This window comes from Dactylosporangium sp. NPDC049742, from assembly GCF_040674675.1.
In the GTDB taxonomy this organism is placed as follows: Bacteria; Actinomycetota; Actinomycetes; order Mycobacteriales; family Micromonosporaceae; genus Dactylosporangium; species Dactylosporangium maewongense.
The window spans coordinates 1-57,671 of the sequence record NZ_JBFANF010000059.1; the positions used below are offsets into that span (position 1 = coordinate 1).

At 69.0% G+C, this 57,671-nt stretch carries 45 protein-coding genes and 2 pseudogenes (1 of these 47 running past the window's edge); 28 read left to right on the plus strand and 19 right to left on the minus strand.

What is annotated here, in order from left to right; genetic code table 11:
* Positions 1-168: 168 nt before the first annotated feature.
* Positions 169-1,299, minus strand: a complete 1,131-nt coding sequence (locus tag AB0J72_RS45015; RefSeq protein WP_363411514.1) for a glycosyltransferase — start codon at positions 1,297-1,299, stop codon at positions 169-171.
* A 546-nt stretch (positions 1,300-1,845) separates the two neighbouring features.
* Between AB0J72_RS45015 and AB0J72_RS45020 the strand changes: the two genes are divergently transcribed.
* From AB0J72_RS45020 to AB0J72_RS45030, 3 genes are all read left to right on the plus strand, one after another.
* Positions 1,846-2,922, plus strand: coding sequence for a glycosyltransferase (locus tag AB0J72_RS45020; RefSeq protein WP_363411516.1), 1,077 nt, complete (start codon positions 1,846-1,848; stop codon positions 2,920-2,922).
* A 389-nt stretch (positions 2,923-3,311) separates the two neighbouring features.
* On the plus strand, positions 3,312-3,779 hold the full coding sequence (locus AB0J72_RS45025; RefSeq protein ID WP_363411518.1) for a DUF5994 family protein: 468 nt from the start codon (positions 3,312-3,314) through the stop codon (positions 3,777-3,779).
* Between the two features lie 300 nt (positions 3,780-4,079).
* The gene (locus AB0J72_RS45030; RefSeq protein ID WP_363411520.1) at positions 4,080-4,901 is read left to right on the plus strand and encodes a transglutaminase family protein; all 822 of its coding nucleotides are present in this window, start codon (positions 4,080-4,082) and stop codon (positions 4,899-4,901) included.
* Positions 4,902-4,960: 59 nt separating this feature from the next.
* On the opposite strand, the gene AB0J72_RS45035 is transcribed toward AB0J72_RS45030, so the two are convergent.
* The 3 genes from AB0J72_RS45035 to AB0J72_RS45045 all read right to left on the minus strand — a co-directional run bounded on the left by AB0J72_RS45035 (position 4,961) and on the right by AB0J72_RS45045 (position 7,268).
* The gene (locus AB0J72_RS45035) at positions 4,961-5,248 is read right to left on the minus strand and encodes a hypothetical protein (RefSeq protein WP_363411522.1); all 288 of its coding nucleotides are present in this window, start codon (positions 5,246-5,248) and stop codon (positions 4,961-4,963) included.
* Positions 5,249-5,379: 131 nt separating this feature from the next.
* Complete coding sequence (locus AB0J72_RS45040) at positions 5,380-6,750, minus strand: IS1634 family transposase (RefSeq protein ID WP_363411524.1); 1,371 nt, start codon at positions 6,748-6,750, stop codon at positions 5,380-5,382.
* A gap of 56 nt (positions 6,751-6,806) precedes the next feature.
* Positions 6,807-7,268: a hypothetical protein gene (locus tag AB0J72_RS45045; RefSeq protein WP_363411526.1), complete on the minus strand. Its 462-nt coding sequence runs from the start codon at positions 7,266-7,268 to the stop codon at positions 6,807-6,809.
* A 331-nt stretch (positions 7,269-7,599) separates the two neighbouring features.
* Between AB0J72_RS45045 and AB0J72_RS45050 the strand changes: the two genes are divergently transcribed.
* A complete protein-coding gene (locus tag AB0J72_RS45050) occupies positions 7,600-8,304 on the plus strand; it encodes a TetR/AcrR family transcriptional regulator C-terminal domain-containing protein (RefSeq protein WP_363411528.1) in 705 nt (234 codons plus the stop codon).
* Positions 8,305-8,496: 192 nt separating this feature from the next.
* Here the strand turns inward: AB0J72_RS45050 and AB0J72_RS45055 are convergent, their stop codons facing one another.
* From AB0J72_RS45055 to AB0J72_RS45075, 5 genes are all read right to left on the minus strand, one after another.
* Complete coding sequence (locus tag AB0J72_RS45055) at positions 8,497-8,736, minus strand: WhiB family transcriptional regulator (protein ID WP_363411636.1); 240 nt, start codon at positions 8,734-8,736, stop codon at positions 8,497-8,499.
* 74 nt (positions 8,737-8,810) lie between these two features.
* Positions 8,811-9,077, minus strand: coding sequence for a hypothetical protein (locus AB0J72_RS45060; protein WP_363411530.1), 267 nt, complete (start codon positions 9,075-9,077; stop codon positions 8,811-8,813).
* Positions 9,078-9,084: 7 nt separating this feature from the next.
* Positions 9,085-11,073, minus strand: coding sequence for a multicopper oxidase family protein (locus tag AB0J72_RS45065; RefSeq protein WP_363411532.1), 1,989 nt, complete (start codon positions 11,071-11,073; stop codon positions 9,085-9,087).
* Positions 11,074-11,093: 20 nt separating this feature from the next.
* Positions 11,094-11,576: a DUF6220 domain-containing protein gene (locus AB0J72_RS45070; RefSeq protein ID WP_363411534.1), complete on the minus strand. Its 483-nt coding sequence runs from the start codon at positions 11,574-11,576 to the stop codon at positions 11,094-11,096.
* 39 nt (positions 11,577-11,615) lie between these two features.
* Entirely contained in the window at positions 11,616-13,874 is a 2,259-nt protein-coding gene (locus tag AB0J72_RS45075) for an MMPL family transporter (protein WP_363411536.1), read from the minus strand.
* Positions 13,875-14,040: 166 nt separating this feature from the next.
* Here AB0J72_RS45075 and AB0J72_RS45080 point away from each other — a divergent pair, with 166 nt between their 5' ends.
* The 3 genes and pseudogenes from AB0J72_RS45080 to AB0J72_RS45090 all read left to right on the plus strand — a co-directional run bounded on the left by AB0J72_RS45080 (position 14,041) and on the right by AB0J72_RS45090 (position 16,348).
* On the plus strand, positions 14,041-15,294 hold the full coding sequence (locus tag AB0J72_RS45080; RefSeq protein ID WP_363411538.1) for a histidine kinase: 1,254 nt from the start codon (positions 14,041-14,043) through the stop codon (positions 15,292-15,294).
* A gap of 35 nt (positions 15,295-15,329) precedes the next feature.
* Positions 15,330-15,899: pseudogene (locus AB0J72_RS45085) on the plus strand (response regulator transcription factor); the annotation flags it as partial.
* A 137-nt stretch (positions 15,900-16,036) separates the two neighbouring features.
* Positions 16,037-16,348, plus strand: coding sequence for a hypothetical protein (locus AB0J72_RS45090; protein WP_363411644.1), 312 nt, complete (start codon positions 16,037-16,039; stop codon positions 16,346-16,348).
* Positions 16,349-16,388: 40 nt separating this feature from the next.
* On the opposite strand, the gene AB0J72_RS45095 is transcribed toward AB0J72_RS45090, so the two are convergent.
* A complete protein-coding gene (locus AB0J72_RS45095; RefSeq protein WP_363411540.1) occupies positions 16,389-19,139 on the minus strand; it encodes a LuxR C-terminal-related transcriptional regulator in 2,751 nt (916 codons plus the stop codon).
* Positions 19,140-19,297: 158 nt separating this feature from the next.
* Between AB0J72_RS45095 and AB0J72_RS45100 the strand changes: the two genes are divergently transcribed.
* The 7 genes and pseudogenes from AB0J72_RS45100 (at position 19,298) to AB0J72_RS45130 (ending at position 25,764) form a co-directional block, all read left to right on the plus strand.
* Complete coding sequence (locus AB0J72_RS45100; RefSeq protein WP_363411638.1) at positions 19,298-20,065, plus strand: alpha/beta hydrolase; 768 nt, start codon at positions 19,298-19,300, stop codon at positions 20,063-20,065.
* A gap of 103 nt (positions 20,066-20,168) precedes the next feature.
* The gene (locus AB0J72_RS45105) at positions 20,169-20,705 is read left to right on the plus strand and encodes a dihydrofolate reductase family protein (protein WP_363411542.1); all 537 of its coding nucleotides are present in this window, start codon (positions 20,169-20,171) and stop codon (positions 20,703-20,705) included.
* A 401-nt stretch (positions 20,706-21,106) separates the two neighbouring features.
* A pseudogene (locus AB0J72_RS45110) lies at positions 21,107-21,238 on the plus strand (IS6 family transposase); the annotation flags it as partial.
* Positions 21,239-21,631: 393 nt separating this feature from the next.
* The gene (locus tag AB0J72_RS45115) at positions 21,632-22,909 is read left to right on the plus strand and encodes an iron-containing redox enzyme family protein (protein WP_363411544.1); all 1,278 of its coding nucleotides are present in this window, start codon (positions 21,632-21,634) and stop codon (positions 22,907-22,909) included.
* The gene (locus AB0J72_RS45120; RefSeq protein WP_363411546.1) at positions 22,906-23,283 is read left to right on the plus strand and encodes a Rieske 2Fe-2S domain-containing protein; all 378 of its coding nucleotides are present in this window, start codon (positions 22,906-22,908) and stop codon (positions 23,281-23,283) included. Before AB0J72_RS45115 ends, AB0J72_RS45120 begins: the two co-directional genes overlap by 4 nt.
* A gap of 67 nt (positions 23,284-23,350) precedes the next feature.
* Complete coding sequence (locus AB0J72_RS45125; protein WP_363411548.1) at positions 23,351-24,406, plus strand: 50S ribosomal protein L11 methyltransferase; 1,056 nt, start codon at positions 23,351-23,353, stop codon at positions 24,404-24,406.
* A complete protein-coding gene (locus AB0J72_RS45130) occupies positions 24,403-25,764 on the plus strand; it encodes an iron-containing redox enzyme family protein (protein WP_363411550.1) in 1,362 nt (453 codons plus the stop codon). Before AB0J72_RS45125 ends, AB0J72_RS45130 begins: the two co-directional genes overlap by 4 nt.
* Here the strand turns inward: AB0J72_RS45130 and AB0J72_RS45135 are convergent.
* Together AB0J72_RS45135 and AB0J72_RS45140 are read right to left on the minus strand one after the other, a co-directional pair.
* Positions 25,751-27,010, minus strand: coding sequence for an ATP-grasp domain-containing protein (locus tag AB0J72_RS45135; protein WP_363411552.1), 1,260 nt, complete (start codon positions 27,008-27,010; stop codon positions 25,751-25,753). The two genes, AB0J72_RS45130 and AB0J72_RS45135, sit on opposite strands and share 14 nt — an antisense overlap.
* A 20-nt stretch (positions 27,011-27,030) precedes the next feature.
* On the minus strand, positions 27,031-28,347 hold the full coding sequence (locus tag AB0J72_RS45140) for a hypothetical protein (RefSeq protein ID WP_363411553.1): 1,317 nt from the start codon (positions 28,345-28,347) through the stop codon (positions 27,031-27,033).
* A gap of 144 nt (positions 28,348-28,491) precedes the next feature.
* Between AB0J72_RS45140 and AB0J72_RS45145 the strand changes: the two genes are divergently transcribed.
* The 5 genes from AB0J72_RS45145 (at position 28,492) to AB0J72_RS45165 (ending at position 33,754) form a co-directional block, all read left to right on the plus strand.
* The gene (locus tag AB0J72_RS45145; RefSeq protein ID WP_363411555.1) at positions 28,492-29,799 is read left to right on the plus strand and encodes an MFS transporter; all 1,308 of its coding nucleotides are present in this window, start codon (positions 28,492-28,494) and stop codon (positions 29,797-29,799) included.
* A 104-nt stretch (positions 29,800-29,903) separates the two neighbouring features.
* The gene (locus tag AB0J72_RS45150; RefSeq protein WP_363411557.1) at positions 29,904-30,920 is read left to right on the plus strand and encodes a phytanoyl-CoA dioxygenase family protein; all 1,017 of its coding nucleotides are present in this window, start codon (positions 29,904-29,906) and stop codon (positions 30,918-30,920) included.
* A gap of 426 nt (positions 30,921-31,346) precedes the next feature.
* Positions 31,347-32,027: a helix-turn-helix domain-containing protein gene (locus AB0J72_RS45155; protein ID WP_363411559.1), complete on the plus strand. Its 681-nt coding sequence runs from the start codon at positions 31,347-31,349 to the stop codon at positions 32,025-32,027.
* Entirely contained in the window at positions 32,024-32,443 is a 420-nt protein-coding gene (locus AB0J72_RS45160; protein WP_363411561.1) for an integrase core domain-containing protein, read from the plus strand. The genes AB0J72_RS45155 and AB0J72_RS45160 overlap by 4 nt, the downstream gene beginning before the upstream one ends.
* Before the next feature lie 183 nt (positions 32,444-32,626).
* Positions 32,627-33,754 (plus strand): hypothetical protein, encoded by a 1,128-nt coding sequence (locus tag AB0J72_RS45165; RefSeq protein ID WP_363411563.1) that lies wholly within the window; start codon positions 32,627-32,629, stop codon positions 33,752-33,754.
* A gap of 310 nt (positions 33,755-34,064) precedes the next feature.
* Here AB0J72_RS45165 and AB0J72_RS45170 read toward each other — a convergent pair whose 3' ends face one another.
* Positions 34,065-35,183 carry a site-specific integrase gene (locus tag AB0J72_RS45170; protein WP_363411565.1) on the minus strand — a complete coding sequence of 373 codons (1,119 nt, stop codon included), beginning with the start codon at positions 35,181-35,183 and terminating at the stop codon, positions 34,065-34,067.
* A 313-nt stretch (positions 35,184-35,496) separates the two neighbouring features.
* Between AB0J72_RS45170 and AB0J72_RS45175 the strand changes: the two genes are divergently transcribed.
* Entirely contained in the window at positions 35,497-36,144 is a 648-nt protein-coding gene (locus AB0J72_RS45175; protein WP_363411567.1) for a nucleotidyltransferase domain-containing protein, read from the plus strand.
* 279 nt (positions 36,145-36,423) lie between these two features.
* A complete protein-coding gene (locus AB0J72_RS45180; protein WP_363411569.1) occupies positions 36,424-37,227 on the plus strand; it encodes a hypothetical protein in 804 nt (267 codons plus the stop codon).
* A gap of 313 nt (positions 37,228-37,540) precedes the next feature.
* Here the strand turns inward: AB0J72_RS45180 and AB0J72_RS45185 are convergent, their stop codons facing one another.
* Entirely contained in the window at positions 37,541-37,750 is a 210-nt protein-coding gene (locus AB0J72_RS45185; RefSeq protein ID WP_363411571.1) for a hypothetical protein, read from the minus strand.
* Positions 37,751-37,919: 169 nt separating this feature from the next.
* Between AB0J72_RS45185 and AB0J72_RS45190 the strand changes: the two genes are divergently transcribed.
* A complete protein-coding gene (locus AB0J72_RS45190; RefSeq protein WP_363411573.1) occupies positions 37,920-38,528 on the plus strand; it encodes a DNA-binding response regulator in 609 nt (202 codons plus the stop codon).
* Here AB0J72_RS45190 and AB0J72_RS45195 read toward each other — a convergent pair.
* From AB0J72_RS45195 to AB0J72_RS45205, 3 genes are all read right to left on the minus strand, one after another.
* Positions 38,488-41,397, minus strand: coding sequence for an AAA family ATPase (locus AB0J72_RS45195; protein ID WP_363411575.1), 2,910 nt, complete (start codon positions 41,395-41,397; stop codon positions 38,488-38,490). The genes AB0J72_RS45190 and AB0J72_RS45195 overlap by 41 nt on opposite strands.
* A complete protein-coding gene (locus AB0J72_RS45200) occupies positions 41,394-41,933 on the minus strand; it encodes a hypothetical protein (RefSeq protein WP_363411577.1) in 540 nt (179 codons plus the stop codon). Before AB0J72_RS45200 ends, AB0J72_RS45195 begins: the two co-directional genes overlap by 4 nt.
* Before the next feature lie 215 nt (positions 41,934-42,148).
* Positions 42,149-42,436 (minus strand): NPCBM/NEW2 domain-containing protein, encoded by a 288-nt coding sequence (locus AB0J72_RS45205; RefSeq protein ID WP_363411579.1) that lies wholly within the window; start codon positions 42,434-42,436, stop codon positions 42,149-42,151.
* Positions 42,437-44,651: 2,215 nt separating this feature from the next.
* Between AB0J72_RS45205 and AB0J72_RS45210 the strand changes: the two genes are divergently transcribed.
* The 6 genes from AB0J72_RS45210 to AB0J72_RS45235 all read left to right on the plus strand — a co-directional run bounded on the left by AB0J72_RS45210 (position 44,652) and on the right by AB0J72_RS45235 (position 55,647).
* Positions 44,652-45,257 carry a VWA domain-containing protein gene (locus tag AB0J72_RS45210; protein WP_363411581.1) on the plus strand — a complete coding sequence of 202 codons (606 nt, stop codon included), beginning with the start codon at positions 44,652-44,654 and terminating at the stop codon, positions 45,255-45,257.
* Complete coding sequence (locus AB0J72_RS45215) at positions 45,257-46,639, plus strand: hypothetical protein (RefSeq protein WP_363411583.1); 1,383 nt, start codon at positions 45,257-45,259, stop codon at positions 46,637-46,639. The genes AB0J72_RS45210 and AB0J72_RS45215 overlap by 1 nt, the downstream gene beginning before the upstream one ends.
* On the plus strand, positions 46,629-49,943 hold the full coding sequence (locus AB0J72_RS45220) for an AAA domain-containing protein (protein ID WP_363411585.1): 3,315 nt from the start codon (positions 46,629-46,631) through the stop codon (positions 49,941-49,943). The genes AB0J72_RS45215 and AB0J72_RS45220 overlap by 11 nt, the downstream gene beginning before the upstream one ends.
* 82 nt (positions 49,944-50,025) lie before the next feature.
* Entirely contained in the window at positions 50,026-51,468 is a 1,443-nt protein-coding gene (locus tag AB0J72_RS45225; RefSeq protein ID WP_363411587.1) for a hypothetical protein, read from the plus strand.
* The gene (locus tag AB0J72_RS45230) at positions 51,461-53,791 is read left to right on the plus strand and encodes an AAA family ATPase (protein WP_363411589.1); all 2,331 of its coding nucleotides are present in this window, start codon (positions 51,461-51,463) and stop codon (positions 53,789-53,791) included. Before AB0J72_RS45225 ends, AB0J72_RS45230 begins: the two co-directional genes overlap by 8 nt.
* Positions 53,791-55,647 (plus strand): hypothetical protein, encoded by a 1,857-nt coding sequence (locus AB0J72_RS45235; RefSeq protein WP_363411591.1) that lies wholly within the window; start codon positions 53,791-53,793, stop codon positions 55,645-55,647. Before AB0J72_RS45230 ends, AB0J72_RS45235 begins: the two co-directional genes overlap by 1 nt.
* Positions 55,648-55,716: 69 nt before the next feature.
* Here the strand turns inward: AB0J72_RS45235 and AB0J72_RS45240 are convergent, their stop codons facing one another.
* Together AB0J72_RS45240 and AB0J72_RS45245 are read right to left on the minus strand one after the other, a co-directional pair.
* Complete coding sequence (locus AB0J72_RS45240) at positions 55,717-56,667, minus strand: class I SAM-dependent methyltransferase (RefSeq protein ID WP_363411593.1); 951 nt, start codon at positions 56,665-56,667, stop codon at positions 55,717-55,719.
* A gap of 602 nt (positions 56,668-57,269) precedes the next feature.
* Positions 57,270-57,671 carry the 3' portion of a hypothetical protein gene (locus tag AB0J72_RS45245; protein ID WP_363411595.1) on the minus strand. Its footprint extends 54 nt past the window's final position, so only the last 402 of its 456 coding nucleotides appear in the window; its start codon lies off the right edge, out of view; it ends in the stop codon at positions 57,270-57,272.

Below are 57,671 nucleotides of genomic sequence, written 5' to 3' on the forward strand. Positions count from 1 at the left end.
AACCTCCTGGCCGAGGGCATCATCGACCCGGCCAAGGTCACCCGCTCCGCCCTGCAGAACGCCGCCTCGATCGCGGCGCTCTTCCTCACCACCGAAGCGCTCGTCGCCGACAAGCTCTGACGGCTCGCTTGTCCCCTCGGGGGTCGATCGCCGGTGCCCGTGACGCGGTCACAGGGGCACCGGCATCCGGCTCAGCAGCATCGCCGCCAGGCTGCGGTAGCGCTGGGCGACAACGGGCCAGCCGCTGTGCCGGGCGATGCGCTTGGCCTCCCCGTACATGCCGGCGGCGAGGCCGGGCTCGGTGAGCACCCGCTTGAGGGCCGCGCCGATGGCCGGGCCGTCCCGGTGCGGCACGAGCACGCCGGCGCCGCTGCTGAGCGTCTCCACGGCGTGCGGAAAGGTGGTGGCTATGACGGGCTTGTATGCCGCCAACGCCTCGACGAGCACCCCCGAGGTGGCCTGGTCGGGTGAGTCGTAGGGCAGCAGCACGACGTCCGCGCGTTCGACGAGCCGGTCGAGCCGGTCCTGTTCGAGGTAGGCGCGCTCGAACGTGACCAGACCCGCGAGACCGAGCGCGCGGACCCTCGCGTACAGCTTCAGGCGGTATGCTTCGCCCTGCTCGGTGAGCACCTTGGGATGCGTCCGGCCGGCGATCACGTACTGCGGCCGCGGCACCAGGTGGCGGACCGCCCGCAGCCCGGAGATCGCCCACTCGATGCCTTTGCCGGGGCCGAGCAGGCCCCAGGTCAGGATCACGGGCCGGTCGGACGGTTCGAGCCGCCGCGGCGGCCGGCCCTCCGGCGTACCGTGCGGGATGACGGTGATCTTGTCCGGGGCCACGTCGTACTCCGCGAGCAGCAGCGTCCGGGCCGCCTCGGTCATCACGACCGCGGCGCCGGCCAGCGCGACCACCTGTTCGAGCACCAGCTTCTGGTGCGTGCTGGGCCGGCCCAGCACGGTGTGCAGCACCACGATCACGGGGCTCCGCAGCCGGCGCAGCAAGGGCAGCAGGTCCACGCCGTCGGCTCCGCCGTAGATCCCGTACTCGTGCTGGACGATCACGACGTCGTGCCGGTCGAGCGCGGCGGCGGCCGGCTCCTCGCTTGCCTGGGAGTGCAGCGCCAGCTGCGCGATCACCTCGGGACGGTCCAGGTAGGTGGGCGAGTCCACCACTCGCACGACGCCCGCGCGGTCCCCCGGCGCGGATGTGGTGAGTGCGCGCAGCAGGGAGGCCGTGAAGGTCGCCAGACCGCACTGGGTCGGCGGGTACGTGCTCAGGAACCCGTAGGAGATCGTCATTGCCGACGGCCTGCCGACCGGGGACTGCTGCAGCGGCGGTTGCGGTGCATCGTGTGCATGTGAGGCCCACCCTTCGTGGCGGGTGCGGCGCCGACCGGCGAGCGCAGAAGGCTGAGCCGGCGCTGGTCATTCGGTGCGTGCACCATGATGGCGACAGATCCGTCGCCGTTGACCTGGAGCATTTGTCGAGGCAGGTCAACGGGCCCACCGTAGCACGCCCGCCCGTTCGACCGTCCACAATGGACGTGCGCACCGGATCGACGAGCGCCGGTGCGGTGCTCGGCCGGCGTCGGGTGGCGCTCGCCGGGCAGGCGTGTACGGTGGGGTCAGTTGATCCGTCATATCGATCGACGCCCGAGCGACGACAACAAGGTTGCCGTCGCATGGTGCCAGCACCGAATGACCAGCGCCGTGTTCGCTTCTGCGCTCGCCGGCCGGCGCCGCACCCGCCATTGGAAGGTGGGTCATGTCCGATTTCGTCCCTGGGTTCCGGCCGTCCGCGGTGACCGTCCCGGAGGGGTGTCCACGCACCGCACCGGTGCTGGCGTGAGCATCCGCCGACATCCGAGGCCGTCGTTCGCACACCTGCGCCGGCTCAGTGACGACGTTGGCCTGTTCGAACATGCCGAGCACAGCACGCCGAGGACATCGCACGGGTACTGCGTCGACGACGTCGCCCGTGGCCTGCTGGTCATCTGCCGCGAGCCGGACCCGCCGCCGGACCTGCTCCACCTCGCCGAGCGGTACCTGGCGTTCGTCGTCGAGGCGCAGGCGCCCGACGGCGCGTTCCGCAACCGGCGACGGGCGGACGGGCGGTGGCAGGACGAGCCGTCGGACGGCGACTGGTGGGGCCGGGCGCTGTGGGGCCTCGGCACGGCGGCCGCCCGCAGCCCGCTGCCGTCGATGCGCGAGACGGCGCTGGTGTGCTTCGAGAACGGCGCGCACCGGCGTACCCGCTGGCCGCGGGCGATGGCGTTCGCAGCGCTCGGCGCCGCCGAGATTCTCAGTGTCCGGCCGGATCACTCCGCCGCCCGTTGGCTGCTGCACGACGCGGTGGTCACGATTGGTGCCGTGCCGACGGATCCGGTCTGGCCGTGGCCGGAGCCCCACCTCACCTACGCCAATGCGGCCCTGGCGGAGACCCTGATCGCGGCCGGTGGTGACGCGTCGGCCGACGGCCTGCGCATGCTCGCCTGGCTGCTGGATCGGGAGACCCGCGACGGCCACCTGTCCTGCACACCGGTCGGCGGTGCCGGCCCGCACGACAGGGCCCCGGCCTTCGACCAGCAGCCGATCGAGGCCGCCGCGATGGCCGACGCATGCGCCCGCGCGATGACCGTCAGCGCCGACCCTCGCTGGGAGCGGGGCCTGGCGTCGGCGGTCGACTGGTTCCTCGGCGCCAACGACAACGGTCTGCCGCTGCACGACCCCTCGACCGGCGGCGGCCGCGACGGGCTGACCGCCTCCGGCCGCAACGAGAACCAGGGCGCCGAGTCGACGCTTGCGCTGCTGTCCGCGTTGCAGCACGGGCAGCGGCTGGACGCCGCCAGCGGTCCCGTGCTCGCCGGCCACCGATCGGGACCCGGCCGCTGGCCGGGCTCGTTTCCCACCTTCGACGAATGAGAGAAGGCCATCATGACGAGCAGATCCGCACACAAGGAAGACCGCAAGAAGGAAAGCAGGACGCTGAAGGAGAAGCGGGCCGACAAGAAGGCCAAGCGGGCGTCCGACACTGAGCTTGATCGCTGACCTTTGGGCGTCTGCTGTCGGTCCTTGCTGGTCTTGTCGCGCTCGTGGTCCACCGACGTCGTGGGTTTCGGTGCTCTGGCGGGGCGGTGGGTCTTCGGTCGGATGTTCCGGGACCTTCGGCGGACGCGGGCCAGGGTGCATCGGCCTCACCGACCCGGACGCCGAGCGTGCCGCGCCACCTCGACAACGTCCGAAACGCACCCTGAATCGCCCGAACGTCGGCGCCGGGACGTCACTTCCATGCACGTCGAAAGAGGTACATCATGCCGTCCGCGCCGTTCCCCGCATCGCAGCCCTCCGCCGGTCCGAGGCTCTCACTCTCCGCGGTGCGCGCCACCCGGGCCATCCTGGACGGAGGCTGGTGGCCCCGCTCGCTCGACGCCGCGGCCGAGCTTCCGGAACTCGTGGTGGCGTTGCAGGAGCGCTACGGCCGCATCCGCCGGCTGATGTTGTCCAGTGCCGCCTGGGACCGCCGGTTTCCCCGGCTCGGGGTGGACGGGCACGAGATCCGCATCGGATGGTTCAGCGCGGTCGATCCCGAAGTGCTCGTCGCCACCACCGACCGCGGCGACCAGATCGACCTGCTCGTGGTGCCGCCGGACGCGCCTGAGGCCGTCGCGCACGGCGCGATGGTGGCCGCCGCGGACCCGGCCAACCGGCTGCGCGCCCCGGCGGTGCTCGCGGCGGCCGCCGCTGCCGCGCACGAGCCGCTCGGCGGCGGTGCACGGTAGAGCCGCCAGTCAGCCGACGCCCATGCCCCGGGCATCGGGCCGGGATCGGTCGTGAGGATGCGGCGCCTGCGGTGTGGCGGTGTTCATGGCAGATCGGCGCCTCCGACGACGCCGCCCTGGTCGAAGCATTTCAGGTCGACCTTCGGGGCCATTGGATTGTCGGTCGACGACGCACACCTGCTTCCTGCCGCCCACGCCCGCCGCACGCACCAGCGCCGCAGCGAAGTCCGTCACGGACGTGCGCACCACTGCACGAGCTGAGCGGCGCCGTTGCGACCAGCCACGACCAGAAAGAGGACCATGAGCTCAAGTTCAGCGGCGGACCAGGTCGGATGCTCGCTCGTCCTGGAGGTGGCCACACCGGCCATTGTCGTCCTCCAGGCGGTGCCGGCCCGCCGGCCCGGCACCGTGGTCAGCGAGCGTCTCGAAGCGGTCAGCAACAGCGTTCCCATGCCGACGCAGGAACTTGCCGGCCCGGTCGGCGGTCGCCAGCATCTGGTCCACCTCGAGCCCGGGACCGGGACTGTCAGCTACGAGGCGACGGTGACCACCGGCGCCGTGACCCCGGACGCGGTGACGGCCGAGGCCCGGGTGGAGGCGCTGCGCCCCAGCCGCTACTGCCCGTCCGACCGCCTTGCCGGCTTCGCCCGGGCCACCTTCGGCGACATTCCCGCCGCCCGGGCGCGTGTCGAGGCGATCTGCGACCACGTCTGGCGACGGATCACCTACGCCGCCGGGACCAGCGGGCCCGCCACGGATGCGGTGGACACGCTGCTGGACGCGCGCGGTGTGTGCCGCGACTTCGCCCATCTCGTGGCCGCGTTGTGCCGGGCCGCCGGCGTGCCGGCGCGGATCGCCTCTGTGTACGCCCCGGGCCTGTCGCCGATGGACTTCCATGCCGTGGTCGAGACCGAGATCGACGGCTGTTGGCAGGTGTGGGACGCCACCCGGTTGGCCCCCCGCCAATCCCTCGTCCGCATCGCCACCGGCCGCGACGCCGCCGACACCGCGTTCATGACCGTCGTTTCAGGCCGTGTCGACCTGCAGCACCTGGAGGTCGTCGCAGTCGCCGGCGCCGACCTGCCGGCCGACGATCACGGCGGCCTCGTCGCGCTTCGCTGAATGTGGCGGACGAGCGCCCGGTGGCGGCGTCTCGCTGCGAAGCAGTGATCGCAGGCCCGTCACCAGTTTGTGGCGGTCAATCGCTGAATGCTGCCGGGCTGTCCGAAGCTCGCCTGTCGTCCTGGACGGCGCGGCGGCCTGCTGGGTCCGTGGTCGGCGAGTACGAACGCCACTTCAACGACCACCGTCCACACCAGAGCCTCGACCAGCACCCACCCAACCACAACCCAGGCGTACTCGTCGCCATCGACGAATCTGTTCGACGACAAATCCTCGGCGGCGTGATCAACCAATACCAACGAGCAGCTGACCAGACCAGATCGGCGAACACCCAGGTCACAGACCACGCGACAAATATTGGCGCGGTACAGCCCGCGTTCCGCAACTGGTGGGCAGAGGATCATGGTAATTCGTGGGGTTGGGCTGCGGAAATGGACGTGGTGAGGCCGGGTGGTCGTGTGCCTACGCGTTGACCTGGTCAGGCGGGGTGGATCGCGGTGATTCGCGGTGGTTTGGACACGCCGACGGCGGTGAACAATGCCTGCTGTGTTTCATTGAGTGGTGTCGTTTGAAGGACCTGGCCGTCTGGTCCCTGTAACCGGATCTGGTGGACCCGGGACAGCTGGGTGTTGATGTGCTGCCAGGTCTGCCCGGTGCGCCGCTCGGCGACCCGGACGAGGAGCAGCGCCAGCCAGCAGAGCAGGACGCGGGCCTGAATACGCTGGTCGAGGCGGTGGTAGACGGGCCGAAGCTCGATGATCGTCTTCATGTCGCGGAAGCTGCGTTCGGCCTCCAGGAGGTTCTTGTAGCCCAGCGCCACGTCCTCGGCGGACAGGTGGGGGTCGTTGGTGGACAGCAGATACCTGCCATCCAGCTTGGCCTCCTCGACGGCCTTCGCGCGGTTGACGACCAGCCTGCCGTTGGCCTGCTGACGCAGGTAGCGGCCCAGCGTCGGATGATCCCGCAGGGCGCATTCGGCCTTGCGGTGCGGTTCCTCGTCGGGGATCCTGCCGGCCTTGGCCGCCTTCGCCCGGGCCTTGGTCCGAGCCTCGGCGATCCGGGCCAGTTCAGCCTCGATGCGAGCCAGATGCTTCTCGCGGGTGCACCGGTCGCGTTCGGCCTCGTCGGGGTTGTGACAGACGATCCACCGCTTGCCCGGGGTCGCGTCCACCGCGACCTCCTTGACCCGCAGGTTGTCACGGACGACCTGGTAGCGGCCCTGCCGGGCGAGTGCCGCGGCCGCGTCGGGGCTGCCGTCCCGCATGCGTTCCCCGGCGATCCACCCGCCGCCGGCCCGGGCCAGGTAGGCCAGGTTCGCGTCCGAGGAGAACCCGCGGTCGACCACGGTGACGACCCGCCCGAGCTTCCACCCGCGCAGGTCGTCCTTGACCTGCGGGATCACGGCCGCGTCGGTGGTGTTGCCCGGCCATACCCAGCACCGCACCGGGATGCCCTCCCGGGTGACGGCCAGGCCGATGACCACCTGCGGCAGGTCCGGGCGGTGGTCCTTGCTCTTGCCGAAGCGGCGCAGCGTCGACACCGCCGCACGGCCACCGTCCGCACCGCTGGTGTCGTCTTCGTCGCCAAGTTCGAAGTAGGTGGAGGTGGTGTCGAAGAACAACACGTCGACCTCCAGGTCGAGCAGGTTCGCCACGGCGAAGAACACCGTCTCCTGCACGACCGCGTGAGCACCCGCGTCAGCGTCGATGAGCAGGTCCATCGCCCGATACGCCTGATCGGCGTCCATCATGGACAGTCCCGGGACGGCGACGTCGCAGCTGGCCCAGTCCGCCGCGGCCAGCTTCGACGCCGGCGCAACCGCCCGGTTGGCGACCAACGCGAACAACACCCAGGTTCAAGTGCCCAAGACCAGGGGGCAACTCCCGTTTGCGGGTGGGGGTGAGGTCACGCTTTCTGTCGCGCTTGCGATGTCGGTCGCGATGTCCTCCACAGCAATGTGACCACCAGGAGTCCTGCCAGGCACGGCGGTACGCCAACCCAACCGAGCAATGGCGGCAGGCCCGTGTCCCCAGAGGTGTCCTTCACGAGCAGGTTGAACAGCGCGATGCCTGCGCCGAGCGCGAACACCAGGGTCGCGACGCTGCGGGCCCACCGCTTGCCCGTCCTGACTGCCCAGATGGCGCAAAACCAACAAATGATGCCGAGTGCTCCGAGGACTGTCAGGTAGATGAGATAGGTCATGACGGCGGTGTCGATGGGTCCCTGCGTGTAGGTCGGATAGCCGGCCCGGATGTGGTCGGCCAGGCTGCTGCGCGCGATGTACGGGACGATCATTGCGACGACGGTGAGCCCGAGGCCCGCGTACATTGTGCCGATGGCTGATTGCTCATGACGGGTCCTCGTCATCGAACTTCTCCTTGGAAAGTGGATCGCACGTGCTGTGCACAACTGGCGGAATCAGATGGTCGCGCCACTGTCAACCGTGATGGCGGGCTGGTCGGGCGCAGGATTGTGAGTGCGATGTCGTAACAGTGGCTCGTCATGCTCCTTTCTCGGCCTTTCGGTATGTCGTCCGGTCGGCAGTGAGTCGGAGCTGCTTTGGCGCACTCGTCGATCCGCACAAGTCGGACCGTCTTCTGAAGCAACGCGCCAAGGCTCGGTACCTACGTCGTAGGTTTTGCCTACAGTGTAGAATCTAGATCTACGGTGTAGGTTGGACAAGACGCGAGGGCGACGAGTGGCGAAACGCACACAGGGCAAACCGGCCGGGCTGAGCCGCGAGCGGATTGCCGCTGCGGCGGCGGACCTCGTCGATCGCCAGGGTCTGGAATCGTTCGGGGTGCGCCGCCTGGCAGCCGAACTCGGCGTCGACCCGATGTCGATCTACAACCACATCAAGGGCAAGGCCGCGCTGCTGGACGCCGTTTCCGAAGCCGTCCTGACCGAGGTCTCCGCCACCACCCCTCAGTGGCCCGACGACTGGATGGACATCGCACGCGCCATGGCCTACAGATACCGGGACATGGCAATACGCCATCCCCGTATCTTCCCGTTGTTGGCAACCCGAGCGCAGACCTCAGCGGTGGCGCTTGAGGCGCTCGAACGGCTGACTGCGGCGATGCGTCGCGCCGGGATCGCAGACCAGACGATCGCGGACGCCCCTATGACGCTCTTCGGATTCCTCAACGGGTATCTGCTCGCTATCTTGAGCGCGGATCCCGATGTGTCCGGTGACCCCGCAACGGGCGCGGCCCAACCGGCGTTCGATCCGGCCGTGTATCCGACCCTGGCCGCCCTGGCTCCCCTGCAAGCGGGGTTCGGTGGTGAGGCTGAGTTCGAGCGGACGCTGGAAACGGTTTTGGCCGGCATCGCCGAGGGAGCAACCAGGGCGCAGGGTGGACAGGGTCCGCCGGCCGCTGCGGTCGTCCGGCCCCCTCGATGACGTATCTATGTCACGTGCTCATGACGACCCTGGCCGTTCCGTACTGCGAGCGCCCAGTGGGTCGGTAGACGTGGATCGTCCCCCCTTTGGGGTCCGCGATTCGACCAGTCCGAGCCTAACCGGCCCGGCTCTACGGCACGGCGACCGCTCGGGCCGAGCCTATCCGGACTTCTGTGAAATGTCCTATGTGGATTAACGGACTGGTTCAGCTGCGGCGGGTGTCCGATCGTCCGTAGGGCGCGCCGTTCTTCTGGGGGTGGTTCCGCCCCACATGCCGTAGCCCTGCCCGGTGCGCAGCGCCCATTGCAGGCAGTCGGCGACGACCGGGCACCGCGCACAGATTGCCTGGGCTTCGTGTACCTGACCGAGAGCGGCGCTGGTCGCACTGATCGGAAAGAAGATTTCGGGATCTACCTCGCGGCAGGCGGCCAGGTCGACCCATGATCTCAGCGGCGATTTGGCCGTGCTCGACTCGGTGGCCGGAGCAGCGGACCGGTCGGAATGCATCACGAGGCCTCCCTCGGGGTGCCGAAGAGGCGCTTCAGCCGTGCGCTGTGCTGTGGCATGCTGCGCAGCCGGGCAAGGAGCAAGGACTCCGCGAGCTCGTCCAGGGCCGCGTCGATGATGTCCAGGTCGTCGGGACGCAAGGAAGGGGCCCTGCGGGCCAACCTGCGCAGCTCCGCTTCGATGACGGCGCGGCTGTAGTTGTGCACCTGCGCCACCAGGTCCGAGTCGGGGTCGTCCGTGCACGGGGCCGGGTGACGAGCAGCCAACGGCGGGTCAGTGGCCATGGCCTCGGCCCCCGCGGGCGGTGTGCGAGCCCTGGAATGGCGTGCTGACACCGTCGTAGCAGAGCCGCAGCATCATTCCCTGATGTGCGTGGGGCAGGTTGTGGCAATGGTTCATCCAGATCCCGGGATTCGTGGCCCTGAACGCCACCTCCCATACCTCCCCTGGGCGGACATCGAATGTGTCCACCCACAACGGACTGCCGGATGACGGCGTACCGTTTCTGGACAGGATCAGCACCGGATGGCCGTGCAGGTGCCAAGGGTGGCTTTCCAGGCTCCGGTTGGCCACGGTGAACCGAACGAGATCGCCCTCGGCGACGAGTTGGTCCGGGATCGACGGGTGACCACGGCCGTTGACCGTCTGGCCGTACGCCGGCCGGCCGTCGACCATGGCCACACCACGGTCCAGCACTATGGTGAAGTGCCGGTCGGCGCGGCTGTCGGCGTCGAACGGCACGGCGGCCGGCGTTCCGTAGCGCAGCAGGTCGAGCTCCGGCCAGCCGGAGGTGTCCTCGACAGCCGTGCCCTCACCGACGGCACCGGCGTGATCATCCGGACGCAGCCGGAGGCCGCCGGCGTGATCGTTGTCGAGCACGAGCGCCACCGGGGTGTCCGGCATGGCGAAGACCAGGTCGTACCGTCCGCCCGCCGGGAGGCGCAGTCCGGCCTCGCTGACCTCGCCGGGGCGGTTGAGATCCCGACCGTCGACGGCCGTCACCCGGAAGGGCGTTCCGGCGAGCGCGAATCGGTGTGGAACTGAGTCGGTGTTGATCAGTCGCAACCGCACGTCGGTGCCGGCCGGCGCGGTGTGTTCAGTGCGCCCGTCCTGATCGGCGATCACGCCAATGCCGTCGAACGTGTGCACGGGCAGCGTCAGATCCAACCGCCCTGTGGAAGCCTGCTGTCCGCGTGGTGTCACGACGAGGGTCCCGTACAGCCCGCGACGCACGCCAAGGTGTGACGCCTGGTGGGTGTGGTACCAGTAGGTTCCCACCTGGTCGGCGCGGAACCGGTAGACGAACGCCTCGCCGGGTGCCACCACGTGCTGTGTCACGCCCGGTGCGCCGTCTTCACCGCACGGCACGTCGTAGCCGTGCCAGTGCAGGGTCACACCGTCGTCGATGTCGGTGTTGCGCAGCGTCACCTCGATCAGATCGCCCTCGGTGGCGGTGATCGGCGGACCAGGTAGCTGCCCGTTGTAGGTCCATGCCTTGATCTCGCGTCCGGACGGGAGCCGGACGGTGGCGGTCTGCGCGGTGAGGAGGTACTGCCGCCTCGTGCCGCCCGGTGCCGGTGCGCCGGGCCCTCGCAGGTCGGCCACTGACGCGCCGGGCCCGGAGCTGGACGACCATCCGGGACCGCCTCCGGTATCGGCGGAATCCGCTGGCAGGAACAACAGGCCGACGCCGGTGGTGCCGGCGCCTGCCACGACCGCTCCGCCAGCCAGGCCGATGAACCGGCGGCGCGAGAACCCGGGCGTTCCGTGCGGTGCCTGTGCGGACGCGATGTCGGCGTAGCCGGTGGTGTCGACCGGTGCCGCTACGACGCGCGCGGTCAGCAGGGCGCCCCCGCCGACGAGGGAGCCGGCGATCAATGCGGTGCTCCAGGTCAGGGGGTAGCCGGCCAGGAAGGTCACCGCGAGCCCGGCCAGGGCGCCGTATCCGGCGGTGAGCGGCAAGACCACGGCACTTGCCGGTATCCCGGCGTCCGGCGCGCGCCGCGCCGCGAGCAGCCGCGGGCCGGCGATCAGGACGGCGGCCAACCCGGCGGCTCCGAGCATCGGCAGGTTCAGCAGCAGCTTCTCCTGCACGAACCACCAGCCCCGACCGGCCAGCAGCGCCACCGTGGTCACCCGGGCAAGCGTTACGAGCACCGCCGCCGCGAGGAGGCCGAGCGCGAGCCGGCCGCGCCGGGCGGCCGCGGTGGCGCCGGTCGCGGACCACGCGGCCACGCTCAGCAGCGCGACCACATGGTCCACGACGATCAGTTGACCCGTTGTCATGACGCCGGCTGAGCTGGTCGGGCTGCTGGTCCGGACACCTCCGCGCCGTCGCCCGCTCCGACGGGTCGATCGGTCACCGCGGACCTCGACAGCGTTCGCGCCTGCCGGGCGACGTTCCCGGCCGCTGCCATGATGGCCAGACCGTTGATCGCATGCAGGCCGAAGACGAGTTGACCCGCTGTCGTACTGGTGTCGCCCGTGTCGTTGAACGCCCTGGCGAGCACCGCGATCACCACCTGGACAACGACCAGCCCAGCGGCCAGGCCGGCCATCCCGATGAGCCGGCCGGGCATCCGGGCCAGCGCGGCGACGATGGTCAGCAGGACCGCCAACAGGAAGATCACGTACCCCAACGCGCGGTGAGGCCGGAAGGACTCGTCGTTGGGCGCGGTGCTGAATGCACCGCTCGCGGCGAAGTAGAACTGTGCTACGACGGCTAGCACCAGCAGGATCGCAAGGCCGGCAAAGAGTTTCCGCAAAGCATGCTCCTTCAGGTTGGTCGGATCACGACGTGCGCATCAACGGGCCGGGACCGGCTCCGCGTCATCGAGGGGGCGCGCGGACGGGACGGGCGGTCCTTCGATGTGCAGCTGGGGCAGGCGCCGGTCCATGCCACGGGGCAGCCACCAGTTGTGGCGGCCGAGCAGGTGCATCACCGCCGGCACGAGCAGCATCCGGATGATGGTCGCGTCGACGAGGATCGCCGCGACCATGCCCAGCCCGAAGACCTTGATGAAGACCTGGTCACTCGGGACGATCGCCGCGAAGACCACGATCATGATGGCCGCGGCGGCCGTGATCACCCGTCCGGTGCTGGCCAGCCCGGTGACGATGGCCCGGCCGTTGTCCTGGGTACGCACCCACGACTCGCGCACCCGGCTGATCAGGAAGACCTCGTAGTCCGTGGAGAGGCCGAACAACAGCGCGAACATGATGACCGGGACGAACGCCGCCATCGGGGTGGCGGTGTCGATGCCGACCAGCCTGCCGGCCCAGCCGCCTTCGAGGAAGTAGGCCACCACCCCGTACGCCGCCGCCACCGACAGCAGGTTCATCACGGCAGCCGTGACCGCGATGACAACGCTGCGGAACGCCACCAGCAACAAGAGCATCGACACGACGACGACGCCACCGATGAGCAGCGCGAGCCGGTTGGCGATCAACACGTTGACATCGATCGTCGCCGCGGTTGCGCCGCCGACGTGTACCTCTGTCCTCGTGCCCTTGGTGGCGGCCGGGATCACGTCGTCGCGCAGGGTCTTGACGAGGTATTCGGTGGCGGCCTCCTGCGGCCCGGTGGTGGGCACGACGGTGATCAGCGCCGTGTCACCGGCGGGATTGAGCCGTGGCGGCGACACCGCCGCGACTCCCGCCGTGCGGCCGAGCTCGGCTTGTAGCCGCTGGAGGGCCGCGTTGCCGTCGGCGGGTGACACCTCCGACACGACGAGCAACGGCCCGTTTTCGCCGGGGCCGAATCCCTCGGCCATCATCTCGTACGCCTGCCGATTCGACGTATCTTCGGGGTCATTGCCCGCGTCGGGAAGACCGAAGTGCACGCCGAGGAACGGCGCGGCCAGCGCCAGCAGCAGAGCGACGCTCGCCACGGTGGCGAGTACGCTGTGCCGCCGCACCAGCTGGCTCCACCGTGTCCAGCTGGCCGCGGGCACCAGGTGGCCGTCGGCGGAGATCTGGGTGGCCCGACGCCGCCCCAGCGGTATCCGGAGCCGGTCGATCCGCCGCCCCAGGTAGCCCAGCAGCGCGGGAAAGAGCGTGATGGCGGCGACCATCACGACCAGGGTCGCCACCATGGTGACCACCGCGGTGCCGTTCATGATGGACAGACCCACCGCGAACAGTCCCGACATGCTCACCATGACCGTGCCACCGGCCACGAGCACCGCCCGGCCGGCGGTGTCGAGCGTTGCCACGGTCGCCGCTTCGGGGTCGAGGCCCATCGCCCGCCACTCGCGGAACCGGGTCACCAGCAGCAGCGCGTAGTCGATGCCCAGGGCGATGCCCAGCGTCATGCCGATGATGGGTGCGAAGTCGGGCACGTCCACCACGGCCGCCATGATGCCGACCAGGCTGGAACTGACCGCCAGGGCGCCGATCGCCATGGCCAGTGGCAGCCCGGCCGCCACCACCGACCCGAACATGATGAGCAGGATCACCGCGGCCGCGAGCAGCCCGATCAGCTCGGATCCCGACTGGGTCGCCTCGGCGAGTTGCACGGCCCGTCCACCGAGCGCGATCTCCAACCCGTCGCGTTCGGCCGCGTCCGCGGCGGCCAGCAGCCGATGGGTGTCTTCGACCGGCATGTCGTTGGGGTTGGTGACATCGAGATAGACGCGTGCGGCGAGCGTCCGGCCGTCCGGCGCGATGGAGCCTTTGGCGGAGTATGGATCCTCAACCGACGCTACGTGCGGCAGGCGTCCCAGCTCACCGAGCAGCGCGCCGACGCCACGTTGCACCTCGGCGCTGGTGACGTCGTCCGCACGGACCACCACCCGCACCGTGTCGCCGGACTGGGCCGGGAACCGCTCTCCCAGCAGGCGCTGTGCCCGCTCGGAATCCGATCCCGGCGTGGAGGAGCCGTTAGCGGTCTCGCCCCCGAAAGCCGCCGACAGCCCGAAGGCGATGACGAGGCCCACGGCCCAGGCGATCAGCACCCTTCCCCGCCGACGAAAGGCCAGGCCGCCGAGTCTGCCCAGCGGCCCCGGCCGCGGTACGTCGGGTGAGCGTTGGCGATTGTCGCTTATGGACACCGCGTCGGTCATGGAAGCTGTCGTTGGTTGCGTCACGGCAGCGATCGTCGCGTCGGCGACCGGGGTGTGTCCTCGGGCAGCGGACGGCAGTGCCTACGCAGATTTGCGTAGCTGGGCCATACCCGGTCGCGTCCGTCGTCGTAGCCGGTCACCCGCGCGCGGCCACTATCATCGCGATATGAAACGCCGAGCGGTGCCGTTCCGCCTGCCTGTCCTGGCACAGGACGTCCTGCTCGGACTTGTCGTCGCCGTGATGCAGGTTCAGGGCAACGCCGCGAAACCCCCGGAGGGGGCGTCACGGCCGCTCACCGACCTTGGCAACCTGGGGTACGTGCTGCTGGCCGTGAGCGGCCTGGTGCTGGTCGCGCGCCGCCGGTGGCCGGCGTCGGTGTTCAGCACGACCGCGCTCGCCAGCCTGGCGTACTACACCATCGGTTTCCCGGACGGGCCCGGATGGATCGCACTCTTCGTCGCCCTGTACACGCTGACCGCTTACGGCGACGGGCGCAGGTCGCTGGTGATCGCAGGCGTGGGTATCACCGTGCTGACCACCGGCTGGCTCATCGCCGCGGCCGGCATCGAGCCGGCGGCCGCCATCGGATGGGTGTTCTTCCGGATCGCGGCGTCGGTCATGGCCGCTGCCCTGGGCGAGTCGGCCCGGTCTCGGCGGGTCATCGCAGCCGAAGCCCAGGAGCGTGCCCTACAGGCTGAACGGACCCGGGAGGAGGAAGCGCGGGCACGCGTCGACGCCGAGCGGCTCCGGATCGCGCGTGAGGTGCATGACACCGTCGCCCACGCCATCGCGATCATCAATGTGCAGGCCGGCGTCACGGCGTACGTGCTGGACAAGCGGCCGGAACGGGCGCGCGACGCGCTGGTGGCCATCGAACAGACGAGCGCCCAGGCGTTGCACGAGATGCGGGCGATCCTTGGGGTGCTTCGTGACTCGGACAACGGGCGAGTGCCGCACCCTGGCCTGGGGCAGATCAACGAGCTCACCACGGTGGCGCGCGAGGCCGGACTCGACATCAAGCTCGAGGTGAGCTCGTCGGTGGCGCCATTGCCGAGCGCGGTGGACAACACAGCGTACCGGATCTTGCAAGAGTCGATCACCAACGTGATCCGCCACGTCGGCCCGACCCGGGTGACGGTGGCACTCGACTACGGAACTGATGTCCTTGAGGTCCGCGTGGCCGATGAGGGCGGCTGGGATGCCGCGGTGCGTCGGGACGCCACGCGTCCCGACGCACCGGCTGGACACCGCGCCGGCATCGTCACCGGCGGGTTGGCCGAGCCGGGCCGTGGGATCGTCGGAATGCGCGAACGCTGTGGACTCCTGGGCGGGGAGCTGACCGCCGGGCCGCGGTCGTGCGGCGGGTTCGAAGTCAAGGCGCGGCTGCCGCTGGCTCCGGCCGGAACGGTGCACTCGTGAGCGCGGCGGCCGCGTCGTCGGCCGGCGGTGCTCCGATCAGGGTGCTGCTCGCCGACGATCAGGTTCTGGTGCGGTCGGGTTCAAGGGGCTGCTCGAGATCGAAGACGACATCATGGTGGTAGGCGGGGCCGCCAACGGTGCCGAAGCCGTGGAGCGGGCCCGGGCCACCCGGCCCGATGTCGTCCTCATGGACATCCGCATGCCGGAGCTGGACGGGATCCAGGCCACGGCCAGATCGCCAGGACGCGGGGCCTCGAGCAGGTCCGGGTCCTGATCCTGACCACCTACGACACTGATGCGTACGTCTTCGAGGCGCTGGAGGCCGGTGCAAGCGGCTTCCGGCTCAAAGACGCCGGACCGGCCGAGCTGCTGCATGCCATCCGGGTGGTCGCCGCTGGAGAGGCGTTGCTCGCGCCGCGGATCACCCGGCGCCTCATCGCTCAGTTCGCCACACAACGGATCGCCACCCAGGCCGGGGGGAGCGGCTGGCGGTGCTGACGCAACGCGAGCGTGAAGTCATGGCCCTGGTCGGACAGGGGCTGAGCAACGACGAGATCGGCGCCGCGCTATTCCTCAGTCCGGCCACCGCCCGCACCCATGTCAGCCACGCGCCCGATCGAGGGTCGGACCTGCCCCGCGTGAGCTCGACACCAGTTGGCGGACATTCCTGCGGGCCCAGGCGTCCGGGCTGCCGGCGACCGACTTCTTCCACATCGACACTATCGCGCTGCGGCGGTTGTATGTGTTGTTCGTCCTGGAGGTTGCGACCCGGCTGGTGCACATCCTCGGTGTCACCACCCACCCGACCGCGGCGTGGACCACCCAGCAGGCCCGCAACCTGGTGCTGAACCTCGCAGACCGTGTGCCACGGTTCCGGTTCCTGATCCGCGACCGCGACGCCAAGTTCACCGCCTCCTTCGACGCCGTGTTCGCAGCCGAAGGCATCGACGTCGTGAAGATCCCGCCGCGCACCGCCGAGCTCGCACCCGATGACGTCGTCGTTGGTGTACGGCCGGAGGTAGCGCGTGCTCAGCTTGCACGCCGGTCTCGGTAACGTCCTCGCCGGCATGCGTCGAACCCGCCCGCATCCGGTCTCAGCCTGGCGCCGGGAGGTTCAGCGCGGACAGTTCGGTGCGGCCCTCGTCGGCACGCTCGGGCAGGAGCAGGAGGGTGCAGGCCCGTTCGAACCGTGCGCCGATGCGCTCCCAGCCCTCGACCGCGACGGCGAGAGCGGACTTGTCGCGGTGCAGCCGGCCGGTGGCGCGTGCGAGGCAGGCGGCCGCCCAGTCGTTCTCCGCCGCGGCCGGGGCGGCGGCGGTCAGCCACGTCGCGGCGTCGGGCAGCCCGGCGACGACAGCGAGTTCAGCGCCGGTGGCGTGAGCGTACGTCTCGTAGCGGCTCAGCCCGACCGGCGCGCCGGCCATGGCGTTCTCGACCAGGGTGGCGGCGCCGGCCAGGTTGCCGGTCTGGATGGCGAGCCGTGCGTCGATGAAGGCGGCGATCGGCGAGAGCCGGCCGGTGCCGACGTTCGCGGCCCCGGCGACCTCCGCCACCCGGGCACGCCACAGGGCGTGCTTGCCGGCGTCCCGGCGAAGGCCGTGAGCGAGCGCGATCGCCCACACCGCCGGCCACATCCACCCCGCGTGGGGACGGCCGGCCTGCGTCCAGTCGTCCCACAACAGGACCGAGTATCGCAGCGCCTGGTCGACGTCACCGGAGAGGACCAGGCCGGGGATCATCCGACTCGCCGCTATCTGTGACTGGTCGCCGAGCAGTTCGTCCGTCAAGGCATGTCGGGCGACGGAGATTGCGGCGGGCAGGTCCCCGGTCATGATGGCGTCGGCCACGGCTGCCCCGAAGATGTCCATGATCTCGGGAGCCGAGCGTGGATCGTCGCGCCGCATGGCGGAAGCCAGGTCGAATCGCTGCCGGGTCAGACGGTGCGCCTCCCGCAGCCGGCCCTGCCTCATCGCCGCCACGCCCGCCGCATCGATGGCGGCGCTGACAAGGACGGGATCAGCGGTGTCGCGTGCGGCGAGCAATGCGGCCTCGGACAGCACCGGATCCGGGTCGTACTTGGCGGGGTTGGCGGTCCACGCCGCAGCGACGGCCAGGCGTGCCGCGACGACAGTGTCGGTGGAATCGCCCACCGCGACGGCCTCGTCAACCAACCGACGCAGCCGCTCGTGCGGGATCTCGACAGGAAACCTGGCTGGGAACCGGCAGGCCAGTTCCGCAGCGTGGGACAGGGCGTTTGCCTGAGCGTTACCGTCGCCTGCGGCCCGCGCCTCTCGCGCGGCGGACAGCAGCAGTTCATAAACGTGGAGCCCGGACATGTTGCTCGCATGAGCACAGTCCGCCGCGGTATGCAGATCGTGTGCCGCGACCGCCGGCTCGATGGCGCGGGACGCCGCCTGCTGGAAATGGCCGAGCGATTCTTTCAGGAAGCGCCGGGCGAAGGTGAGGTGGCCCAGCGAGCGTGCCAGCTGGTGAGGCACCCGGCCCGGTCCGGGCGCGGCGTTCGTGAGTGCCGCCCGGAGGTCGTCGACGACCGCGTCGAACGCCTCGTGCCACGGGCCGTCGAGCCGGGCCTCCAACGCTGCCGCGCACGTCGCGGCCCAACACAGGTACCGGTCCTGAACGGCGGTGCGGTCGTCGTCCGCCTTCAGCCGGTCGAGGGCGAAGGCCCGGACGGTTTCGAACAGCCGCCACCCGCCCGTGGTCCGTCGGTGGACGACCAGGCTCTTGTCGACCAGACGGCCGAGCACGTCGGCGACGGCGGCCCGGTCACCGAGGTGGGTCACCGCCAGCACGGCGTCCAGGTCGAAGCTGCCGACGAACACGGCGAGGTGGCGAAACACCGTGCGCTCCTCCTCGTCGAGGAGGTCGTAGCTCCACCTGATGACCGTGCGCAGTGAACGGTGCCGCACATCCTGCCGGCGACCGCCGACCAGCAGGCGGAGTGCGTCGTCAAGAGCGGCCAGCAGACCGTGTGTACCCAGCGAAGCGACCCGGGCCGCGGCCAGCTCGATCGCCAACGGCATGCCGTCGAGCCGGGCGCAGAGGTCGGTGATCACATCCGGGTCGGCGGTGAACTCCGGATCCGCTGCGGTCGCGCGGTCACGGAACAGTGCTTCCGCGTCGGAGGCCAGCGGCAGCGGCTCCACGACGACCAGCCGTTCGCCCGGCAGGCCGAGACGGGCTCGGCTGGTCACCAGCACCCGTACGCCGGGACAGGCGGCCAGCAGTCGTTCGACGAACCCGGCCGCCGCGTCGAGGACGTGCTCACAGTTGTCCAGGATCAACATCGACCGGCTCGCACTCAGACGGTCGGCGATGGCCTCCTCCAGCTGGCGTTGCGGGCTCTCCGCCACGCCGAGCACCGACGCCACGGCTTGGGCCACGAAGGCGTCACGCACCGGGACCAGATCGACGAACGCGCCACCGTTGGGAAACATCGACGCGGAGGCATCGGCCAGCACCACCGCGAGTCGGGTCTTGCCGACGCCGCCCGGTCCCAGCAGTGTCACCAGTCGGGTGCTGGCCAGGGCCGCGATGACGGCGTCGTGCTCGCGGTCCCGACCGATGAACGTCGTCCAGGCCGCCGGCAGACCCACGATCCGGCCGACCGGCGGCGCGCCGGCCTCCGACGGAATGGCGCAGTCGGCGAGCGCTCTGCGGTCGGTGACCCCGAACTTCCGCAGTAACGACGACACGTGGCTTTCCACGGTGCGGACCGAGATGTAGAGCTTGTCCGCGATCTCAGCGTTCGACATCCGTGCGGCCAACGCGTCGAGAACCTCGGCTTCGCGCTTCGAGATCTCGTTGGTTCCGATCATCGCCATCCCGCCGTCGCTGTCGTCACGGATCTTGTCCGGTGCCTTCTCCGTGAGGGACTCCGTGGTCGGGTCCGTGGTTGCACGGATGCCGGGACGCCCGTCGTCGGCGGATGCTGCTCGCCGAGTCCGACAACTTGCTGAGGAGGCGACTCACCTTGAACACCGTGATCTCCCGCGACGGCACCGCCATCGCGTACGACCGGGCCGGTGCGGGGCCGGCGGTCATCCTGGTCGGCGGCGGCCCGACCGACCGATCGAGCAACGCATCGGTGGTCGATGCGCTCGCACCGTTCTTCACCGTCTACAACTACGATCGGCGTGGCCGTGGTGACAGCGCGGACACGGCTCCGTACGCCGCTGTCCGCGAGTACGAGGACCTGGGCGCGGTCATCGTCGCGGCCGGCGGATCCGCACACGTCTACGGCACTTCCGGCGGCGGGATCCTGGCCCTGAGGGCGGCCGCACACGGCCTCGCCATCACCAGACTGGCCGTGTGGGAGGCCCCCTACATCGTCGACGACAGCCGCCCGGCCGTGCCCGCCGACTACCGCGAGCAGCTGATCGAGCTGTTGTCCGAGGGACGCCGCGGCGACATGCTTGAGCTGTTCTTCGTCAAGGCCGTCAACCTTCCTGTCGAATTCGTCGCCCCGATGCGGCAGTCGCCGTTCTGGCCGGCGATGGAGAAGACCGCACACACACTCGTCTACGACGCGACCGTCACCGGCGACTTCTCCCTGCCGATCGGCGAGTTGGCCGCCGTCACGATGCCGACCCTCGTCATCGACGGTGGCACCACGCCGTGGCTCAGCAGCACCGCCGAGGCCCTCGCGGCAGCCCTTCCGGACGCGCACCGCCGCACCTTGCCCGGCCAGCCCCACAACGTGGACGCGGCCGCCATCGCACCCACACTCGCCGAGTTCTTCGGCGCGTAGCCGTCCGGGCGGGCGCCGGTCTACGGAGCATCGGCGCCCGCCCGCCGACGCCGCTGTCGCGGGCATCGGCACCATCCGCACCCATCATCTCCAAGGAGCTGTCTTGGCCAAGATCGTCGCTCAGTGCTTCATGTCCGTGGACGGCGTCGTCGAGTCGCCCGAGCAATGGCACTTTCCCTACTACGACACCGCCATGGAGTCAGCGGTCGCCGCGCAACTGCACCAGGCGGACACGCTGCTGCTCGGGCGTGCGACCTACGAGGTGTTCGCCGGTCACTGGCCTCATCAGGGCAACGATGTGCTGTTCGCGAAACGGCTCAACAGCCTGCCGAAGCTGGTCGTTTCCACCACCTTGAACACCGTCGAGTGGCAGAACTCGACCCTGATCCGCGACATCGGGCAGCTCGCGACAGTCGCGAGTGCCTCCGACGGACACATCACCGTCAGCGGCAGCGCCACCCTGGTGCGTTCGCTGCTTGACCACGATCTGCTCGACGAGTTGGAGCTGCTCGTACACCCGCTGGTGGTGGGTCACGGCGCGCGCCTGTTCGACAACGGCGGCAAGCACCGGCCGTTGAACCTGATCCGGTCCACTACCTTCGACACCGGCGTGCTCCACCTCGTCTACGAACCCGTCTGACTCCAGGAGGCACGACAGGCGCGCCGCCGATGCCCTCGACGCACGTCGGGACGTGCTGTAGTACCACTGTCGATCCATCATCCGGAGAGGGGGACTCGCCCCCGACCAGTCCGGCCGGGGTTTCGTCGGTCTGCGGACATCTACCGCATGGTGCGCCTTGGGTTCGGGCATCGACGCTACGCGGTCGTGAGGTGCCATCCGCGACGAAGCCACACCCTGACGAGCCGCGACGACGGCGGGTGGCTTCGGTCGCGGGTAGGGGCACCAGGCGGTCGCGAGTTTGAACACCATGATGCCGGTCGGTACATGGTCGCTGGCCGCGAGAAGGCTCCGTGCGTTGAGCGTTGGCAAGATCGAGGCAGACTCGAGCAGTGAAGTCATCGATCCGTCCGCGCACGTGGCTGCCGCCGAAGTCGGCGTTCGCCGGCTTCCGGTTCCCGCCCGAGGTGATCGTCGTCGCGGTGCGCTGGTACCTGCGGTTCAATCTGTCCTACCGCGACGTTGAGGAGCTACTGGTCGAACGTGGCGTCGAGGCACGGACAAGACCGCACAGGTGATCATCACCGGACATGCCTTCATGCAGAACCTTCGACGCGGACACTACGAGGTCGCCGTCGACGCCCCGCCGGCAACGCGGGTCGCCGCCGCGTTCACCGAACTTGCCCAAGCGATCGCCGGAGGCCGTCCGACGGGTTTCCAGCAAGGTCCAGCTTCTGGATCCCAGCGCGCAAGATAAATATGTAGACTCCTCGTGCTCGACCTTGAAGCAACTTCGACGGGGAAGTTGGGTGCATATGGCGATCGATGCGGACATTGTTCGTGCCGGACCGACCGATGATCTCGGCGGAAGAGTCGCCGCATTCACACACGACTACCTTTTCACCGGCGGGCCGACAGTGCTGCACCCACCGAATCCGTACCGGCGGATGCTGGTGCCGGACGCGGTCGCCGAGGTCGACTTCACCCGCCCGCTGAGCGCCGCCGAGGCGACCGGCCACCGCGCGCTGGTGGCGCACCGGCTGCTCGGCACGTTCTACGAGGCCGACACTGTGCTGCTGCCGGAGCAGGGCTTGGGCGCGTTGCGCGGCGACTTCGACCATTTCTACGGCGACGGGCTGCGCCGGCTGCGCGAGGCGTCGCTGTCGGACCTGGAGCACTTCGCGTTCGCCCTGCTCGACGACGAGATCGACGTGACCGGGGCGTGGAGCGTCGAGGACCTGGCCACGTACTTCGAGCACGCCGCCGGGGAGGCCGATGCGGGAGAGGTCGAGTCACTGACGACGATCGCGGCGGCCCGCCGGCCGGCGGTGGCCGCCGACACGTATCTGGTGCAACTGGCCCTGGACGGGCTCACCGAGGCGTCGGCGATGTCGAGGAACCTCGGCGGCGCGTTCGGCCCCGAACAGTCGGCGTTGTTCAAGGTCTTCATCGACGAGTTCGGCTACGGAGTGCACGAGGCGAAGCACACGACGATCTTCCGCAAGATGCTGCGGAGCCGGGCATTGCAGACACACGTCCACGCATACTGGAACTTCTATCTCGCCGGTCCCCTCGCCACGAACAACTACTACTACTTCGTCTCCCGTGACCACGCGAGTTTCTTCCGCTACATCGGCGCCGTGAGCTATGCCGAGCGGGTCTTCGCGCCGAGTTTCGTCAAGATGATCGAGACGTACCGCGGCGTCTTCGGCGACGACGTCGACCTGCACTACTGCGAGGAACACGCACACATCGACGCGCATCACGGCCGGATCACGCGGGACGAGATCCTCCTGGCCCTGGCCGAGCGGCACGGCGCCGGCGTCATCCCGGAGCTGGTGCGCGGCATCGCGGAGGCCCGGCTGCTCGGCGGCTGGTTCGAGCAGGACACCGCGGCGCAGATCCGCTGGGCGGACGACCTGGACACCTACCGGGTCACCGGCTCCGGAATCCAGCCGGCGGAGGCCGCCCGCCGCGTCGAGCTGGCGGCCGGGAGCCCGTTCGGCACCCGCAGCCACGACCGGGCGGTGCTCGTGGTCGTCGAGGACGGCGCCGCCGAGCTGATCACGGGCCCGACGGCGGCATCGGCGCCGATGGCGCGCGGCGAGGCGATGCTGGTCCCCGCCGGCCGGCTCTACGGGGTGCGGGCCGCCGGATCCGCCTGCGCCTACTCGGTCCGCGCCGCCGACCCCGACACCCCGGCGGTGACCCCATCGGCATCGTGACCATCGACCTGCGGCGGCACAACACGGTGCTGTGCGGGGACGAACGGTATTTCCTGTTCCACGACGGCGGGCGGGCCCGGCTGGTGCACGATCGTTGCCCGCACCGGGGCGGCCCGCTCAGCCTCGGCCGCCGCACGCTCGACGGGCGCCGGCTCACCTGCCCGTGGCACGGCACGAAGGTTGGTGTGGCGGCACTGTGCCGCACCGCGCTGCCCATGGTCCGCACCGGCGACACCGCCACCGTCGTGCTGCCCGGCGCACCTGACGACCCGGGTGACGGCACGCCGGTCACCGTGATCCACCGGCACATCCTTGCCAACCTCCCCGCCGAGGCCGACGCCGAGGGTGTGGGCACCACCGACGCAACAGCGTAAGCACCAGGCTCCTGCGCGGGCGGCGCGGCCACGAACCGGCTCGCCCGCCGGACTGATTCGGGGGACGATGAAGAGCCGCATACCACCTACGGCCCAGTTCCTGCTGGACCATTTGGAGCGCGCCGAGGCGCTGTTCCACGACGGGCGTTACGACGAGGCCGCCGAGCACTACCGCCGCGCCCGTGAGCTCGACCCGCAGGACTGGCGGGCGGTCACCGGTTACAACCGCGCGATCCGCCGGATCGTCCCGCGGTGGCACTTCGAGATGATGCACGACCACGAGCGGACCGTGCAGTACGAGGCGGCCATCAAGCAGGTCGTCACCGCCGACCATCTCGTGCTGGACTTGGGCACCGGCTCCGGGATGCTCGCGCTGATGGCGGCCCGTGTCGGCGCCGAGCGGGTGGTCGCGTGCGAGGGCCAGCCGGTCGTGGCGGAGACCGCGCGCAGGATCGTCGACGGCGCCGGGTACGCCGCGCAGGTCGACGTCGTGCCGAAGATGTCCACCGACCTGGTCGTCCCGGGCGACCTGCCGCGACGCGCGGACGTGCTCATCACCGAGACGGTCGACTGCGGGCTGCTCGGCGAGGGCATCCTCGGCTCGATCAGCCACGCGCGCGAGCACCTGCTGACCGACCAGGCCGTCGTCGTGCCCGGCCGGGCCAGGGTGCTGGCGCAGCTGGTGGAGAGCCGGGCGCTGCACCAGAAGAACACCGTCGGGGAGTTACACGGCTTCGACCTGTCGGAGTTCAACGAGCTGGCGTCGCTGGAGTACTTCGACTCGCGGCTGCGCCGGCACGAGCACCGGGTGCTGTCCGCGCCGTTCGAGGTGTTCCGGTTCGACTTCCACCGCGACGGCCCGGCGCCGCAGCGCGTGACGCTGCGCGTGACGCCGACCGCGACCGGCACGTGCCACGCGGTGGCGTTCTGGTTCGAGCTGGAGCTGGTGCCGGGCGTCACCGTGACGAACGCGCCCGACCATCCCACGACGCATTGGAAGCAGGCGGTGCAATGCCTGCCGCGCCCGGTCGGCGTGCAGGCTGAGGTCCCGCTCGCCGTGGACGTGCGCCACGACGGGCTGCGCATCTGCTTCACCGGCATCAGGAAGGAGCCCGAGGCATGACCGTCACCGAGGCCGTGGAGCGGTACTGCGAACAGCGGCTCTTCCAGGCGGGGCCGGACGTCGTCATCGTGGGCAACCCGTACCGCCGCACGATCGGCCTGGAGGACCTCACAGACCGCGACTTCGCCCGGCCGGTCACCGAGGAGGGATTCCTGGAGCATCGCCATCTCGTGGTGAGCCGGATCCTGTGCAACGCATACGAGAGCAGCATGATCCTGCTGCCCGAGGACGGTGTCGGTCCGGTCAAGGCGGACTTCGACGCGTTCTACGGTGAGGAGGCACGCCGGCTGCGCGATGCGGTCTGGCCGGACCTGGAGCGGTGCTCGTTCGGGTTCCTGCCCGACGCGGCCGCGAAACCGGCAGTGCGGACGCTGGATGAGCTGCGGGCCTGGTTCATGGCGGAGGTCGACGCGGTCGGCTCGCCCGCCGACGGCAGCGGCAACAACCCGGAGGTCACCGCGACCGCGCCGCTGCGCGGCACCATGCTCGCCATCACGCAGTGCCGCCACGCGGAGGAGGCGGCCGCGCTGTACCTGTTCCAGCTCGGCCTGGACGCGCTAACCGAGGCGTCGGCGATGGCCCGCAACCTCGGCGGGTCGTACGGCCCCGAACAGTCCGAGCTGTTCAAGATCTTCATCGACGAGTTCGGCTACGGTGTGCACTCCGCCAAGCACAGCACCATTTTCCGCGGGCTGCTGCGCAGCATCGGCCTGCACCCCGACGTGCACGCGTACTGGAACTTCTACCTCACAAGCTCACTGGCGGGCACCAGCTACTTCAACCACGTGAGCGAGAACCACGCCGGCATGTTCCGCTACATGGGCGCGGTCACCTACCTCGAATGGCTCTTCGCGCAGGGCTTCGCCGACATGGGCACCATGCTGCGCACCGTGTTCGGCGACCGGGTCGACACGCGGTACTGCGACGAGCACGCGCACATCGACATCCACCACGGCCGGATGACCTTCGAGCACCTGCTGCTCGGCTTCGCCCGCGCCCACGGCGACGCGGTCATCCCCGACCTGGTCCGGGGCGTCGAGGAGACCAAGGTGATGATGCGGCTCGGCGAGGAGGACTTCCTCGCCCAGATCCGCTGGGCCGACAACCTCGACACCCACACGACCCGGGGCGTCACCGACGGTGGCACGACCCGTGTCCTGCGGCCGGACTCACCGTTCGTGACGCGGGTGTACGACGCCGACACGACCCTCTGCGTGCACGACGGCGACGTCGACGTGTACGCGTGGGCGACCCAGCGACCGCACCGGCTGCGGGCCGGCGACGCGCTGCACGTGCCGCGGGGCCGCCTGCACGGGCTGAAGGCGGCCACCGCGAGCGCGACCGTCACGGCTCGATGACGAGTTCCTTCTCCAGCGCCCGGATCGCCTCCCGGTCCGCGTACACCTGCTCGACGTCGTCGTGGGCGAGCAGGATGTACCCCATCGACATGCTCGACACCAGGTCGGTGGTGGCCGCTACCCGGTCCCCGGTGCGCACCAGGAACACCGGTGAGTGGTAGCTGGGCAGGTCCCGGGCCCGGTCGAAGACCTCGGCGTTGCGCACCACCCCGGACGTCTCGGCGATGAGGAACACGGCCATCACCCGCTTGTGCAGGTTGAAGCCGGGTGGCAGGCTCGCCCCCCGGCCGGCGCAGATGTCGACGATGCGGGAGACCTGGCTGCTCTCCCCCGCCGTGGCGACCTCGCTGCACAACGGCTTCATCGCCCCGGCTGGCCGTGGATTGATCTCGACCAGCCGCATCCCGTGCTCGGTGTCCATGACCTCGGTGTGCGCGGCCCAGAACCGGAAGCCGACCGCGTCGAGGCAGCCGAACGTGTAGTCCAGGACGTGGCCGTACTCGTCGAGGTCGTACGGCAGCCACTCCACGTTGTCGTAGATGGCCCAGCCGTTGGCGTTCTGCACCTTCCGGTAGCGGGTGATGTCGGTCAGCGAGTGGTGCCCGTCGAAGCTGACCGTGTCGATCGCGTACTCCATGCCGGTGATGTACTCCTGCACCAGCACCTTGTCGTTGACCGCGCCGTAGCGGTTGACGGCGCCGATGAGCCCGTCGACGAGGTCCGGCCAGCCCTTCCCGCCGAGGGCGAAGCCGACGCCGTCGGTGCCGGCGCTGGTGGCGGGCTTCACGACCAGGTCACGGCCGGCGAGACCCTCCCGCTCTATCCAGGCCGCGATCTCCGCGTGGTCGGCGGCATACGTCTGCTTGATGATGTCCAGGCCGTGCGCCGCGACCGCCTGGTGCGACAGATACTTGTTGCGCCGCGCCGCGGCGAACTCGGGCACGTTGATCCGGTCCGGGGTGAGGATCTGCCCGAGCCGGCCGCAGAGCCCCTCGATCCGGTCGGTGCCGGGCACGATGCCGACGGTGTGCCCCAGCGCCCGGATCTGCCCGGCGGTCGCCACGTCGTCGCCGTGGTGCTCGATCACCGCCGCATACTCGTCGTCGCGGAACGCGGTGAGCACCCCGATCCCGGCGACGGCCGGGTCGATGAGAGCCACGGGGGCCAGGCCGGCCTCGCGCAGCGCGGCCGGGATCAGGCTCGCCGAGGAGAACGGCTCGGCGAGCACGACGACAGGTCGGTCCATGACGCCTCTTTCCACCCGCGTCATCGCGGGTCCGGGTACGTGAACGAGCAGGTGAACGCGGCGCCGGTCGCCTCGTTGATGACCGAGCCGGCACCGATCGGCGACGCGCGCACGAACGTGCCGGCGTAGCCCTGCTCGAAGACGAACACGCCCCAGACCGGCAGCCACTGCGACGTCCCGTTGCCGTCCGGCGCCCGCTCGATGGCGCCGTCCACGCGCTCCTGCACCACGAAGCGCCCGTCCAGCGCCGCGGTGAGCGCGGCCTCCCACCCGGCGTCGGTGACCTCCCAGCCGATGGTGACGCCGTCGCCGCTGGAGCCGGAGCCGGGCTTGAGCACCAGCCGCTGCCGCTCGTCGCGGCACTGCGGCAGCAGCTCGGGCGTCAGCCGCCGCGTCCATGGCAGGACCCGGTCGACGGCGGCGGCCTCCTCGGCGGTGAGCCGGCCGTCGTCGCGCAGCTGCGAGACGAGGGCGAGGTTGCCCTTGTTGGCGGTGATGCCGTGGTCGAACGAGGCGAAGAACACCACGGTGCCCTTGTCCTGGGCCCGCAGCACGGGCGCGAGCCACTCCTCGGCACGCGGCTCGGCGCAGAACTCCTCCAGGGTGAAGTACCGCATGACGACGTCGACGGGGGTGCCGTCCACGTGCAGCCGGCCGTCGCGTTCGGCGAGGTCGGCGATGTGGGTGATGCAGACATCGATGCCGCGGCTCGCCATGTGATGGACGAACGACATGTACCAGGCGTTGTACCTGGCGATGTTCTTGGAGATGTCCGTGAGGGCCACGACCGGGTCGGCGCCGCCGGTCACCGGGGCGGCCAGCCGACGCAGGTAGGTGGCGATCTCGTCGCCGGTGTCGACGTAGCGCAGGTCGTGCTCGCTGGCGAAGGCACGGAACTCCGGCAGGCGCAGGTAGCCCTCGTTGATCGCGGCCCAGTCGACCCCGCCGAGCTCGCTGCCGGCGTTGAGCTCCAGCAGCCGGAACCCGGTGCCGTCGAAGTACAGATCGGGCCGGGCATACACCGGGGTGCCGGCGCCCGGCGCGACAGCGCAGGCCAGGTCGGTGGCCCGCGCGTCCATGCCCAGCTCCGCGCAGAGGCGGCGCCGGTCACCGTCGAACAGCCGGTCCGGCAGCGACGTCACCAGGTCGATGACGACTCGCAGGTCGGCCGCGACCTGGCGCATCGCGGACTCAGGCAGGAACAGCGGCCGGGACAGCAGCCGCGTGCCGTGCGTGTCGACGAACGCGGGCTCCAGCGGCAACTGCCGGCCGAACGCCGGCACCGGCGGCGACGCGCCCGGGAACGCCGCCAGGTATGCCTCGGTGACCAGGTTCATGCGGGCCCCGATCGACGGACGCCATTAGCACGGGGTGGAATACGCATCGATCATCCTCCACAATGCGAGACGGTCCACAGACTACGCCGATCATCTTCACTGGGTGACCCCCGTGAATGTCCCCGTCGAATGGAGTTTTCCGCGATGACCTCCGAGGCTCCACCGACGGTCATGCGGACCGTGCGCGCCATGACGCTGCCGGTCTGGGTGCTGCTGATCGGCACGCTCGTCAACACCGTCGGCAGCTTCCTGATGCTGTTCCTGACGCTGTACCTGACCCGGAAGGGCTTCTCGCCGTTCCACGCCGGGCTGGCACTGGGCGCCTGGGGCGCGGGCCGGATCGCCGGCGCGTTCATCGGCGGGACGATCGCGGACCGGATGGGGTACCGCTTCGCGATGGCGCTGTCGATGTTCTCGACCGCCGCCCTGATCGCGGGCCTGATCGGTGCCGCCAACCTGGGCAACCCGTGGCTGGTCGTGCTCGCCTCGCTCGCCGCCGCGTCACTCAACGGCATCTGGCGCCCGCCGGCGCAGGCGATGATCACCGAGGCCACCCCACCTGGGCACCTCGTCATGGTGATGGCGTTCTGGCGGCTCGCGTTCAACGCCGGCATCTTCGTCGCGCCACTGCTCGGCGCGGTGCTGTCCCGCGTGTCGTGGGACCTGCTGTTCTGGGTGGAGGCGGGCTCGTCGGCGCTCTTCGGCGTGCTCGTGCTGGCCGCCCTGCCGTCGGTGGCCCGAGCCGCAGAACCTTCCGCGGCCTCGCCCGCGGACCCGGTGCCCGCGGCGCGGGCCGGCTACGGCCGGGTCCTGCGCGACGGCGGCTTCGTGCTGTTCCTGTTCGCCCTGCTCGTCAACGGGATCGTGTACATCCAGGGACCCGCGACCCTGCCGCTGCACCTCGACGGGCTGGGCTACGCGACCACGGTGTTCGGCGCGCTCGTCTCCCTCAACGCCCTCACCGTCATCTGCCTTGAGGTGCCGGTCACCCGGCTCACCCAGCGGCTGCAGCCGCGGACCGCGATCGCGATCGGCATGTCGCTGACCGGGATCGGGCTGAGCCTGTGGAGCGTCGAACTGGGCATCGCCGGTCTCGTCGTCGCCACCCTGGTGTGGACGATGGGTGAGGTCGTCGCGAGCCCGTCGATGTTCGCGTACCCGGCCATGGTCGCGCCGCCGCACCTGCGGGCCAGGTACATCGCCGTCACCACGGTCGCGAACCAGATCGGTTACTCCGCCGGCCCGGTCCTAGGCACCACGCTGTGGGCTGGCGTCGGCGGCGCCGTGTTCTGGATCTGCGGCACCCTGGCCGCCGTGGCCGTGCTCGCCATCCTGGCCGGCACCCGCACCGTCGACGCCGCCAGCACATCGACGCTGGACGAAACAAAATCTGCTGCCACATCGACTCCCGACGACACGAAACGGGTCAGTGAAGGGGCAGCTGCCGATTGATCTGTGCCGTAGTCTGCGGCGAGGCACGTTGGGAGGTTCGAAACCCCTGGCGACCGCACAGGGGTCCACCTTCCTGGATCAAAGATGATCAGGAGGTCAGTTAGGTGACTGGCACCAACACGTTGACAACCGAAGGACCGGGCACACTCGGGCCGGACGGGGCGGCAAGGTTCTGGCGCGACGGATTCGCGGGACCGTTCCCGCTCGGCCTGCCCGACCAGGAACTGGCCGAGCTCGCCGACCGGTGCGAACGCATCGTCGAGGAGCGGCACACCCAGCCGCTGTACGGCCGGTACGCACTGCGCGACTGGCACCTCGTCGACCGTGACCTGGAGCGCGTATTCACCCAGGAGACGATCGTCGGGCGGGTCGCCGAGCTGCTCGGACCCGACCTGCTGCTGTGGCGATCGAAGATCTTCTACAAGCCGCCGGGCGGCGACGCCATCGGCTGGCACCAGGAATGGGGCAAGTTCGACGGCGAGGAGATCGGCAACTCGACCCCCTCGCTGCAGCCGGCCGACGCCGGCGACGACGCCTGGGACCTCACCGTCTGGGTCGCGCTCGACGACGTCACCCCGGAGAACGGTCCGCTGCAGTTCGCCGCCGGCACCAACACGACCAAGGTGCCGTGGGTGAAGGTGCCGATGACCCAGTCGGCCTTCTACGAGGAGCCGTTCGTCGGCCTCACGAAGGAGCAGGTCGCCGAGCGCACCCGCCGCAGCGAGCTGGTCCTGGACATCGACACCGCCACCTGGCTCGACGGCTACGACGTCGACGCGGCCAGCCTCGAGGAGCTCACCACCTATCTGCACGGTCGTTTCGAGGAGCTCCTGGCGAAGTTCACCGACTTCGAGCCGGCGCCGGGCACCGTGGCCACGATGGTGATGCCCCGCGGCAGCTTCGTCATCTTCAGCGAGCGCACCATGCACGGCTCGCCACCCAACAACTCCGACCGTCGCCGGATGGCCGTCAACTGTCGCCTCACTCGCGCCGACACCCTCGTCTACCCGGGCCGCCTCGACGGCGCCGTCATCGACGGCTCCAACCTCGACATCAGCAAGCACGAGAGCCTGCTCGTCTCCGGCCGGGCCACCGAGACCCGCAACGCCATCCGCGCCTGACCCACGCACCCGGCCGGACCTGCTCACGGTCCGGCCGGCGAAGGTACAGTGCCATCCAACGCTGCACCCCTTGATCACGTGCGCGCTCATGTTCGATATTCGGTGATCATCACGGTGTCGCGGCGGTGCGAGCCGTTTCCGCCGCGCTGTCCTCGGGTCAACGCTGTACCTGCCGACAAATACGTCCGTGCTGGTCCAGAGGGCATTCTGACAAGTGAGGACGATCGTGTCTCGTCGGGTCTCGGTGTCCTGAGGACCCTCGCCGTCGGTGACTACGCGATGATGCTGTCTCATGCTGCTGCGACTGGCGTTGCGCTTGCCGAAAACCCCATCCGCCCTGGTGAGGCCGGTGTGGGGTGTTGGAGATGTTGATCCGGTTGCTGGGCCTGGGCGTAGCTGGTGATCGATGCGGCATGATGTTCTGCCGTGCTGCTGCGACTGGCGTACCTGGCTGTGACGAACGCGTTCGCGGTGCTGCGCCTGCTGCCGATGAGCGATCGGGACAAGGACGTGGAAATCCTTGCCCTGCGCCATCAGATCACGGTGCTGGAACGCCAACTGGGCAAGCAGAAGGTGCGGTTCGACGCGAGCGATCGGGCGTTCCTGGCGGCCCTGCTCCACAGCCTGCCACGCGACGTGCTACGCCGCGTGCGGCTGCTGGTGCGCCCCGATACGGTGCTGCATTGGCATCGTGACCTGCTCGCCCGCCGTCACGCGGCCGTCTCCCGACCCAAACGGCCGGGCCGGCCACGGACCGTGCACTCCGTCCGCGTGCTGGTGTTGCGCCTGGCCCGGGAGAACCCCAGCTGGGGCTACCGGCGCCTGCACGGCGAACTGCTCGTACTGGGAATCAAAGTGGCCGCATCCACCGTCTGGGAGATCCTGCAGGAAGCCGGGATCGACCCGGCACCCGAGCGGGCGGCCAGCACCTGGGCCGACTTCCTGCGTTCTCAGGCCGATGCTCTGCTGGCGTGCGACTTCCTGGAGACGGTCACCCTCACCGGAGCACGGATGTACGTGTTCGCGGCGATCGAGCACGCCAGCCGCCGGGTCCACATCCTGGTGCCACCGGGCACCCAACCACCGCTTGGGTGGTGCAGGCCGTGAAGAACCTTGTCATGGACCTCGAAGACAACGGCTCCCGAGCGCGGTACATGATCCGCGATCGGGACGCCGAGTTCGCCGAACTGTTCGACGCTGTCCTCGCCGACGCGGGCATCGACGTCGTCCTCAGCGGCATCCAGATGCCGAGAATGAACTCGATCATGGAACGTTGGGTCCAGACCTGCCGCCGCGGACTGCTGGACCGGACCCTGATCTGGAACCAGCGCCACCTGCTCCACGCGCTGCGCGAGTTCGAACAGTTCTACAACGGGCATCGGCCTCACCAGGGCATCGCGAACGCCCGACCGCTGTGCCCGTTACCCACACCGATCGTCAACCCGGACGAGATAAGCCGCCTCGACATACGAAGAAATAATCGCCTCGGCGGCATCCTCCACGAATACCAACATGCCGCCTGACCTGCACGGATGAGGTTTTCGGCAAGGGCAACGTCAGGCACGGTATGCCTACGGTCAGGGCGTGTGGTCCGCGGCGCGCCGTCCACCATCATGCACGACGTGTGGTCCCCGTCAGGTCCCCGAGGCACGGTGGCAGCAGTAAGGTCTGCCGTCGCACCCTGGGAATCTGTTAGCTTCGCGGCGATGTTGACGAGCGAATCAGAGAGCCGACCGTGGCCGGGCGGGTTCGATGTGATCCCCGAGTCGGACGTCGTCGCACTGGCCGGCGCCGAAGCACGGATCTATCGGACGCTGTTCGTGACCTACGTGCTGGGCCCGGATGCGTTCATCGCAATTGTCGAACCCGGCGACCGGCCGGACGGCACCGCCGTGCAGGATCGCCAACTGCTCAAACTCACGGGTCCGTTCCCGGATGAAGTCAACACGTTTCTCCTCCAAGACCTCATTCACCGCGGACAGCCCAGCCCGGCCACGCAGACCGCACTGCTCGGATTCGTGCGCGTAGAGGACGGCTGTATGCCGCTCGGTTCCATCGCCCACGGTGGCGGCGGTGTCTACGATCCTTGCGAGGGAAGGCTCTTGGAGTACCGGCTCCACCTGAGACACCCGCTGCCGTTTGAGGCGCTGGACCGTGCACGGCCGCTGCTGCACCCGCCGCCGCCTCCATCAACGACATGGCTCGACCTTCTGCCGGACGACCCGGTCGGAGCGACCCGCGACTTTATCGCCGGCTGGTACACCGATGTGCCACCGAAGGGACACGTCGTGGTGCCGAAATCGATTCCCGCCGCCCTCGCTTCGTTCCACACCGCAGCGGCAGGACGCGATGAGGTCCTCGGTCGGCAGGATCACCTGTTCCCGCCGTACAGATTGCATCCAGGCGAGGACGGCTGGCTGGAGTTCGGTGCAGAGAACCAGGGCGGCTTCGTCCTCGCCATCGATCCGGCTACGCCCGACCCAGCAGTGTTCTACCGGTACTGGGCGGACGAACCGATCGCTGACCCTCATCCATTGAGCGTGTTTCTCCTGCTGTTCGCGGTGTACGAAGCATCATTCACCGGCCCGTACAGGGCCACCGCCGACCTCACCACTGAGCAGGCACTGCACCTCACGAGCGGGCTCCGAAAAGTACCTCTGCGGAACCGGTGGTTTCCGCCGGGTGATGTCGAGTTCCATGTTGGCAACGGCCTCGTCGTGCAACTCGCCCCAAACGATGACGCCACCTGGTACACGTTCACCGGCGCCCGGCATCGCGCACACCTTGAACCGCTCCGCCATCTCGACATCGTTTGGTCGACGTTTGAAGGCTGATCACCGAACGGTCGTGCGTCGAGTCTTGACCACCGGTCAAGGTGCGCTACACGAGCTGCACTTGACCGATCTGGTCCCCAGAACGCCAAAATGGGCCGACCCGAAAGTGGATCAGCCCTCTGACCTGCGTCGGGACGGCGGGATTCGAACCCACGACCCCTTGACCCCCAGTCGTCGGAGGCCCCAGCGACGTGCTCAAGCACGTTCTCCCAGGTCACCACAATCATAAACCGGCCGAGTAAAGGGGTCCACGAATCAGCTCGTCGCCGGAGTCCGGCTATCCGCTGCGTCCGGAACTGGCGTTCGTCGTTCATGCGGCGCTCCGTGCCTCGGTGGTCGGGGTGAAGTCCGGCGCGATGAGCCCCGCAAGGTCGTCAGCACTCTGGCGCCGACGGCCGGCGTTGACCCGGGAGTAGTAGCGCATCAACGTCGCAGGGTCGTGTCCGAGACGCTCGGCCACCTCCGCGATGCCGTACCCGAGGTCCAGCAGATTCGAGGCGACCAGGTGCCGGATCTGGTGCGGGCCGAGCGGGCGGACCCCTGCGGCGACCGCGAGCTGGTTGAACCTGTCTGTGACGTTGTCCGGCCGCAGCGGCTGACCGTGCCGGCCGGTGAACATGTACCCGGACACGACCGCCTTCCTCCTCCCCCGCGGCCTCGTACCGGTCACGACGGTGAGCGTTGCCGGGTCTAGCACCAGGCTGCGGGTGCCGTTGTGCGACTTTGGCGGCTTCTCCCGCACCCGGCTCGTCGGCTCCTCAACCACCCGCTGCCGGCGAACCGTCAACGTCGCAACATCCGGCTCCAGATCACACCAGCGCAGACCGCACAGCTCGCCGCGACGCAAACCGGTCGTCAGCAGCAAACGCCACATCGGAAACAACCGATCGGCAGCAACATGCTCATGGAAGGCTCGGGCCTCGTCCACGGTCCACACCGGACGCAGGTCGTCGGACTCACGCGGCTTGCACGCGCCAAGAGGCCGGCCGGTCTGCTCCCCGAACGCCTTACCGAGCACCAGATGCAACGTCCGCAAGGTCGTTCGGGAGTAGCCAGCAGCCTCCAACTGCTGATAGGCGCGCTCGACCATCCGGCCGCTCAACCGCGACGCCCGCACCCGACCCACCATCGGATAGATCAGATGCAGCAGGCGAACGTAGTTGTACACCGTGTTCGGCTGCAACTGCTGCACCCGACCCGCCAACCAATCCTCACACAACGTCTGCACCGTGTCCGACAGCCGCAACCTCGGCCGCTGCGCGTCGCGCTGCCGGCACAACCGTCGATACTCCGCCAGTGCCGCCCGCTCCGTGACGAACCCGCCCCGACGGGCCTGCAACCGTGAACCAGCACGATCACGACCAAGCTCCACCCGGAAACCGAACAACCCAGTCACCGGATCTCGAACGATCACATCAACATCGGCCACGACAACCTCCGCTGCCGCTCAACGTTCTCGAATGAACCCTCCACTCCATCCGACCGCGACCCAGTCCTAACCACAACACCACTCCACGCCACCGAGGGAACCCCAAATCGAGTGAACCTTCTTGATGCAACAGCACCAGCACCAGCGCCGAGCGTCGGCGTTCGTCGACACATCGGACCGCGGGGTCGCCGAGAGCGGCCCGCGCTGGCGGAATCGTTCGGTGAAGCGCGAACGAGCCACCCAGCTTGTCCAGCAACTCCTCCAACGGCTTGATACCGAACGACATGTGTAGCCGGCGAACCTGATCACCGAGGTGTACCTCTTCGGGTCCTTCGCCCGCGGCGCTGCCGAGCCCCACGACATTGATGTGGCGATCGAGATGGACCGGGACGACCGGTGGATCGCCCATGCGGTGCAGTCACTGAGTTCAGGTCGCAACCCGCAATCACTGATCCACCGCGCGCTGGTTGGCAACAGCCGCAGCTTCGGATTCTTCTTCGACGGCGCGGCGCGGACGGACTTCCCGCTGACCCTGCTCTGGCGACGCGGCGAAGCCATCAGCATCGCCGCCCAGCGGCTCCACACCCTGGCGTCCGATCCCACCGCCAGCAGAGCACCACGCGACGCGATGCTGCCCCAATTCGAAGGACTCGACCGCTGGATCGACCGGCCAGCACGCGAACACCTGACCAGCGCCGTCGCAGCCAACGCGATCAGCATCGAACGGCTCGACCTGCCAGACGCCACCGTCACCGACCCCGTCGCCGCAGAGCATCTGCTCGACCGCTGGAACCCGTCCAGCCCTCTGTGTCGAGCCGGGCATGCCGTCCTGGCCTACGTCGAACAGCGAGGCCACGATTCCCGTGCCGTCCACCTGCACGGCAAGGACGTCCACCACCGCCGAACCCCACACTTCACCGGTCTCTCCTTGCGCTACTTCAAGCCAACCCATGGTGCCTGACCGAACACGAAGGCATCGACTGGATCGAAATTCCGCACCTCACCCGCGCAGGAACGCTCACCGCCCTGCGCATCGTCCCCTTGAACGCCGAGCTCCTCGACCGAGCCGACTGCGCCTGGAGTCAACCGGGTCGCCTCACGATCCGACCGCAGGAAACCTTCGATCTACTGGCTCACAGCTCGGATTCGGAACTTGGCGGCCCGCCGCAGGGTCGGACGTAGGTCGCGGGACTCCGAAACGCAGCTGCGTTCATCAATTTCCGCGACTACCCTTCGTCCGGTGGGCGAGGACGATCGCAAGTACACCGGCGGGCAGGTGATCGCCATCTGGCATCGAGCAGTCGTCCGCGCCGCCGACGCGCTGCTGCAACTACCGCCGGATCAGCTGGCCGGACTCAAGGTGCGCTCTGGCGAGCATCTCGCGGCGATTCTCACCACCGCCTTCCTTGGCGATACACCGCTCGCGATCGACACACACGGGGACGTCGACCTCCGCTTCAGGCTGTCCGACGCGAACCCGTTCACGCTGCTGCCAGCAGGCACCAACGAGGTCGCGTTCGAGATCAAGTCCATGCCGGGGCCATACCGAGAATTCGATCATGCAATCGATGTCGCCAGAACCACGAGTGACGCAATCGGATCCTCTTTGACGGTCATGGTCGAGAGCGCGAACGACATCCTGGCCGACGCCCGACCACTACTGGAGCGGGCACAGCGCAGTTTGCTCCGAAAGACCAGCCAGCACGTGTCGCGGAATATCTTCCTCGTGGTTCATCCCCTCGACCGGTTCGCGCTCGAAACCTACGAGTCTCTCTTTATCGGAGCGGCGCTCGCCCCATTGGACCTATCGGTCGACACAGTGTGGGTCTTGTGGGTACCGGATCACTTGACTGTCTGGTCCCGAACCGATGACAGTTGGACGGATTTGATGTTCACTGCCATCAACCCAGACGAAGAAGTTCCAACGGCGCCGGACTCGCTGTCGATACTCCAGGACGCGGAGACTCACCTTCTCGGTGAGGCCGGCCACCGGACAGGCTCGCCGTACCTCTTCCGGCTCTCCGCCGAACCAGTCGGCGAGTAGCCCGTACCCGCACAATCGGCATCGATGATGCCCACCCTGAAGCGCAGACGGCAGTCGCGTAAGTCGAGGAAGCAGCTGTTGCGCTGCTACGTAGCCGCGGTCACCGATCCCGTAGCCACACATCGAAGACCGCTGCGACGGTCGACGTGGCGGCCCAGGCTTGCTCTTGCCGAAAACCTCGTCCGTGAAGGTCAGGCGGCATGCTCGTACTCATGGAGGATGTCGCCGAGGCGTTGGATGCGCATCGCTACGATCCCTGCGTAGTGCCACGAATTCGGCAGCTCGGCGATCGCGGCGGATGCCGGCTGGACAGTCAGTTTCCCTGGCGTACCGCGGCGCGCAGTTCCCTGATCGGTGCCAGGTGGACCGTGGTGCCCTGGTCAGCGAAAATGTCGCTGATGCCCTGGTCACTATGGGTCCAGATCAGAGCGATGATCTTCTCGACGGTTTCAGGGCCCAAGTCCTTCACCTGTTGCGAGAGGCGCGCTGAGTTGAAGTTCGGATGCATCTCTCCGTAGGTCATCGTTTCCCCCTGAGGCCGCCGCCGTGCTATTCGACGGTACGAAGGCTGCCGCAGGCGGGTCCATGACATGAATCGCTGCCGGATCGTGTCAACGGACGGGGCATGATCCGGCGACCTATAAGGTGCTTGCTGCCCGAAGTGCAGTTCCAGGGAAGCAGGTGGCTGAGTGGTGAGCGTGGCGGTCGTCGACCCGCTGCCGCTCTTCAGGGCTGGCGTGGAGGCGGAGCTCGCGGCAGCTGGTCATGTGGTCGAGCAGATAGAGGACCTTGCCGCATGGCCGCGTCGCGGCCCGCTGGCGGTGGCCATACTGACGCTCGACTCCGAGCAAGCATGGCTGGAATTGACGACTGCTGCGGCTCGCTTGGACTGGATGGCGATCATCGTTTTGATCCCCGAAGGCGGCGTGACAGCAGGCGCCAGGGCCGTGCGGCTGGGTGCGCGCTGCGTCCTCCCCCGGGCCGCATCGGCGGAGATGCTCCGCCTCGCCGTCCAAGCCGCGACCGACGGCCTGGCAGTGTTACCCGCGGACGTGCTCCATGACGTTACGACCGGCACCGCGCACGGGGCTCGTGACGTTCCACGCCTGACCGGTGAACAGCTCGGATGGCTTCGCACGCTCGCCCGGGGCGGCACAGTCACCGATCTCGCCGCGCGGGCCGGATACTCCGAACGGGCGATGCACCGGCTGCTGCAGCGGGTGTACGAGCAGCTGGGAGTTCAGGGCCGCACGCAGGCTCTCATCCGGGCGCAGAGTCTGGGTCTGATCGATCCGGTGTGATCTCCTCCAACGACGAGATGACCGGATCCAGTGCATTGCTGCGCACCTGGTCCTGCAGCGCGCGCAGGAGCCGGATCAGACGGCGAGGCACGCCAGGGGGCCGGCCGGCACGACCTGCCTCCTCGAAGGCGCTGCGTGCCCGATCGAGCGAATCGCCTCGCCACAGGTGCAGGCCGCACCAGGCCAGTCCGGCGAAGTCGAATGAGACGTAGTCGTGCGGGTCGAGTTGCAATCGTGTGCGGGCCTCATCGAGGAGTTGGACAAGGTCGCTGCGGGCGGCGGCCGGATCCGACTTGAACCGGCTCACGCCTTGCACGGCGAGTGAGGACAGCTCGACGTGGGCGCCTCGGGTCCTGGCCGGCAACGAGATCGCGCCCGACGCCTCCTTGTAGTCGCGGTTTGCCAGGTGCGCGACCGCGAGCGCGGTTCGCGCCTGTCGAAGCAGTTCGCGGTCGCCGTCGCGTACTGCCTGCAGCGCGGCCTGCGTGGATGTCGCTATCCCGTTTTCATGATCGTCGTGATCGACCTGGTACGTCGCAAGTGCGACAAGGTAGTCCGTCCGGACCTGTGGTTCATGCGCCGCCTGCTGGATAAGGACGTATGCCTCCGCGTCTTGCCCGAGCTCCATGAGGCTGCGGGCTCGTTTGAGGCTCCGGCGAAGGGTCTCGACGGGACCGAGGTCCCGCAGCGAGGCCGCTTGGTCAAGCAGGTCGAATGCGAGCTTATAGGCGCCTCGCCGCTCGCAGCAGTCGGCCAGGCCGTGCAACGCGAGCGCCAACGCCTCGGGATCGGACGGATCGGTGGCCTCGATCCGCACCGCCTCGAAGTACCGTTCGGCGGTGGCCGTGTCGTTGAACAGAAACAGGGTGTGTGCCAGATTGCTGGTGGCCCGCAATCGGTCGGCGGTGGCTGCTGTGCCCTCGCTCAAGGTAACGGCCTGCTCGAATGCGAGCCGCGCGTCTTGGAGGCGCCCCTTGTCAAGGTAGATCTGGCCGAGCGCGTTGGTGTTGATGGCCTCGTCGCGCCGGCTCAGGTTGCCACGGAGACGAAGACGCGAGCTGAGCAGCACGTCGCGACGGTTGAACTCGGCAAGGCGAGGCTCGATGTCCTCCATCCGGGTGAACGCCCGAATGTACTGGCCTGCGGTGAGCCAGATCGCGATCTCGCTGAGCCGGAGGTCGAGGTCGTCCAGGCGTCTGGGGTTGTCGGGTGCCCGGCTCCGGAGGAGGGCTGCTGCGCCTTTAAGGAGTTCGAGGCGCCCTGCCGCTGCCTGCAGGACGAGTTCGCGGTCGGGTTCACGGACGTAGAAGAGCCCGGCGGCGGTGTCGACAACGTGTCGTCGAACGAGCCACTGCAGGATGCCTTCGACGCGGCGTTTGCCGTAATTTCCCGGAAGGAGGACCCGGATCGCCGACTCGTCGATCGGAGTGCCGAATGCGGCCACCGCCGTCAGCACCTCGCGAGCGGACTCATCGAGCGAATCGATCACATGGTTGAACACCACCATCGGCACCCGGACGATGGGCACGCGCGACAAGCCTCGGGCCACCTCACTGAGTGGGGCATAGCCGCGGGCAGCGCTGACCTGCATCAGCTCGGCCAACCGGGGGGAACCGCAGGTGAACCGGTGTACAGCTGCCATAGTTTGCTCCGACGTCGTGCGGACGCCGAGGTCGTTGCCACGGTCCAAGCGGCGCAGCAGTCGTGCGAACTGGTCCAGGGTCAGACCCCGGTCCAGCCTGACGTGCCGGGACAGCAGCAGCCAGCTCTTGTCCGGGCTGGCCTGGGGCGCCTCCCGGCAGACGAGCAGAATTTTGATCCGGTGGCGATTGCGGTGGTCGTAGAGCCGTTCGAAGACGTCCTCAAGGTCCAGGTCGACGAGTCGGTGACTCACCGGGCCCTGCAGATGATCTGCGGCGTCGATGACGATGATCGCCCGGGCGCCCTTGGCATCACTGATCGCCTTGTCGATCACCTGCCGGACCCCGCCGGCCGGGTCCAGCCTGCGCCGTTTCGGCGTGTCGCTCCCGGTCAGGATGGTCGCTCCGAGCGCAGAGCCGGCTCGCGCCAGGTGATAGTGCACCACAGTGCTGTCGCCCGCCGGATCGGCGGCCTCGTCCTGCAGCAGGCGATCGAGTTCGGCGCGCACCATGGTTGTCTTACCGACACCTGCGGGTCCGCTCACGATGAGGACGCCGGGCTCTGCGTCCTTGAGCGCGGCACGCACCGCGGCCGCCTCATCGACTCGCTCGACGAGATCAACGGTGGCCGGCTGCTCGACGTCGGGCTCGCGCCGAGCCGTCGCGACGCCGAGGCTGGACGCGCGTTTGAGTGAATTGGTGAGGACGGCGATCTCACGCTCCAGCCGTTCGGCCTCACGCTGATGATGCGCGTGATGTGGGCCATCGGCGTGACGCAGCCGGTCGCGGTGGTGATCAAGGCTGTAGGTCATGCTCAACAACCGGCCTTCAGGCGTCTGCCGTTGCCGGAGCCTGTCTTTAAGCATGCGGAGCCCAGCTTCACGTCCTCGACTGAAATCGACGGACATGTGCCCCCAGGTGCGTTCGAAATCGGTGGCGTCCGAGTCGATGCGCAGGTTGGCGATCTCCAGCCCCTCTACCAAGGCAGCATCGATCTCGCGGCGGCAGACACGGGCGTTGATCGCGAACCGGGATCGGACGAACAGCAGCATCTCGCAGGTCTTGATGACGGCGGGGATCGCCTCGGACCAGTAGGTACCGATTCCGAGCGTGTGCACGTCCATCTTCGGGTCGAGCTTGAAGTCCGGACCTCTCAGCTGTTCGAACAGCCATTTCGCGAACTCGGAGTCTCCCGGGGTGTGGGAGTAGCAGATGAAGACGCGGGTCACGGCTGCGCCGCGCTCGGGAAAGGTGGATTGAGGGATTCGAGTTCGTCGGCCCCGGGTACACGCAGTTGTCTGCGTGCTGCCAGGTAGAAGCCCAGCAGCCCGTTCAAGGTCCGGGTCCGCGGCTCGACCCCTCCCGCATTGGCGGATTGCGGGTCGGTCCCGGTCAGTACCTGGGTACGCAATGCCCAGCTGTCCCTGACGACATGCCGTGCGGCAGCCTGGGTTGCCTTATCCCCGAGCAGGCGCACCTCTGCCATCAGCTCCTGGAGCGTGCGGTGCTCTACGTCGATCTCCCGCCCCAGTTCACTGAGGCGAGCCGAGGGCAGGTCGGGCCGAATGTCCTCGCTGATGTCGATGATCCGGCGAGCGCAGGCAGCGAACTTGGCGCACACGGTGTGCAGCGTCTGGTCCCAGCGGATCCGCAGCGCCGCCGACGCTCGCCAGCGGTCCAGGAAGATCGTGGGCAGGATACCGATACCAGCACCGACAACAACTGGGATGAGCGCGAGCAGCATGCCTTTCCAGGTGGTTTCCACGAAATCTCCCGGCAGTTCGATGGCTATCCGTAGACAGGCAACTGACCCGTGATGGTGGGGACCTCATATTGGCGCGCCACTGAGGCCGACACAATCCATCGAAGGTGTCCAATTCTCGACTAGAGGAGCAGAACCGCCTGTTCGGCTCCGAGCTGCATCGCACTCGGTCCTAGTGTCGCCGGGGTCGACACCAACCCACCCGAGGTTAGATCAAGCTAAGCGTGAATGATCCTCGCGTCGCCGAGTGCCGCATACGTGCTGCGCTGCTGGTTGGTCTTCGCGTTACGACCGGAGCAGGTCGCACGCAGGCTCACCACGCCGGTCAGGTCCAGCGAGATTTCTTGCGGGTGCCCGACCGAGGCGGCAACCGCCATGGCGACCAACTGACGGCCGTCTTGGTAGTACAAGAGCAGTTCCACCACGACCCCGAACGCGTCGGTGGTGTTGTCATCGATTCCAGCACTCGCTTCGAAGCGGGTGTATCGAGTCACGTTCCACTGCACCTACGTACTGGCCGCCGAGACGCAGTACATCGTCACTGTGCTGTGTCTACTGCGGCCACCGGACCGACGCCGGTGACTTCATCACCAACCAGCAGCTCTAGCGCGCCAAGAGCGCAGTCGGCGCCTTGGCGATGCAGCAGGTGCACGGCATGCTCGACAAGGCCTCCGGCGGATCGTGCGATCGCAGCCGCGCACCGGTGGATTCGGCATCCAGGTCAGCTACCGGTCGCGGCCCTTCTACCCGCGGCCGCTGCCCGGCATCGACGAGGAACAGCTCATCCGGATCCGGGACTGCGCCACTTGCGGCCTCCACTACGCAGTGTTCGGCGAGCACCGCTTCTGCCCAGTATGCGGCCACTGCAGCCCGACGTCGTTGCCCTCGACGCCCTCGCCGCAGAGACCGTCCGCCTCGACGTACTCACCCAACTGCCGGCCGACGCCGCCGCGACACTACGCGAGCACGCGGCTTCACCCGCACCTGGGTCGACACCCTGGAGAACCTCGTCGGCGCTGTCGAGACCCTCGCCAGCGCCGTGTTCCACGCGGCCGTCCCGAACGCCGACCAGATCTTGAACGGCAAGGGCGCCATCTTCCAGCACCTCGAGCACACCGCCGATCTGTCCTCGCCAACGGCTACCCGGATCTCCGTCAGCGTCTCAACCCGGTGACATGGCAGAGGCTGCTGCAGACCTGGGCAACCCGCCATGCTTTCACCCATCGCGACGGCGTGGGCGACGCCAAGTACCTGCATGCTGTGCCTTCCAGCCCCACCCGACTCGGCCAGCGGCTCACCGTCACCGAGCAGCAGGTCCGGCAGGCGATCAGCGACTCCCGAGAATTGTGCACCGCGATCTCCGGCCTGATCAGCACACCCCGATCAGCAGCCGGTCGTGTCCGACGTACTCGCGCTGGCTGCAGCAGGAGTTGCCAGCCGAGACAGCCAGCTCGCACCATTAGGGGCAACGCCAAGCGAGCACGCCGACGAACCGCAGAGAGATCACCGTACGGACGTTCGTGTCAAAGATGTGTCGCGATCATCCACAGTGGACACCCAAGTTCCGAGAGGGTACAGGCATCCGAGTCAAGGAGTCGATCGCCCGGCGCGACGAGAGCTGACGTTGCATAACGCCTGCTCATCGCAGTTCATGTCGATCGGCGGCAAGCCATCACAGACCCCTTGACCCCGTCCGGCGTAACGACAAGGAAGTCATCAAGCACCCCGCGCAGCCATCTACGGCGCAAACCGTACGGTCGTACGGGCAAAAACGCGTGTCGGACCCCTTGACTACACATCGGTCAGGTCCAATAGAAAAGGCCAGCTAAGCTGGCCTTTGTCACCCGGTCGGGACGGCGGGATTCGAACCCACGACCCCTTGACCCCCAGGGGGTCGTCGGAGGCCCCAGCGACGTGCTCAAGCACATTCTCCCAGGTCACGACAAGCATAAACCGGCCGAGTAAAGGGGTCCACGAATCGCCTCGCCGCCGAAGCCCAGCCAATGTCCGGAACTAACCTTTGTCGTTCACGCCGCGCTCAGCAACTCGGCAGCTGGGATGAGTCCGGAGCGATGAGCCCTGCAAGGTCGTCGGTACTCTGGCGATGGAGGCCGACGTTGACCCGGGAGAGTAGCGCATCAACGTCGCCGGATCGTGACCGAGACGCTGAGCCACCGCGGAACTCCGCGTTCGGCGAACTTGCTCCAAACGCTCGCGCCGCCCCGTCAAGTGCAGACCATCGCGGAGTGCGTTTCCTGGGCCCCTGACGGTGCCGCGTTGGCTGGCACCAAGTCGGGCTCGTCCTCGCCGTCTACGACAAGAAGGTCGCAGGCATGCCTCGACGATCCAACGGATACTGGGCCTAGCGTCACGCGTATTGGTTGATGAGCGAGATGATGTATGGCCCATGCCTTGCGATCGCCGTCGGCGACGCTCCGGATTGCTCACATGGACAAGCGGATCATCGCGCGCCGGTCGACAACCTCATCGAACTACGTGATCTCTGGCGAGACCTTGCCGCATGCGATATTCGTCCGTTTGATCGCTTGACCTTCGGATCGCGTGTCTGAAATTCTGAGTGGCTCCGCGCCGACGCGAGGTTCATCAATGTCGGACGCAGGGCGTCGTTCGACGAGTCGCGGAGGAGTGAACTGCGTGGTGGAACCCGCAAAGGCACGACCGGACACGCTGGCGTCCCGGTCGCGGAGGGTGCCCCGGCCTATGCCGGTGATCGTGTTGGCGGACGTCAGCGGCAGCATGGACGGCGACAAGATCGTCCAGCTCAACCGGAGCATTGCGGCGATGTTCGACGCCTTCGGCGCGGAGGACTCCGTTCGGGGTGAGATCCATGTCGCGGTGGTCGCCTTCGGCGGCGACGAGGCCGTACTGCACCAGAAGATGGTCCCCGCGTCGCGCATCGGGTGGGCCGACCTGACCCCGCGCGGCCGCACGCCGATGGGCAGCGCGTTTACCCGCGTCCGCGAGCTCCTCGACGACGTCGAGGCGGTGCCGGAGCGCGCGTTCCCACCTGCCCTCGTGCTCGTCTCGGACGGCGTGCCGACCGACGACTGGGAGGCACCGCTGGACGCCCTGCTGTCCTCTCACTGGGGGAGCCGCGCACTGCGCGTGGCCGTCGGCATCGGCACCGACCGCACGACCGACGCCGACGAGGTATTACGCACGTTCTGCACGCCCGGCGTCGGCGTCCTGCGGACCGATCAGGTCCATGAGATCAGCGGTCTGTTCCGGTGGGTGACGGCCACCGTCATGACCGCACTGCACGAGCGCACGGGCCAACAGGCGGTGCGGCTGGAGGAGTTCGACTGATGGCCGGTCAGCCGAAGACGGACTGGCCATCGAGCGTCCGGACCGCGCGCAGCGGCCAGCACCTGGAACTGGTCCTCGATCCACCGCTCGGCCAGGGCGGCGAGGGCGTGGTGTTCCGCACCCACCACGGCGAGCTCGCGGTGAAGCTCTACGCCGGCGGCTCGGCCGCGCGCCTGGAGGACCGCCTGGGGCGGCTACGCTGGCTGCCACTACACGGTGTCCCGATCTGTCCCCCGCTGGAGCCGCTGGCCGCCCCCCACGTCGGGTACGTGATGAAACTCCTGCAGGACATGGTCGCCTTCCGCGCGGTCTGCGGCGAGACGACTGACGACCTCGCGGGCTGGTACGCGCAGGGTGGCGGGCTACGCCGTCGGCTGCGGCTGCTCGCCCGGTGCGCTGCGATCTTGGGGACGCTTCACGACCGGGGCATTGTTTACGGCGACGTCTCGCCCGGCAACGTGCTCGTCTCCGCCCGGCCGGAGCACGATGAGGTGTGGCTCGTCGACGCGGACAACCTGCAGACGGAAAGCGCTCCCGGCCCGTACCGCCTCGTAACCGCCTACTACGCGGCGCCGGAGGTGCTGCGGGGCACATCCGGCAACACCGTGTTCAGCGACACGTTCTCGTTCGCCGTACTGGCGTACGAGACACTCACCACGAACCACCCGCTCATCGGCGACTACGTCGACCAGGGACCGGCCGCGCTGGAGGACGACGCCCAGCGTGGCCTCCTGCCGTGGATCGAGCACAGCACGGACGACCGGAACCGGACCCCGCACGGCTATCCGGCCGAGCGGGTCCTGACCCGGCAGCTGCTGGCCCTGTTCCGCCGGACCTTCGAGGCCGGCATGCACGACCCGCGCGCCCGGCCGGGGGCCGGCGAGTGGGCCGCCGCCCTCGACGGCGCGGCCGACCGGTGCGTGCAGTGCTCGAAGTGTCCGCACAGCTACGTCGTCGCGAAGGACTGCTGCCCGTGGTGCGACACCGTCCGCCCGCCGGTCGTCCCGGTGCTGGTCCGAGAGCAGTTCCCGTGGCTCGGCGACCGGCGTCCGCTGACGCTGGAGGACAAGGGCCTGACGTTGTTCGTTCAGGCCGGCCGGCCGCTGCTCGTTACCGCCCGCACCGTGCACCGCGGGGCGGAGGATCCCCTCGCGGTGGTAGCCCAGGTCGACTGGAACGGCGGGGACACCCTGATCGTACGCAACCAGGGCAACGGCGTGATCCGGCGCGTGCCGCCGAAGGGCGGCATGGGCCGGTCGCTGCTGCCGGGCAGCCGCGCCGATGAGCCGGTATCCGCGGCGTGGACGTGGCACTTTGGTGACGACAGCCGGCCGCACCGGATGCTACTGCCGCAGCCGGCGGAGGTTGCCAGTGTTCGCTGAGCAGCTGAGGCCTGGCGAGATCCGCATCGTGGCGCTGCCCACCGGGCCGGCCACTTCAGTCCCGCGGTGGCTCACCCAGCTCACCGTCAAGTACGCCAAGAACCGGGAGGTGGTGCTCCGTCACCGGCCCGGCAGCGCGGAGTTCGAGGTGGCGCCCGGAAGCGGTGGGGGCCAGCCGATCCGGCTCCCGGCCACGGACCAGGACACCGTCGATTGGCTCACCGCCGCCGGGCGCACGTTCGTGTCGTGGGTCATCGAGGCCACGCCGCAGCAGATCGGCGTGCAGTGTCACGCGTTCGCCACGGCAGATATCGGCGCGGGCATGACCGTCGGCATCGACGATGGCGTGGCCGAACAGGTGCGGATTGCCACCCAGCGGGCAGTGACGGGCTTCGAGCCGATCCGGAACTGGCTTCGCGAGGAGTTCGCGCTTCCGGCGCTGCCTGGCCAGACCGCGGAGAGGTACGTCCACAGCGGAGGTCCGGGCGGCGTGCCGGGGTCCGGTGTTCGTGCGCTGACCCTGCACGGACGGCGGTGGGTCGCCGACATTGCCCTCGCTGACGACGCTCTGCGCCTTGTGCGCCTCACCGATGCGTCCTCTCGGCAACACGCTCGCTGGTTCCGGCTCAGCCCGATTGACCTGCGGTTCGTCGACCGGGGCGACGAGGCCGCCGCCAGTGAGGCCATCCGGGCCGCACTGCAGGGGCTCACCTCGGACGGGAGGACCTACCTCGACCTGTGGCAGGCGTACAACGAGATTGAACGCGAGTCGCTGGTCGACGACGCCCGGCGCATGGGGTCGGCCCGGTACCGGTCGTGCCAGGTCACCGCAGACGGGCTCTGGCGCTTCGCGCTGCAGCCAGACGACCGTGTCGGCGCCTTCCTACGCGCGGTGGCCTCGTTCGGCGGAAAGCTGCAGCTGGAGGCATCCAGAGATCTCCCACCCGAATTCCAAGATGGGCGCGGTCGGCAGGGCGTCGGTGTGCACGGCGAGGTGCGGTACGTGGTCAGAAACAACTGGACCGTCGATCTCGCCGTCGACGGGGACGACGCGCCGCCGCCGGCCGGCCACCTATTCCGGTCGCTCTCCGGTGACCGGGTCCGTTTGCGCCGCCGAGACCTCGCCCGCGAGCGGATCGAGACCGACCAGGCCGAGCTTCCCGGGCTGCGGCTGCTCATCGAGGGCGTGCCGCGGCCCGGAGCCCATCCGCGCGCCGACCGGGCCCACGACAAGGCGATCGCCGCCGCGATCAGTAGCTCGGAAGGCCCGGCCCCCACCGATGTTCAGCGGGCCGCACTGGGCATGGCCCTGCGGACCCCGGACGTCCTGCTCGTGCAGGGGCCGCCGGGCACCGGCAAGACCCGCTTCATCGCGGACCTGCTGCGCTGCCTGGACGAGCTCGGCGAGCGTACGGTGTCGATGCAGCGGACCCTGATCTCCAGCGTGCAGCACGACGCGGTGGACAACGTCGCCCGGAAGGCTCGGCGGCGCGGCCTGCCGCCGACCCGGGTCGGCGCGCGGCCGGGCCGTGACTGGGAGAGCGCCCGCGAGTGGCGCGACGGCGTTGTCGCGTCGGTCGAGCGGTACCTGCAGGAGCACCGGCCGGCGTCCGCCCGGAACGATGCTGCGCGAAAGCTGCGGGAGCTCGCGTCGGCGTATGAACGGCACCCGATGACCGGCCCTGACCTGGTCGCGCTGCTTCGCACCGTGAAGGAGCTGGCCGGCGCCCGGTTGCCGGGCGTTCTGCGGGACGAGCTCGACCTTCTGCTGGCCGATCGGGCCGTAGTCGACCAGGTCGCAGTGACGCTCGCGGGCAACGACCGACAGCGGCTGGCCCGGGAGGCTCGGTCGCTACGTGTCACGCCGATCGCGTTCGCTGACGATGGCCCGCAGCGCGCCGCCCGGGCGCTGCGCGAGCTGGACCGGCTGCTCGACGACCCGGCCCGGCGGTTGCTGGAGGCAGCCGCGAAGGCAGGCGACAATGGCGACGACCTGCTGGCCGAACTCGCTAACCTGCGGGTCGAGCTACTCGGCCGGCTCGGCGCCAGTACCGCCCTGCTGCACGCGCCGACGCACGATCCCGACGTGGAGGCGCTGCTGCACCTCGTCGCGGATGCGGTGGCGGAGGAGGCCGCCGAGACCGCCGACAGCGCAGACCAGGTCCTGCTGGCCTACCGTGACGACCTGCGAGAGGACCTGGCCCTGGTCGAGTCGACGCTGGCCCGGTACAACGCCGTGCTGGCCTCGACCGTCCAGCAAGCGAACTCGGAGGAGATGTCGCGGCTGCTCGACGCGCCGCTGCCCGTGTTCGACACCGTCGTGGTCGATGAGGCGGCGCGGGCCAATCCGCTCGACCTGATGATCCCGATGGCGTTCGCCCGCCGGCGCATCATCCTCGTCGGCGACCACAAGCAGCTACCACACGCCCTGGAGCGGAAGGTCGAGCAGGAGCTGCGCCGCAACCGCTCACTCGACGGCTCGGAGCTGTCGAAGAGCCTGTTTGAGCGCTGGTTCGACCTATTCGCTAACGAGACGCCCGCAGTACGAACGATCCTGCTGGACACCCAGTTCCGCATGCACCCCGCGCTCGGCCGGTTCGTCAGCGAGGTCTTCTATGGCGGTCCCGACGTGATCAAGCCTGACCCGTCGACGGCGCGGTTGACCCATGACCTGTCGACGTACGCCGGCAAGGTGGCGGCCTGGATCGACGTGCCGCGGCGGGACGGCGACGAGGAGCGGTCCGGCACGAGCTGGACCCGCCCGGCCGAGGTGCACCGGCTGGTCCAGGAGCTGAAACAACTCACCGAACTGGACCACGCCCGGCGGTTGTCGTTCGGCGTCATCACGTTCTACAAGGCCCAGCAGGAGCTGCTGGAGGCCGAGCTGCAGCAGGAAGCGTTGGCCGTGGTCAATGACGACGGCACCTTCGTGCCCGTGCCAGCGATGCAGTTCACGGCCGAGGAACGACCGCGGCCGAGGCTGCGGGTCGGCACCGTGGACGCGTTCCAGGGCATGGAGTTCGACGTCGTGCTGCTGTCGGTGACGCGCAGCAGCGAGGTCCCGCGGCCCCTCGGCGGTCCCGCCGAGGCCGTGCGGCGGTACGGGCACCTGCTCAGCGACAGCCGCATGTGTGTCGCGATGAGCCGGCAGCGCCGGCTGCTCATCGCCGTGGGGGACGCCGCCATGGCCGAGCGGGCAGCCACGCCGGAGATGCCGGGCCAGCCGGGCCGGTCCGTCGCCGAGGGCATCGTCGCGTTCCGTGAGTTCTGCGAGGGGGTACACGGTGCCGGGATTCGGTCCTGAGTGCCCGGTCGTCCGGCCCGAGTTTGCCGAGTTCCGGGGTCGGCAGCGGTGGCTGCTCTGGCCCGCGCTACGGTACCGCGTGGTGTCGCCGCTGGTGCACGCGGACCGGCTCAACGTGTTCCAGGCGGCGGTGCTGGGCCTGGCCCGGACCGGCTTCCGCGAGGCGGCGGACATCGGCCGCCTCCTCGGCCTGCAGGACGACCTCGTCGAGCTGGTCCGCTCCGACCTACGCGCGCTGAACTACCTCGACCGCTACGGCGTCATCACGACGAACGGCCGCCACGTCCTGCAGGACGGGTTCCCCGACCCCGCACGGGCGATCACGACCTACGTTTACCAGGACGTCACGACCGGCACGCTCTGGCCGGCCTCGACCGTCGAACCTGGTCATTGCCAATGTGACTGGCAGAGCCCACGGACAGCGATGCTGCAGCTGGGCACGGTGGGCGCACCCCTGCGGGTACACGCGTTCGCCGTTCACCCCGATGGCTGGACCGGTACCGAGCCGCCGGCGCACGAGCAGGTCGTGGAAGCGGTCTCTCGCGGTGAGGCGGCGAAACGGCAGGGCGGCGGGCGGACCCGTCGCTGGCGGGCCGGCCCGCCCGAGCGGGTCGTTTCGCGCGTATCGGTAATGACTGAAGGGCAGCCGGTGTGGATTCCGCTGCCGCTGCTTGCCCGGATGCGCGACGAGGGCGGCGAGAGCACGGTGACGTGGGATGCGATAAGTCCGTTCGGTGGGTACGCCAGTCCTTATCTTCGGCGGCTCGTGGCGACCCGGGTCCAGCGTTCGCCTCGGCTGCGTAACCATGTCGAACAGTTCGTCGGCCGCCGGACCGAGGGCCTCCTGGCCGAGTCCGACCTCATCGACGTCAAGCTGCGGCGCAGCATCGCAGAAACGCTCGAGCACCGCTTCACCGCCCGAGTGCGCGATCACGACGCCTTATTCGAGTTGCTTACGCTGCTGGAGCGGGAGATCGACCGGGCGCGGCGACGCGGCGACGGCAGCCCCGAGGTGGGCGACGTCGCGCGATACTCCTGGCGGCTGCACGAGCTCGTGCTGCGCGACCTCGTGGCTCGGCATCGGCCACCGCGGCAGGTCGTCGACGGGCTGCGCGACCCCATCGCCCGGCAGTTCGGCATCTACTGCCGGCAGCTCGGGATGTCGTTCGGCGAGCATGCGCGGCTCGGCGTCGTGGACGCCGATCAGCTTCGGCGGGGAATCAGACAGCCGGACCGGGCGTCGACCCCGGTACTGCTGGCCGCATCGCTTGTCAGCGCCGCCAACGGCGCGTCAGACCACCCGTTCCGCCAAGTTGCGGCGGCTTGGCCGACGCTGCTCAGCGACCTCACGAACGTGTCGCAGGACCGTAACACGGGCGGTGCGCACGCTGCCGCCGTGCCGCTAAACCTCGACTACGGCGAGACCGCCTGGCGGCTCGCGCAGGACACAGCAGCGGCCTACCTCGGCGTGCCGTTGCCCGATCTCCGCACACGCAGCGAAGGGAACCGTTCCACCAATGGGTAGGCAAAAGAAGTCGAACTGGCTGGCGAGCCAGCGCCGGCTTGCGCAGCAGACGGCCGCCGACAAGGCAGCCGACTTGGCTGCGGCCGTCAGGCGGGCCGAGGACGATACAGAGGTCAGCGCCGCGCTAGCCGAGCAGGGTCTGGAGCCGACGGCGAACGACGACGCGGTGCTGTCCGCGTACGACGCGCTGCGCCGCCAAGCCGAGGACTACGAGCGCGCAGCGACGGCAGCCCGAAAACGGACACAGGCCGCCGCGGACGCCGAGGCTGCGGCCGAGGCCACCCGCCAGCGCCTCGACACCGAACTTGCCGAGGCCGCCGCGGCGCGCGACGCGGCCGAGGCGCTCCAGGCCGAGGCCACCGCCGAGCGGGCGCAGCTGCACATCCGTAGTGAAAAAGTGAGCGTCCGTGAGCGGGAGGCCCGGGACGGCTTCGCCGCACAGGCCGAAGCGGCCAGGGCCGAGCTGGAGGTCGAGCTCCGGCGCCGCCGGCAGGAAGCCCTGGTTGAAGAGGAGGAGCGGCGGCGCACGCTCGCCGCGGAACACGCGACCCAGGTCGCTTCGCTGGAGGAGGACCGCGTGGCGCTCCGCCAGTCTGCGGACAAGCTGCACTATGACAAATTGGCGCTGCTAGGACAGCAGATCCAGCTGCAACGCAAGGTCGACGACCTGGAGGCAGAGATCCAGGCACGCGCCGCGGCCGACGTCGCCGCCCTTGACCGCGAACTGCAGGTCCTGCGGATCCAGACCGACGCCCGGACCGAGACGATCGACGAGCTGCGCAAGCAGCTGGCCGAACGAGAGCAGCAGTTGCTGCGGATCGGCGGCACAGATCCGCAGTACCTGATCGACGAACGCGACCGGCTGGCCGCGTCCAACGTTGAACTGCGCGGCAAGCTCGCCGAGCGGCTGGCCGACGACGACCTGCACCGACTGCGCTGGCTGGAGCAGCAACACCGGGAGGTGACGGGCGAGCGCGACCGCTTGGCATACCGAGTGCAGGAGCTGGAGGGCGAGGCCCTCGCGAGCCGCATCAACAACCTGCAGATGAAGCAGCTCAGCGACGCCGAGCGGCACTTCGAGGTGCTCTCCCGCGGGTACGAGAGCCGGATCGCCGAGCTACACGGCACGGTAGAGCAGCTGACCCGCGACCGTCCCGACCCCGGCACGCCGCTATTCCCGCGCTGCGTCGCGATGGACGAAGACCCGAACCTGAGCGAGCCCGGCGTCGTCAGCGCCGACCGGCCCGACCTCTCGCAGCTGTCTCGGTCGCTGCAGGCGGTCATGTTGGCCGACAGCCGGCGGGCGTACCGGCTCAACGACGTGTGCGTCCTCCTCGGCGGACTGGCGATGAGCCGGCTGCACCTGTTGGAGGGCATGAGCGGCATCGGCAAGACGTCGCTGCCAGTCGCCCTCGCCAAGGCACTGGGCACCGAGTGCGCCGTCGTGGAGGTGCAGGCCGGCTGGCGCGACCGGACGGACCTCTTCGGGCACCACAACACCTTCGAACGGCGCTTCGAGGAGTCCGAGTTTCTCCAGGCCCTGTACATGGCGCAGACGCCGAGGTACCGGGAACGTCCGTTCTTCATCGTGCTCGACGAGATGAACCTGGCCCGGCCGGAGCAGTACTTCTCGGTCCTGCTGTCGAAGATCGAGCACGACGGCGAGCCGATTCAGCTGGTCACCCGCAGCACCGGGCGGGCGCCGCAGTGGTTCGTGGACGGCTGGCGGATCCGCCTGCCCAGCAACGTCTGGTTCATCGGCACGGCGAACCAGGACGAGTCAACGCTTGAGTTCGCCGACAAGACCTACAACCGCGCGCACCTGATGGAGCTGCCAGCCCAGCGCCCCTGGCTGCCGCGGCCGGCCACGGTCCCGGACATCGAGCCGTACAGCACCGCCGCGCTGCGCAAGTCGTTTGACCAGGCCTCGCAGGCGCACCGGGCGGACACGGCCGAGGTGCGCGAGTTCCTCAACGTGATCGCCGACGACCTGCGCGAGCACGGCCGGGCGATCATAGGCCCGCGGCTCGAGCGGCAGATGGAGGCATTCGTGCCCGTCGTCGTCGCGGCCCACGCCGGCGACCTGGTTGCCGAGCAGCCCGAGGGCGACGACAGCGGGCAGGACGGCCGTTCGCTCGCCACTGACCACTTCCTGGCCCGGAAGGTCCTTCGTTCTCTGCGTGGCCGGTACGACGTCACCCCCGGCGGCCTCGGCAAGATCCGGGATACCGTCTGCACCGCCTGGGAGCTGCGCAAGTTGCGCGGTGCCCCGGTCCGGTGCGTGCGCCTCCTCGACGACGAGCAGCGGCGCAGGGAAGGGTGATGGCCGACCGGCCCGGCGCACCGGAACCGCTCGTCGTCGGCACCGTCATCGACGTCACCCGAGCGCTGGCCAGGAACACAACTCTCGGCACGTGGCTGACCGACACCATGTTTGTGCCCGACGCGTCGCACCACGCCGAGCTGAGCCCGTTCGAGCGCGGCGTTCTCGACGGGCTCGACGTTCTCGCCGACGTCTGCCTCCGACCGCACGACCGGCTCGACCGGGTGGACGAGCTGGTGCGGGCGGACCTGGCGCGCAGGGTGCCGCATGCCGGACTCGCCCGCCTGGCCGGGCACACCGAGGACTGGGCGGGCGTGGAACACGGGCGCATCATGCCGCTGCGCGTGCTGTCGCAGCGCTTCGCCGAAGACGTCGACTTCTACGAGAACCAGGTGGCCGCGCAGCTCGTGGACCGGCTCGGCGAACACCTGACCCGGCGCATCCGCGAGCTGACCACGCTCGCCGACGGCCTGACCGACCTCAACGAGTACAACCGGGCGCTGAAACACGCGCAGTCGTGGCGCCGGCTCGACCGGGTCGCCCGCCTCGTCGCCAAGGCGGTCTCTGACACCACCGCGTCGGCGCTGGCGGTCGCCGAGACCCTCGATGTGTTCCGCCGCGCCCGGACGCGGCTCGCGGCGCTGCACGGATCGCCGGTGCTGCGGCGGGCCAACCGCCGGGTGCCCGTGCCGATCCGGCTCATGCGCACCAACCTGTTCCTGGGCGACCGGCGGTATCGGCAGGTCGGCGCGCTCTGGGAGCTGTGGGCGGTCCACGAATCCTCCGTTGTGGCGGGCGTGAGGTCGGCGGAGCGTGCGTTCCCCGATGCCTACGCGCACTACGTCGCCGCGCTCTCCCTGCGCGCGCTGGCGATCCTCGGGTACCAGCCGGACGACCCGGCCGATGCACTGCCGGTCGCCGGTTCCACCGTGCTTCTGCGCGGCCCGGCCGGCAGTGTCACGTGGTCGATGGCGGAGGACGGCACCCTGCATGTCGCCGGCGACGGACAACACCTGGCACGGTTGGCGCCGGTCAGCGACGACCTCGGCCATCCTGACGCTGAAAGAGCGCGATCCGCCGCGCTTAGCATGCAGGCTGACTCTACGATCGTTGTGTATCCGGGGCTCCGCACCGCCCGAGCGGCACCGCCGTCCACCACGGAGGGCCTCGTGCACCCGGCTGGCTTCGGGGCGCTGCCCTGCCTGGTTCCTGTGACACCGTTGGAGATCGAGGGAGAAGAGCGGCTCGCTCGGGCGCTGCGGTGGGTCCTGCAAGGCCGCCGGTTCGTCGCCGAATATCCGCCGACCGCAGAGCTGTACGCAAGGCTGCCGAGCAGCAGTGGTGATTGGTCGCGTCCGGCAGGTCCGACGAGCGTCGCGGTGACCCGCCGGCCGTCGATGGACGAGGTGGAATCGCTGGTTCGCGCTGCGACTGCACACGAGCGGGATCTACGTAGGTCCACGGCGTTCTCGCAGACGCGGGCCAAGGCTGCGGTCGAAGCCGCGGTGCGGTCGTTCGACCTGTTCGAGACGTGCCCCGTCTGTCACAGCACCATGACCGAGTTTGAGCCCCGGGATCGGAACACGTTCCAATGCCGCTGCCGAAACTGCTCGACTGGCTGGGGTACCCGAATCTGCGGATCGTGCCGCAAAGTCTATCCCGTTTTGTGGCTACACAACGTCCTACCCGACGGGACCAGTGGCGATCGTGTCGACGTGACGGCGGGCGCGGACCTGCTATCCGTGCCTTGCGTTGACGACCGCCTCCCGCCGGGTGTCCGGTTCCGCTGTTCCTGGTGCGGCGCGTGCGCGGGCCATCCCGGGTGCGGTTGCCCGGTGGTTCCTTCCGCTGGCTAGGGCGACCATGACCCATGCCTGGTGGGGCGGGTCGAGCAGCGTGGTGACAAGCCGGCAGAGCGGAACTGGTCATGGCGACGTCGATGACGCTGACCGGTCGACCGGCGAAGGTGCAGCGACGGTGCCCGCGAGGAGCAGGAATTCGCCGTCCGGGGTCCGGCGGGCGGTCAGCGGCGTGTAGCCGGCGGCGTCCAGCATCATGGTGAGCTCGGCCTCGGTGCGGTGGTGGTAGCGCCACAGGTGCACGCTGCGGCCAGCCGGCAGGGGCAGGCGACCGGCGACCGTGACCGGGGAGGTGAGGCGGATCCGCAGGAACCGTTGCCGGGTCCTGTCGTCGAAGCCGACCTCCGGCTCGTAGCGATCGCGGTGCACGCCGAGCCGGTCGAGCATCACGCGGTACCGGACGGGGATGTCCTCGCCTGTCTCGGTCTCGCCGAACCGGAAGAACGTGCGATTGGCGACGGTGTCGGCGCGGGCGACGAAGGCGACAACGTCGGCCGCCTCGCGCGCGTGCCGCAGGACCGCGACGGGGTCGGCGAAGTTGAGCAGGGTGCCGCCGGTCAGCAACGCCAGCGTCGCCGGGCCGCGCAGGTCGGCGAGGGGGGCGGCGGTGAAGTCGCGGCGGTGGAACCGCAGGGGTGCGGCCGGGCCGAGCCACGCCCGCAGGTTGGCCTCGGCGATCGCGAGCATCTCGGCGCTGGCGTCAACGCCGGAGTATCCGTCGAGGCGCCCGCTGGCCCGGAGCCGCTCCAGCACGCCGCGGACGGGGACGCCGTTGCCGGGGCCGAGGTCAACGACGCGGACCGGGCCGGGCAGCGCGGCGAAGAGGTCGTCGTGCGCGTCGCGCAGCATGCCGAGCGTGAAGTGCAGGACGTTGGGCGTGGGGTCGCCTTCCTGCCAGGTCGTGAACCGGTCCCACGTCGCGGCACCCTGTCCCATGTACGAGTACCGCGCGTCGATCTCGCCGGTGGCCGCGAGGTCCGCCGCGATGCGGTCGAGGTCGTCCGAGGTGAACGTCATGTCGACCATCTTGGATGTCTACGGCAGATGAGGCTATCCGTGAGGGGCCACTGGACGGCTGGGTCGTGTGCTTCGGATCGTGGCGGAAACAGCGGCGGGGTGTCTGCGGTGGAGAGTCTGCCGGAGCCGAACCGTCGCCAGGTAGTGCTTCTGCCGGGCCGGCTGGTGGAGCGTCGGCTGAGCGCGGTGACCGCACCGGAGGGGCGGACCGCGGTGAACAGGCGTACGGCGATGTTGCCGTGGGAACTGCCATCGTCGGCGCAGCAGCAGACGCCCGTCCCGGAACGCTGCTCCGGGATCCCGCGTGAGCAGCACGGCGGCCCAACGTTCGAAAGTATGCGATCACCGAGCGCTGCGGCCTTGGGGTTGCCGCGGATCGAGGCGCCCTCAAGGGAGGCGATGAATCGCTCAGGATGTAGGACGTTGGTCGCGATCGTGTTGGGCTTGGGGCTACCGGTGGCGACGGGTTCTCGGTGATACTGCGCGAGCTCACCCGTAGTTCAGCGGTCATCCTGTCGGTTCGGTCATACCGACATGCCGCCGCGCGGTGCCAACCTTGCGGCGAAGGTGTGGGTGTACGCGGCGCCGTGAACGGATGCCGTCTACAGTCCGGTGAATCTGATCATCGACAGTGACAGGGGCCGGGCATGGGCTATTGGGGCACGCTGATCACGGTCCGCGGCGACCAGGCGTCGGTGGTGCTGCAGGACATCGGCGCGTCTGTCCGCTCCCACGAAGGTGCTGTCCGCGGCGACGGGTGGCGTGTCTACGACCTGCCTGACAACGTGCTCGGCCGTGAGCCCGATCTTCTGCTGAGCCTGGTAGCCGCCTCGTCGTGCCCGGTGATCGCCGCGTACATCGCCGACAGCGACTACGGCCAGGTCGTCGCGGCCACCCCGTCCGGTGACCAATGGGGTGTCTGGCTTGACCGGGACACCGCACATGCGTTCGAGCGTGACCACCCTGCGATGATCGGCATGACGCGCAAGGCTGCACGACGTCGC

What these genes read in the sequence shown, in the direction of transcription:
- AB0J72_RS45140 (WP_363411553.1), bottom strand. Translation starts at nt 28,347, where the DNA reads ATGAACCTGGTCACCGAGGCATACCTGGCGGCGTTCCCGGGCGCGTCG.
- AB0J72_RS45015 (WP_363411514.1), bottom strand. Translation starts at nt 1,299, where the DNA reads ATGACGATCTCCTACGGGTTCCTGAGCACGTACCCGCCGACCCAGTGC.
- AB0J72_RS45230 (WP_363411589.1), top strand. Translation starts at nt 51,461, where the DNA reads ATGGGTAGGCAAAAGAAGTCGAACTGGCTGGCGAGCCAGCGCCGGCTT.
- AB0J72_RS45240 (WP_363411593.1), bottom strand. Translation starts at nt 56,667, where the DNA reads ATGACGTTCACCTCGGACGACCTCGACCGCATCGCGGCGGACCTCGCG.
- AB0J72_RS45075 (WP_363411536.1), bottom strand. Translation starts at nt 13,874, where the DNA reads ATGACCGACGCGGTGTCCATAAGCGACAATCGCCAACGCTCACCCGAC.
- AB0J72_RS45115 (WP_363411544.1), top strand. Translation starts at nt 21,632, where the DNA reads ATGCTGGTGCCGGACGCGGTCGCCGAGGTCGACTTCACCCGCCCGCTG.
- AB0J72_RS45095 (WP_363411540.1), bottom strand. Translation starts at nt 19,139, where the DNA reads ATGGCGATGATCGGAACCAACGAGATCTCGAAGCGCGAAGCCGAGGTT.
- AB0J72_RS45235 (WP_363411591.1), top strand. Translation starts at nt 53,791, where the DNA reads ATGGCCGACCGGCCCGGCGCACCGGAACCGCTCGTCGTCGGCACCGTC.
- AB0J72_RS45030 (WP_363411520.1), top strand. Translation starts at nt 4,080, where the DNA reads ATGAGCTCAAGTTCAGCGGCGGACCAGGTCGGATGCTCGCTCGTCCTG.
- AB0J72_RS45215 (WP_363411583.1), top strand. Translation starts at nt 45,257, where the DNA reads ATGGCCGGTCAGCCGAAGACGGACTGGCCATCGAGCGTCCGGACCGCG.
- AB0J72_RS45125 (WP_363411548.1), top strand. Translation starts at nt 23,351, where the DNA reads ATGAAGAGCCGCATACCACCTACGGCCCAGTTCCTGCTGGACCATTTG.
- AB0J72_RS45145 (WP_363411555.1), top strand. Translation starts at nt 28,492, where the DNA reads ATGACCTCCGAGGCTCCACCGACGGTCATGCGGACCGTGCGCGCCATG.
- AB0J72_RS45080 (WP_363411538.1), top strand. Translation starts at nt 14,041, where the DNA reads ATGAAACGCCGAGCGGTGCCGTTCCGCCTGCCTGTCCTGGCACAGGAC.
- AB0J72_RS45165 (WP_363411563.1), top strand. Translation starts at nt 32,627, where the DNA reads ATGTTGACGAGCGAATCAGAGAGCCGACCGTGGCCGGGCGGGTTCGAT.
- AB0J72_RS45025 (WP_363411518.1), top strand. Translation starts at nt 3,312, where the DNA reads ATGCCGTCCGCGCCGTTCCCCGCATCGCAGCCCTCCGCCGGTCCGAGG.
- AB0J72_RS45045 (WP_363411526.1), bottom strand. Translation starts at nt 7,268, where the DNA reads ATGACGAGGACCCGTCATGAGCAATCAGCCATCGGCACAATGTACGCG.
- AB0J72_RS45185 (WP_363411571.1), bottom strand. Translation starts at nt 37,750, where the DNA reads ATGACCTACGGAGAGATGCATCCGAACTTCAACTCAGCGCGCCTCTCG.
- AB0J72_RS45130 (WP_363411550.1), top strand. Translation starts at nt 24,403, where the DNA reads ATGACCGTCACCGAGGCCGTGGAGCGGTACTGCGAACAGCGGCTCTTC.
- AB0J72_RS45135 (WP_363411552.1), bottom strand. Translation starts at nt 27,010, where the DNA reads ATGGACCGACCTGTCGTCGTGCTCGCCGAGCCGTTCTCCTCGGCGAGC.
- AB0J72_RS45210 (WP_363411581.1), top strand. Translation starts at nt 44,652, where the DNA reads ATGCCGGTGATCGTGTTGGCGGACGTCAGCGGCAGCATGGACGGCGAC.